Origin of the sequence: Paenibacillus sp. p3-SID1389 (assembly GCF_025151705.1) — a bacterium.
GTDB lineage: Bacteria > Bacillota > Bacilli > Paenibacillales > Paenibacillaceae > Fontibacillus > Fontibacillus phoenicis.
In genome coordinates, this window is record NZ_JALXVO010000003.1 from 57,672 (window position 1) to 115,111 (window position 57,440).

The 57,440-nt window shown below is 53.9% G+C and carries 52 protein-coding genes, 2 pseudogenes and 2 riboswitches (2 of these 56 cut by a window edge); of the genes and pseudogenes, 36 read left to right on the forward strand and 18 right to left on the reverse strand.

The features are described from left to right. Nucleotides 1-664, forward strand: a pseudogene (rpoD, locus tag M3G15_RS02140) (RNA polymerase sigma factor RpoD); its annotated part reaches 224 nt to the left of the window's first position; the annotation flags it as partial. Between the two features lie 133 nt (nucleotides 665-797). Here rpoD and M3G15_RS02145 read toward each other — a convergent pair. From M3G15_RS02145 to M3G15_RS02160, 4 genes are all read right to left on the reverse strand, one after another. Beyond that, nucleotides 798-1,901, reverse strand: a complete 1,104-nt coding sequence (locus M3G15_RS02145) for a hypothetical protein (RefSeq protein WP_260069940.1) — start codon at nucleotides 1,899-1,901, stop codon at nucleotides 798-800. Nucleotides 1,902-2,005: 104 nt separating this feature from the next. After that, nucleotides 2,006-2,377 (reverse strand): fluoride efflux transporter CrcB, encoded by a 372-nt coding sequence (crcB, locus tag M3G15_RS02150; protein WP_009223186.1) that lies wholly within the window; start codon nucleotides 2,375-2,377, stop codon nucleotides 2,006-2,008. Continuing rightward, nucleotides 2,374-2,763 carry a fluoride efflux transporter CrcB gene (gene crcB, locus M3G15_RS02155; protein WP_009223187.1) on the reverse strand — a complete coding sequence of 130 codons (390 nt, stop codon included), beginning with the start codon at nucleotides 2,761-2,763 and terminating at the stop codon, nucleotides 2,374-2,376. Before crcB (M3G15_RS02155) ends, crcB (M3G15_RS02150) begins: the two co-directional genes overlap by 4 nt. 42 nt (nucleotides 2,764-2,805) lie before the next feature. Next, a riboswitch (Fluoride riboswitch) is annotated at nucleotides 2,806-2,867 on the reverse strand. A gap of 49 nt (nucleotides 2,868-2,916) precedes the next feature. Beyond that, complete coding sequence (locus M3G15_RS02160; RefSeq protein WP_260069941.1) at nucleotides 2,917-3,330, reverse strand: DUF4183 domain-containing protein; 414 nt, start codon at nucleotides 3,328-3,330, stop codon at nucleotides 2,917-2,919. A 213-nt stretch (nucleotides 3,331-3,543) separates the two neighbouring features. On the opposite strand from M3G15_RS02160, the gene M3G15_RS21490 reads away from it, so the two are divergent. The 3 genes from M3G15_RS21490 (at nucleotide 3,544) to M3G15_RS02180 (ending at nucleotide 5,721) form a co-directional block, all read left to right on the forward strand. Further along, the gene (locus M3G15_RS21490; RefSeq protein WP_311202247.1) at nucleotides 3,544-4,275 is read left to right on the forward strand and encodes a DUF4183 domain-containing protein; all 732 of its coding nucleotides are present in this window, start codon (nucleotides 3,544-3,546) and stop codon (nucleotides 4,273-4,275) included. Between the two features lie 88 nt (nucleotides 4,276-4,363). Continuing rightward, nucleotides 4,364-4,780, forward strand: coding sequence for a metallothiol transferase FosB (gene fosB / locus M3G15_RS02175; RefSeq protein WP_009223190.1), 417 nt, complete (start codon nucleotides 4,364-4,366; stop codon nucleotides 4,778-4,780). 56 nt (nucleotides 4,781-4,836) lie between these two features. Further along, complete coding sequence (locus tag M3G15_RS02180; protein WP_009223191.1) at nucleotides 4,837-5,721, forward strand: radical SAM/SPASM domain-containing protein; 885 nt, start codon at nucleotides 4,837-4,839, stop codon at nucleotides 5,719-5,721. A gap of 72 nt (nucleotides 5,722-5,793) precedes the next feature. On the opposite strand, the gene M3G15_RS02185 is transcribed toward M3G15_RS02180, so the two are convergent. The 3 genes from M3G15_RS02185 to namA form a co-directional block, all read right to left on the reverse strand. Next, nucleotides 5,794-6,630 (reverse strand): 1,4-dihydroxy-6-naphtoate synthase, encoded by an 837-nt coding sequence (locus tag M3G15_RS02185; RefSeq protein ID WP_009223192.1) that lies wholly within the window; start codon nucleotides 6,628-6,630, stop codon nucleotides 5,794-5,796. Next, complete coding sequence (locus M3G15_RS02190; RefSeq protein WP_260069942.1) at nucleotides 6,627-7,307, reverse strand: futalosine hydrolase; 681 nt, start codon at nucleotides 7,305-7,307, stop codon at nucleotides 6,627-6,629. Before M3G15_RS02190 ends, M3G15_RS02185 begins: the two co-directional genes overlap by 4 nt. Before the next feature lie 166 nt (nucleotides 7,308-7,473). Then, nucleotides 7,474-8,484 carry an NADPH dehydrogenase NamA gene (namA, locus tag M3G15_RS02195; protein ID WP_009223194.1) on the reverse strand — a complete coding sequence of 337 codons (1,011 nt, stop codon included), beginning with the start codon at nucleotides 8,482-8,484 and terminating at the stop codon, nucleotides 7,474-7,476. A gap of 180 nt (nucleotides 8,485-8,664) precedes the next feature. After that, nucleotides 8,665-8,773: riboswitch (guanidine-I (ykkC/yxkD leader) on the forward strand. A 58-nt stretch (nucleotides 8,774-8,831) separates the two neighbouring features. Here namA and M3G15_RS02200 point away from each other — a divergent pair. The 3 genes from M3G15_RS02200 to M3G15_RS02210 are packed head-to-tail and all read left to right on the forward strand — an operon-like array spanning nucleotide 8,832 to nucleotide 9,854. Next, nucleotides 8,832-9,173 carry a DMT family transporter gene (locus M3G15_RS02200; protein ID WP_260069943.1) on the forward strand — a complete coding sequence of 114 codons (342 nt, stop codon included), beginning with the start codon at nucleotides 8,832-8,834 and terminating at the stop codon, nucleotides 9,171-9,173. Nucleotides 9,174-9,176: 3 nt separating this feature from the next. Then, a complete protein-coding gene (locus M3G15_RS02205; protein WP_260069944.1) occupies nucleotides 9,177-9,494 on the forward strand; it encodes a DMT family transporter in 318 nt (105 codons plus the stop codon). Between the two features lie 36 nt (nucleotides 9,495-9,530). Next, nucleotides 9,531-9,854, forward strand: coding sequence for a nitroreductase family protein (locus M3G15_RS02210; protein ID WP_323079064.1), 324 nt, complete (start codon nucleotides 9,531-9,533; stop codon nucleotides 9,852-9,854). A gap of 46 nt (nucleotides 9,855-9,900) precedes the next feature. Here the strand turns inward: M3G15_RS02210 and M3G15_RS02215 are convergent, their stop codons facing one another. After that, entirely contained in the window at nucleotides 9,901-11,703 is a 1,803-nt protein-coding gene (locus M3G15_RS02215; RefSeq protein ID WP_260069945.1) for an ABC transporter substrate-binding protein, read from the reverse strand. A 154-nt stretch (nucleotides 11,704-11,857) separates the two neighbouring features. Between M3G15_RS02215 and M3G15_RS02220 the strand changes: the two genes are divergently transcribed. Beyond that, entirely contained in the window at nucleotides 11,858-12,040 is a 183-nt protein-coding gene (locus tag M3G15_RS02220) for a hypothetical protein (protein WP_260069946.1), read from the forward strand. A gap of 52 nt (nucleotides 12,041-12,092) precedes the next feature. Here the strand turns inward: M3G15_RS02220 and M3G15_RS02225 are convergent, their stop codons facing one another. From M3G15_RS02225 to M3G15_RS02235, 3 genes are all read right to left on the reverse strand, one after another. Continuing rightward, complete coding sequence (locus M3G15_RS02225; protein WP_260069947.1) at nucleotides 12,093-13,085, reverse strand: electron transfer flavoprotein subunit alpha/FixB family protein; 993 nt, start codon at nucleotides 13,083-13,085, stop codon at nucleotides 12,093-12,095. 19 nt (nucleotides 13,086-13,104) lie between these two features. Continuing rightward, nucleotides 13,105-13,872, reverse strand: a complete 768-nt coding sequence (locus M3G15_RS02230; RefSeq protein WP_009223201.1) for an electron transfer flavoprotein subunit beta/FixA family protein — start codon at nucleotides 13,870-13,872, stop codon at nucleotides 13,105-13,107. Between the two features lie 267 nt (nucleotides 13,873-14,139). Further along, a complete protein-coding gene (locus M3G15_RS02235; protein ID WP_260069948.1) occupies nucleotides 14,140-14,724 on the reverse strand; it encodes a fatty acid metabolism transcriptional regulator FadR in 585 nt (194 codons plus the stop codon). 362 nt (nucleotides 14,725-15,086) lie between these two features. Between M3G15_RS02235 and M3G15_RS02240 the strand changes: the two genes are divergently transcribed. The 7 genes from M3G15_RS02240 (at nucleotide 15,087) to M3G15_RS02270 (ending at nucleotide 26,080) form a co-directional block, all read left to right on the forward strand. Continuing rightward, nucleotides 15,087-17,273: a (Fe-S)-binding protein gene (locus M3G15_RS02240; protein WP_260069949.1), complete on the forward strand. Its 2,187-nt coding sequence runs from the start codon at nucleotides 15,087-15,089 to the stop codon at nucleotides 17,271-17,273. A gap of 28 nt (nucleotides 17,274-17,301) precedes the next feature. Next, complete coding sequence (locus M3G15_RS02245) at nucleotides 17,302-19,698, forward strand: 3-hydroxyacyl-CoA dehydrogenase/enoyl-CoA hydratase family protein (RefSeq protein ID WP_260069950.1); 2,397 nt, start codon at nucleotides 17,302-17,304, stop codon at nucleotides 19,696-19,698. Between the two features lie 22 nt (nucleotides 19,699-19,720). Next, nucleotides 19,721-20,902 carry an acetyl-CoA C-acyltransferase gene (locus M3G15_RS02250; RefSeq protein WP_009223205.1) on the forward strand — a complete coding sequence of 394 codons (1,182 nt, stop codon included), beginning with the start codon at nucleotides 19,721-19,723 and terminating at the stop codon, nucleotides 20,900-20,902. Nucleotides 20,903-20,929: 27 nt separating this feature from the next. Continuing rightward, nucleotides 20,930-22,714 (forward strand): acyl-CoA dehydrogenase family protein, encoded by a 1,785-nt coding sequence (locus M3G15_RS02255; RefSeq protein WP_260069951.1) that lies wholly within the window; start codon nucleotides 20,930-20,932, stop codon nucleotides 22,712-22,714. A gap of 26 nt (nucleotides 22,715-22,740) precedes the next feature. After that, nucleotides 22,741-24,435: a long-chain-fatty-acid--CoA ligase gene (locus M3G15_RS02260; RefSeq protein WP_260069952.1), complete on the forward strand. Its 1,695-nt coding sequence runs from the start codon at nucleotides 22,741-22,743 to the stop codon at nucleotides 24,433-24,435. A gap of 69 nt (nucleotides 24,436-24,504) precedes the next feature. Next, nucleotides 24,505-24,921, forward strand: a complete 417-nt coding sequence (locus M3G15_RS02265; RefSeq protein ID WP_050769664.1) for a PaaI family thioesterase — start codon at nucleotides 24,505-24,507, stop codon at nucleotides 24,919-24,921. Between the two features lie 82 nt (nucleotides 24,922-25,003). Then, complete coding sequence (locus M3G15_RS02270; RefSeq protein ID WP_009223209.1) at nucleotides 25,004-26,080, forward strand: glycosyltransferase family 4 protein; 1,077 nt, start codon at nucleotides 25,004-25,006, stop codon at nucleotides 26,078-26,080. A gap of 65 nt (nucleotides 26,081-26,145) precedes the next feature. On the opposite strand, the gene M3G15_RS02275 is transcribed toward M3G15_RS02270, so the two are convergent. Continuing rightward, nucleotides 26,146-26,922, reverse strand: a complete 777-nt coding sequence (locus tag M3G15_RS02275) for a YheC/YheD family protein (protein WP_260069953.1) — start codon at nucleotides 26,920-26,922, stop codon at nucleotides 26,146-26,148. Between the two features lie 164 nt (nucleotides 26,923-27,086). Between M3G15_RS02275 and M3G15_RS02280 the strand changes: the two genes are divergently transcribed. Both M3G15_RS02280 and M3G15_RS02285 read left to right on the forward strand, forming a co-directional pair. Next, nucleotides 27,087-27,548, forward strand: a complete 462-nt coding sequence (locus M3G15_RS02280; protein WP_009223211.1) for a MarR family winged helix-turn-helix transcriptional regulator — start codon at nucleotides 27,087-27,089, stop codon at nucleotides 27,546-27,548. Between the two features lie 15 nt (nucleotides 27,549-27,563). After that, nucleotides 27,564-28,838 carry an MFS transporter gene (locus M3G15_RS02285; protein WP_009223212.1) on the forward strand — a complete coding sequence of 425 codons (1,275 nt, stop codon included), beginning with the start codon at nucleotides 27,564-27,566 and terminating at the stop codon, nucleotides 28,836-28,838. Nucleotides 28,839-28,846: 8 nt separating this feature from the next. Here the strand turns inward: M3G15_RS02285 and M3G15_RS02290 are convergent, their stop codons facing one another. Beyond that, the gene (locus M3G15_RS02290; RefSeq protein ID WP_009223213.1) at nucleotides 28,847-29,704 is read right to left on the reverse strand and encodes an SDR family oxidoreductase; all 858 of its coding nucleotides are present in this window, start codon (nucleotides 29,702-29,704) and stop codon (nucleotides 28,847-28,849) included. Nucleotides 29,705-29,856: 152 nt separating this feature from the next. Next, the gene (locus M3G15_RS02295; protein WP_260069954.1) at nucleotides 29,857-30,033 is read right to left on the reverse strand and encodes a hypothetical protein; all 177 of its coding nucleotides are present in this window, start codon (nucleotides 30,031-30,033) and stop codon (nucleotides 29,857-29,859) included. Nucleotides 30,034-30,247: 214 nt separating this feature from the next. On the opposite strand from M3G15_RS02295, the pseudogene M3G15_RS02300 reads away from it, so the two are divergent. Both M3G15_RS02300 and M3G15_RS02305 read left to right on the forward strand, forming a co-directional pair. Continuing rightward, nucleotides 30,248-31,495 (forward strand): annotated as a pseudogene (locus M3G15_RS02300) (family 8 glycosyl hydrolase); the annotation flags it as partial. A gap of 36 nt (nucleotides 31,496-31,531) precedes the next feature. Further along, nucleotides 31,532-31,918, forward strand: coding sequence for a discoidin domain-containing protein (locus tag M3G15_RS02305; RefSeq protein ID WP_397376579.1), 387 nt, complete (start codon nucleotides 31,532-31,534; stop codon nucleotides 31,916-31,918). A gap of 65 nt (nucleotides 31,919-31,983) precedes the next feature. Here M3G15_RS02305 and M3G15_RS02310 read toward each other — a convergent pair whose 3' ends face one another. Then, the gene (locus tag M3G15_RS02310) at nucleotides 31,984-35,319 is read right to left on the reverse strand and encodes a DEAD/DEAH box helicase (protein ID WP_260069955.1); all 3,336 of its coding nucleotides are present in this window, start codon (nucleotides 35,317-35,319) and stop codon (nucleotides 31,984-31,986) included. Nucleotides 35,320-35,520: 201 nt separating this feature from the next. Between M3G15_RS02310 and M3G15_RS02315 the strand changes: the two genes are divergently transcribed. The 10 genes from M3G15_RS02315 (at nucleotide 35,521) to M3G15_RS02360 (ending at nucleotide 46,037) form a co-directional block, all read left to right on the forward strand. Then, nucleotides 35,521-36,207 carry an FHA domain-containing protein gene (locus M3G15_RS02315; protein WP_009223217.1) on the forward strand — a complete coding sequence of 229 codons (687 nt, stop codon included), beginning with the start codon at nucleotides 35,521-35,523 and terminating at the stop codon, nucleotides 36,205-36,207. A gap of 32 nt (nucleotides 36,208-36,239) precedes the next feature. Then, a complete protein-coding gene (locus tag M3G15_RS02320) occupies nucleotides 36,240-37,235 on the forward strand; it encodes a glycerophosphodiester phosphodiesterase family protein (protein ID WP_260069956.1) in 996 nt (331 codons plus the stop codon). A 54-nt stretch (nucleotides 37,236-37,289) separates the two neighbouring features. After that, entirely contained in the window at nucleotides 37,290-38,933 is a 1,644-nt protein-coding gene (locus tag M3G15_RS02325) for a helix-turn-helix domain-containing protein (RefSeq protein WP_260069957.1), read from the forward strand. A gap of 107 nt (nucleotides 38,934-39,040) precedes the next feature. Continuing rightward, entirely contained in the window at nucleotides 39,041-40,063 is a 1,023-nt protein-coding gene (locus M3G15_RS02330; protein ID WP_260069958.1) for an ABC transporter substrate-binding protein, read from the forward strand. Between the two features lie 3 nt (nucleotides 40,064-40,066). After that, nucleotides 40,067-41,074 carry a FecCD family ABC transporter permease gene (locus M3G15_RS02335; RefSeq protein WP_260069959.1) on the forward strand — a complete coding sequence of 336 codons (1,008 nt, stop codon included), beginning with the start codon at nucleotides 40,067-40,069 and terminating at the stop codon, nucleotides 41,072-41,074. Then, nucleotides 41,067-42,101 carry a FecCD family ABC transporter permease gene (locus M3G15_RS02340; protein WP_009223222.1) on the forward strand — a complete coding sequence of 345 codons (1,035 nt, stop codon included), beginning with the start codon at nucleotides 41,067-41,069 and terminating at the stop codon, nucleotides 42,099-42,101. Before M3G15_RS02335 ends, M3G15_RS02340 begins: the two co-directional genes overlap by 8 nt. A 19-nt stretch (nucleotides 42,102-42,120) precedes the next feature. Next, nucleotides 42,121-42,942 (forward strand): alpha/beta hydrolase, encoded by an 822-nt coding sequence (locus tag M3G15_RS02345; RefSeq protein WP_260069960.1) that lies wholly within the window; start codon nucleotides 42,121-42,123, stop codon nucleotides 42,940-42,942. A gap of 447 nt (nucleotides 42,943-43,389) precedes the next feature. Then, nucleotides 43,390-44,448 carry an ABC transporter ATP-binding protein gene (locus M3G15_RS02350; protein WP_260069961.1) on the forward strand — a complete coding sequence of 353 codons (1,059 nt, stop codon included), beginning with the start codon at nucleotides 43,390-43,392 and terminating at the stop codon, nucleotides 44,446-44,448. After that, nucleotides 44,441-45,244 (forward strand): ABC transporter permease, encoded by an 804-nt coding sequence (locus M3G15_RS02355; protein WP_260069962.1) that lies wholly within the window; start codon nucleotides 44,441-44,443, stop codon nucleotides 45,242-45,244. The genes M3G15_RS02350 and M3G15_RS02355 overlap by 8 nt, the downstream gene beginning before the upstream one ends. 7 nt (nucleotides 45,245-45,251) lie before the next feature. Then, nucleotides 45,252-46,037, forward strand: coding sequence for an ABC transporter permease (locus M3G15_RS02360; protein ID WP_009223226.1), 786 nt, complete (start codon nucleotides 45,252-45,254; stop codon nucleotides 46,035-46,037). Nucleotides 46,038-46,439: 402 nt separating this feature from the next. Here M3G15_RS02360 and M3G15_RS02365 read toward each other — a convergent pair whose 3' ends face one another. Both M3G15_RS02365 and M3G15_RS02370 read right to left on the reverse strand, forming a co-directional pair. After that, nucleotides 46,440-47,489 (reverse strand): FecCD family ABC transporter permease, encoded by a 1,050-nt coding sequence (locus tag M3G15_RS02365; RefSeq protein WP_260069963.1) that lies wholly within the window; start codon nucleotides 47,487-47,489, stop codon nucleotides 46,440-46,442. After that, nucleotides 47,489-48,469, reverse strand: a complete 981-nt coding sequence (locus tag M3G15_RS02370) for a FecCD family ABC transporter permease (protein ID WP_009223228.1) — start codon at nucleotides 48,467-48,469, stop codon at nucleotides 47,489-47,491. The genes M3G15_RS02365 and M3G15_RS02370 overlap by 1 nt, the downstream gene beginning before the upstream one ends. 198 nt (nucleotides 48,470-48,667) lie before the next feature. On the opposite strand from M3G15_RS02370, the gene M3G15_RS02375 reads away from it, so the two are divergent. Next, entirely contained in the window at nucleotides 48,668-49,714 is a 1,047-nt protein-coding gene (locus tag M3G15_RS02375) for an ABC transporter substrate-binding protein (RefSeq protein ID WP_260069964.1), read from the forward strand. A 3-nt stretch (nucleotides 49,715-49,717) separates the two neighbouring features. Here the strand turns inward: M3G15_RS02375 and M3G15_RS02380 are convergent, their stop codons facing one another. Then, the gene (locus M3G15_RS02380) at nucleotides 49,718-50,590 is read right to left on the reverse strand and encodes a YitT family protein (protein WP_009223230.1); all 873 of its coding nucleotides are present in this window, start codon (nucleotides 50,588-50,590) and stop codon (nucleotides 49,718-49,720) included. A gap of 146 nt (nucleotides 50,591-50,736) precedes the next feature. Here M3G15_RS02380 and M3G15_RS02385 point away from each other — a divergent pair, with 146 nt between their 5' ends. The 6 genes from M3G15_RS02385 to M3G15_RS02410 form a co-directional block, all read left to right on the forward strand. Next, nucleotides 50,737-51,027, forward strand: coding sequence for an alpha/beta-type small acid-soluble spore protein (locus tag M3G15_RS02385; protein WP_009223231.1), 291 nt, complete (start codon nucleotides 50,737-50,739; stop codon nucleotides 51,025-51,027). Nucleotides 51,028-51,063: 36 nt separating this feature from the next. Next, the gene (gene glsA / locus M3G15_RS02390) at nucleotides 51,064-52,005 is read left to right on the forward strand and encodes a glutaminase A (RefSeq protein WP_009223232.1); all 942 of its coding nucleotides are present in this window, start codon (nucleotides 51,064-51,066) and stop codon (nucleotides 52,003-52,005) included. A 144-nt stretch (nucleotides 52,006-52,149) separates the two neighbouring features. Continuing rightward, nucleotides 52,150-53,466, forward strand: coding sequence for an ABC transporter substrate-binding protein (locus M3G15_RS02395; protein WP_260069965.1), 1,317 nt, complete (start codon nucleotides 52,150-52,152; stop codon nucleotides 53,464-53,466). A 75-nt stretch (nucleotides 53,467-53,541) separates the two neighbouring features. Then, nucleotides 53,542-54,318 (forward strand): Nif3-like dinuclear metal center hexameric protein, encoded by a 777-nt coding sequence (locus M3G15_RS02400; RefSeq protein WP_260069966.1) that lies wholly within the window; start codon nucleotides 53,542-53,544, stop codon nucleotides 54,316-54,318. Nucleotides 54,319-54,332: 14 nt separating this feature from the next. Then, nucleotides 54,333-56,408, forward strand: a complete 2,076-nt coding sequence (locus M3G15_RS02405) for an alpha-glucuronidase family glycosyl hydrolase (RefSeq protein ID WP_260069967.1) — start codon at nucleotides 54,333-54,335, stop codon at nucleotides 56,406-56,408. A gap of 117 nt (nucleotides 56,409-56,525) precedes the next feature. Further along, nucleotides 56,526-57,440 carry the 5' portion of a carbohydrate ABC transporter permease gene (locus tag M3G15_RS02410; protein ID WP_028538863.1) on the forward strand. It continues 48 nt past the right edge of the window, so only the first 915 of its 963 coding nucleotides appear in the window; the start codon lies at nucleotides 56,526-56,528; its stop codon lies beyond the right edge, outside the window.

A 57,440-nucleotide genomic window follows, 5' to 3' on the forward strand; every position in this document is an offset into this window, starting at 1 on the left:
TCGTTATGTTGGGCGCGGGATGGTTTTCCTGGACCTGATTCAAGAGGGCAATATGGGCCTGATCAAAGCGGTGGAGAAGTTCGATTATTCGAAAGGGTTCAAGTTCAGTACTTACGCCACCTGGTGGATTCGTCAAGCGATTACCCGTGCGATAGCAGACCAAGCCCGAACGATCCGAATACCGGTGCATATGGTGGAAACCATTAATAAACTGATCCGTGTCTCCCGGCAGTTGCTTCAGGAGATCGGACGCGAGCCGACTCCGGAGGAGATTGCGAAGGAGATGGATTTGACGCCGGATAAGGTGCGGGAGATTATGAAAATCGCTCAGGAACCGGTATCGTTGGAAACGCCGATCGGGGAAGAGAACGATTCGAACCTCGGCGATTTTATCGAAGATCACGATGCTCCGGCTCCGGCAGAAGCTGCGGCCTATGAATTATTGAAGGAGCAGCTGGAAGAAGTGTTGGATACACTGACCGAGCGTGAGGAAAATGTCCTTCGGCTGCGTTTTGGTATGGATGACGGCCGGACGCGGACATTGGAAGAGGTTGGCAAGGAGTTTGGTGTTACGCGCGAACGGATTCGCCAGATCGAAGCCAAAGCGCTGCGCAAACTTCGGCATCCAAGCCGCAGCAAGCGGCTGAAAGATTTTATGGAATAACATGGTAAGCTCCCTAAGGGTTCCCTTAGGGAGCTTTTTTTAAAGATATCAGGATTGGCATCCTGATATCGCAAGAAAAATTTCCTCTAAACGCGGTCTGTCTACTTTGAATGTACGTCGATAGACGTTTTTCTTATGTGGTCCTCCGACGGAGCGGGCGGGGAGACGCCGTAATCGGACGGAGGGATTGGACCAGCTTCGCCGGCAACGGCCGGATGCACATAAATTTCTTACTGTTGCCCCGCCCGGATCGAAGCAGCCGCCCTGAACCGGGCTTTGCTACCCGCGCGCCAAACACCTGCATAAACCATTCAATGGGATAGGAGATGGACAGCAATCCGTTTTCGGATCCGGCAAAATTCACCGCAGTCGCAAGATTGCCTTTCCTCGTCAGCCACACCGAGCCGGAATCGCCTTCCAAGGAAACGGGGCGTTTGCCACGGATCACGCTTTGGTTCTTGAAGGTAATCATCCCTAAATTGCCGTAATCCCCGTAATCGACCTGCACATCGGTATGGATTGATTCCACCGTACCGGTTACAACCCCTGTCGTGCGACCCACCTTCTTAAGTCGATCACCGATTTTATAGGATCGCACATGGCCCGGGACGATCCCAAAGACAGCATAGGCTGGCTTCAGCAAAGAACGTCTCAAAGGTTTGGCGGTAGCTGCGTCGATATAATTTGCCCGTTTCCGGCTCAGCTTGACGAAACGGTCCAGCTGACCGATGCGGTCCTTAGCGATAGTCCCTCCATCAGCACCTCCCGGTTGCAGCGTGGCAGAGAATCGCCGGGTATTATTATCGACGAGGACGTGGTTGTTGCTAAGGATCAAGCGTTGGCATCCGGAAGCATCTCCGCTGACGATCAAACCAACCGTGCCGGAGGAGTCCGATGTGCCAACGCTGTAGCCGGCCATAACCGGGCGAATTCGGCGCGTGAACCTGCCGCCGTTCCCATTACCGGCCCGTTTGCAGAACCTAGGGGAACGGACGATACGAAACGGCACGCCAGCCCGAGGCTTTAGATAACGAGGTAATGCTGTGGTGCGGGTTGACTTGTTTTGTTTGGCGGCAGCGGCTGTGGTCAGGGGATTGGCATATACGATGATCGCTGCGCCGCGTTTGGGGCGTTTCGGGTCCCGCAAGCCGACGCCAACGCCATGGACTCCCTTCATCTTCAGCATCTTCCCGGCAATGCGCTGTTTCAGCAAATAAGCTCTACGAAAACTGGCCAATAGATATCACCTTTTCTCGCATATTCGCGGATTTGCTGCATTATATGCTGGCGCCGGGACGCTTGATCGTTATACGGGCCGATGCCTTTGTAATGGAGGGAGCGTTAAGTTGAGACAAGCCAGCTTCCCAACCATGCGCAAGCCGCGCCGAGCAAAGCCGAGGTCAGCACATATACGGCCGCCTTTTGTTTTTGCCCCTTGTTAATTAAGGTGATCGTTTCATATCCAAAGGTGGAGAACGTCGTGTAGGCACCGCAAAATCCAGTCCCCAGCATCAACCAGCCCCAGTCAGGGATAGCCTGCCGTGTGTGGAGTCCGGCTAGGACGCCAAGCAGGAGGCTGCCGCTGAGATTGATTACCCACGTTCCCCAAGGAAATTGCGAGCCGCGAGGGGCGGTTTGGGATGAGATCCATTGTCCTAAATAGTAACGAAGGAGCGTGCCGAGAATCCCGCCAAGTCCCACGATGCCGATCATGCGGAGTCCCCTGCCTTAGGAGCCTGTTGTTTTTGACCTAAGCGGACTCCAGCCCAAGCCATCAGAAGACCGCCGATCAAGCTGGTCAACAGATAGGCGACTGCCGCAGCCAGATGTCCGGTATGTATCGCATCAACGGTCTGGACCGTGAAGGTGGAGAACGTCGTAAATGCACCGGCAAATCCCGTACCTGCCCCGATGCGTATACTGGGATGGATCTTTCGCAGGGCAGCGACGGTAAACAACCAGCCGAGAAATAAGCAACCGGCCCAGTTGATGAGCAGGATCGAAAGTGGAAAAGTTCCAATGTTTGGAATCCAGAGGGACAGTCCGTACCGGAGCAGGGTTCCGAGTAAGCCACCCACAATTAATGCAAGGATGTTCAATGTGCTCTACCTCCTGAAAAAATAGACAGACTCCTACCAGAGAGTCTGGTAGGAGTCATCAGCTCAAACGAGCGGTTTAGGCGAACTCCATCGCCTTATTGCGTTGTCATTGGCAACATTTTATGCTATGAGGGGACAACTCGTCAATACAGATTACGTGATAATCGTAATGGTGGGCGCCGAAATTGTTGGCGGGGTTGTAATTGTGGAAACGACGTTGCTGAAGCTGCCCACTTCAATCTGAACGGGAACACCTGCGATCAAATCCACGGTGTCGAGCACGAGGCTGGCCGTGGTCAGCGTTGACAACGAGGATTGTTGAAGTACGCCGTTAATGTAAACGTTGAAATAATCGGTACCGGTGAGCTCAGGCAGTTCCGTGATCGGTGCGTCGGCATCGTCGACGAAGCTGGCGGCAGGAATGGTCGTTTCGGTAGCGCCGATCATGTCGGCTGTTAACGTGGCGAAGTAACGGGTGACTGTCGGCGTTACTACGGTTGTAACTTCACCTCCAGAGGCGACTGGAGCCGATGCTACTGCCGTAAATACGGGTTTAATTACAGGCATCTATCATCACCTCCTAATCTTTGAGGGTATCGAGAGTGTCCGATACATCATATATAATGATGCAACTTTGTTAAGTGACAGGGCTGACAACCTCCGTTGAATGTGGATTTTTTGGACGGCGGGGGAAGCCAATTGCCCAAGCGCCAAAGACGGGTTATTCATAGGATAGGTAAGTAAGAGTTGAAGAGCCATCTGGCCAGGGGGAAGCGGTGAATGGGAGCGGCAAGAGGTGCGCGCAAAAAGGCAACGCGCATGAACAAACGGCGGTATCAAGCCCATAAGGTAAAGCACTGCCAGACATGCTCGCGTCAGCGGCGCCGGAAGCGGGTCGTGCATGCACTGCGGCTTCGTTATCTGCGAGCGGCACGGCTCCTGCACCGCTACCGCCGGTTACTTCGGCAGTATGAGCGCTTGGTACGCGCGAAGAATCTTATGCCGTTTCCTGGTGGAGTTGCGGAGGATCTGGCCGAAATGCGGGGAGCAACTGGAGCGTTGGGACCCGCAGGACCGCAGGGCGCTCCGGGAAGTGCCGGTCCGATGGGACCGCCAGGGCCGCAGGGCGAGCCAGGAGCAGCCGGGCCAATGGGGCTAACAGGTCCACAAGGCGAGCGGGGAAAGCCCGGACCACCAGGACTGCCTGCAGGCGATATTCGGGTTACCTCTACAGTTTTCCGTTACTTTTTTGCGCCGCTTGCCGATTTGACCGGGACCGTTCACATCCCTGCCAATCAATTTACGGATGACGAGGGGGAAACGCCTGCGGTTTTTGCCGGGATCGGTGGAGGGTCCTATACCAACTTATTTATCAATGGCATGCTGCAGGAAGGCAGATTGTTTGTACTGGAGCCGGAGTCTTTGACGTTGTTGCTGGGGCAGGATATGATAGGGGCAGGCACGCCGATTATAGTGGAAAACGTGCGAATCACCGCCAAAGCCACGTCCTGAACTAGGAAAATGCGAAGCAGCATGAAAATTCGTCGTGGCAGGGGGCAGGGCCTTGTCACGGTCTGTTTGATAGAGTAGGAGGATTGGTATGAAAATTAATGGCATTAATCATTTCTGTTTCTCCGTATCGGATTTGGATCGATCCATGGCGTTCTATGAGCAGGTCTTTGGAGCGACTCCCCTGGTGAAAGGACATAAGCTTGCCTATTTCGACCTGAACGGGCTGTGGATCGCCTTAAATCAGGAAGACATTCCGCGGGACAAGCAGCATCGTACATATACGCATATCGCTTTTTCGATCGATGAGGGGGATTTCGAGGCCTTTCAGAACCGGCTCCGGGAATTAAACGTTGAAGTGCTGCCAGGGCGTGAAAGAGATCAGCGCGACAAAAAGTCGATTTATTTTCTGGACCCGGACGGGCATATGTTCGAATTCCATACCGGAACGTTACAAGACCGACTGGATTACTATAAAGCGGACAAAGACCACATGATCTTTTATTAACCGCGATTCATTGATAGAATAAGACAGTAACTAAAATTTAAATGAAGTAGGTCACCATGAAAAAATTCAAAAAGTTTTATATCGAAACGACCAGCATCTGCAACCTGGCCTGCAGCTTCTGTCCGCCGACCCATCGCCAGGCGCAGTTTATCAAAGTTGAGGACTTCCGCAAGATTCTGGACGACATCAAGCCGCATACGGACTATATTTATTTTCATGTCAAAGGCGAGCCACTGCTGCACCCCAAGATCGACCAGTTGCTTGACATTAGCCACGAAAAAGGGTTTAAGGTCAACATCACCACGAACGGCACGCTGCTCCCCAAGGTGCGTCATAAGCTGCTCGGCAAGCCGGCGCTGCGGCAGATGAATTTTTCGTTGCACAGCTTCGACGGACATGAAGGTTCGACCGACCGGGAAGGGTATTTGCGGAACGTGTTGTCCTTCGTCCGTGAGGCAGTAGCTGCGTCCGATTTGATCGTTTCGTTCCGCCTGTGGAATTTGACCCAGGATAACGAGACGAACCTGCAACGGATGCGTAACCGGGAGACGCTTGCCATCATTGAGCAAGAATTCAACCTAGATTATCGGATCGAGGAGAAGGTCACACCCGGAAGCGGGGTTAAATTAGCCGAGCGGATTTACTTGAACCAAGATTACGAATTCGATTGGCCGGATTTGCGGGCTCCGGAGGACGATGGCAAAGGCTTCTGCCATGCGCTGCGCAACCAGGCCGGAATTCTCGTGGACGGCACGGTTATTCCTTGCTGTCTGGATGGGGAAGGGATCATCAATCTTGGGAATGTGTATCAAACGCCATTTTCGGAGATTGTGGAAGGAGAGCGAGCGAACCGCTTGTACGAAGGCTTCTCCCGGCGCGAAGCCGTCGAGGAGCTATGCAGGAAGTGCGGGTATCGCAAACGGTTTGGGGGAGGGGCGTAAAGTTGCACCCAACAAAAGAAAGAAGGAGTCGAGATTCGGCTCCTTCTTTGTTTTTTGATGGATTCTTTACACTCACCAGCTGGCATTCAGCTTGGCCGGATCGATCTTCGGCACCAAGCCTTCGGCGGCCGCCCGGTCCAGCAAACCGCGGATGGCCGCGTATCCGTCCTCACCTAAATCCGCTGTATATTGGTTCACGTACAGTCCGATATGCGCTTTCTGCACCTCGGGCGACATTTCCTGCGCATGGCTCATCACATACTTCGCCGAAGATTCCGGATGCGCCCAGGCGTATTCCACGGATTCCCGTGTCCAGCGGGCAATTGCGGCCAGATCCAGCGACCGGCGGGCGATGATTGCACCGAGGGGAATCGGCAAGCCCGTATCGGATTCCCACCAGTTGCCCAGGTCTTGAAGCAGGTGCAGTCCGTAATTTTGATAAGTAAAACGTGCTTCATGGATCACCAGACCCGCATCCAATTCGCCGCGTTGAACGGCGGGCATAATCTCGTCGAACGGCATGACGACGATCTCGCCGACGCCGCCGGGAACATGCTTTGCTGCCCAGAGCCGAAACAGCAGGTACGCGGTGGATCGTTCGCTTGGAACCGCAACGCGGCGGCCCGACAGGTCGGAAGGCGAGCATGCCTTCGCCGTTAATACGAGCGGCCCGCAGCCGCGGCCCAGCGCTCCGCCGCACGGGAGCAGTGCGTACTCGTCCAGCACCCAAGGGAGAGCCGCGTAGGAAATTTTCAGCACCTCAGGTCCGGTGCCGGAAGCCGCCCAACCGTTCGTAATATCAATATCCGCATAGGTGACATCGAGCTCAGGAGCTCCCGGGATTAACCCGTGGACCCAGGCGTGGAACACAAAGGTATCGTTAGGACAAGGCGAAAAAGCGATTTTCATGATTGCAGCACCTCCGGTAGTTTAGCACAAGCTTGCTCTAAAGCTTGCAGAGCATCGCCGATTTTCCACAGTTCCCGTTGCCTTGGACCTACGGCGTTAGAGATGGCGCGCAGTTCCAGCACGGGAACGCCGAACTGGCGGGCGGCTTCGGCCACGCCAAAGCCTTCCATCGCTTCGGCGCCAGCGCCGGGGTAACGCTGGGCAAGCCGGCGTGCCGTTTCCGCCGTCCCTGTGACGGTGGATAACGTCAGGATCGGGCCGTGGTGGACCGGCAGCCCGGCCTCCCGCAGCGCCGCAGCCCAGCGAGCCGCCAGCTCGTCCGCCACGGCGATTCGGGGCGAGCCGAAGCCCAGCTCGTCCACGCTGGCGAAGCCGTCCGGCGTCTCCGCACCGAGGTCGGCGGCGATAATTTCGCTCGCGACGACCAGCGAGCCAACGCCGGCGACCTCGGTGAATCCGCCGCCGATCCCGGCGCTGAGGACGAGGCTGTACGGGCCGCCGGCGGTTTGGCCGGCGCGAGCCAGCGCGGCCGCTGTCGCCGCTGCCGCCGACGCCGGGCCAACTCCCGCCAGCTGCACATCAGTGCCTTCATAGCCGGCGAGTCCGCGCAGGACGGCCTGCTGTTCGGCTTCTACCGCCGTCATGATCAAAATTTGGGGATGAGGACGATTTAGCATCTATCAAGAACAACTCCTTGGTCCGTGGACAAATTCACTCTTCAAATTATAAAACTCTGCTTCGGGAAAACCAAGTCAGGTTTTGATCATAACCAGCCAGGCCAATGCCAAGCAAAAAGACCCGCCTTCGCCAATCGCGAAAACGGGCCTCCAACACTGGTCCGTTTTAAGCTCTTTGGTATTGAACCGGGCGCTCTAACGTCGTGTTCAGGGCTTTGGCAGCCTCGTACGCCCAATAAGGGTTGCGAAGCAGCTCGCGGCCTAACAGCACCAGATCTGCCCGCCCGTTGCCGAGAATTTCTTCCGCATGGGAAGGGTCCGTGATTAAACCAACGGCACCGGTGGCAACCTCAGCTTGGCGGCGGATTTGTTCCGCCAGGTTCACTTGATATCCCGGGAACGTTTGAATTTGTGCCGGAACCAACCCGCCAGAGCTGCAGTCAATCAGATCCACGCCTTGCGCTTTCATTCGGCGGGCATAGTTGATATATTGCTCCAGCGAATTGCCCTGCGGATCGTATTCATTCGCCGAGATCCGGACGAACAGCGGACCGGACCAAACCGAATTTACTGCCTCGATCACTTCGCTCAACAACCGGTAACGGTTATCGGCGTTTCCGCCGTATTCGTCTTCCCGATGGTTGGTCACCGGAGAAAGGAATTCGTTCAGCAAATACCCATGGGCCCCATGGATCTCAATGACGTCAAAACCGGCCTCCTTCGCGCGGCGTGCCCCGTCGCGGAAACCTTCCACAATCCGCCGGATATCCTCGGCATCCGCGGCCTTAGGCGTTTTTTTCTCCGGAAACGGAATGGCAGACGGCGCTAGAATCGTTTCCTCGAGCTCCGCTTTCCGTCCAGCATGGGCGAGTTGAATCCCAATTTTGGCGCCGTTACGATGCACAAGGTCAACGAGCTCCTTCAATCCGGAGATGTGTTCATCGCTCCAGATGCCAAGATCTCGATACGAAATCCGTCCTTCTGGTAAGACGGCCGTCGCTTCGACAAGGATCAAGCCAACGCCGCCAACGGCGCGGGACGCGTAGTGAACCCGGTGCCAATCCTCGACTTTTCCGTCTCGGTTGTGGGAAGAATATTGGCACATGGGGGACATAACAATCCGGTTTTTAAACGTAACCTGTTTGATCGTATACGGGGTAAATAGTTGGGCGCTCATTCTCTATCACTCCTTCTCTTGCTTTTAGAATGTTATGGAATAAACCTCTGTCAATATCCATGTTAGTCGATCGGATTACAACTTACAAGTACGCACAAAATTGTTCTATAGTATAGTTTTGTATACTTAAAATTATCGGTACTTCTTGACCCTGCAGCAGGAATCGGTTAAGATAGCTATCGAATTGTTCCCTAGGGTTCCGCGGCGGATACACCGGCCGGACTGGTCCAAGAGGGAACGCGCGGCACTTATCATGTCGTGGACACGGAGGGACAAAAGCCCGGGAGATATCGTTTGTTGATATCTTTCGGGTTTTATTTTTTGCATAAAGGAGTGAGTCATGCAGCATGAAACGTGATTGGGGGTGGGTCGGCGTTGCCGGCTTATTTGAGATTGGATGGGTGATCGGCTTGAAGCACGCCGGGGATGCGCTCGGCTGGGGAGCGACGGCGGTTTGTATCGTGATGAGCATGTACTTACTGATCTTATCCGGACGGCGGCTTCCGATTGGCACGGTCTATGCCGTATTCACGGGCATCGGCACGGCAGGTACGGTGATCGCGGAGATGGCGTTGTTTGGGGAACCGTTCCGCTGGGCTAAGCTGCTGCTCATTTTGCTGTTGCTGGTCGGCGTTATCGGCTTGAAGCTGGTGACCGATAGAGAGAAGCAGACGGAAGGGGGAGCTTAACCGATGGATTGGATACTGCTTGTTTTTGCCGGATTTGGCGAGGTGCTGGGCGTGATCGGGATTAACAAAAGCAACACCCGTAAGAGCCTAGGTGCGTATGCCTGGATGGCCGGCGGTTTTTTGCTCAGCTTCCTGTTTCTGACCTTGGCGATGCGAACCATTTCCATGGGGACGGCGTATGCGGTGTGGACGGGAATCGGTACAGCGGGAAGCGCGATCGCCGGGATGCTGCTCTATGGCGAATCCCGCGAGTGGCGGAGGCTGCTGTTTATTGCCTTTATTTTAGGCGCAGCCGTGGGTTTAAAGCTCATCAGCGAGTAAACGGAAGCTGCTTCGGGATGGGTTGGATTTACGTCTATTGGGGGCATATTAAGGGAGGTTCCATTCACACAGATGGTGATCGAAGGGTTGCAGAAGCAGTTTGCCTTATACGCCGAGAACTTCCCGGTTTGGGCGCAGCAAAACGGCATGTTACAATATGTCGTTTGGACAGCCCTGTCGGACGAAGGCGTAGGCGCTTCGATCCAGCATTATAACCCTTTAATCGACGAGGAAATGCGGAAGGAATGGGGCGTACCGGAAAGCTGGAAGCTAATTGCGCAAATGCCGTTTGGCAACATTGAGGCTCCGGCTGGCGACAAGGAGTTTGGGCCGATTGACAACCGAATGAAGGTTAATTAATACAAAAAGCGTTTGGCTCAACAGCCAGACGCTTTTTTTAGGGGACTCACCCCGCTGTGGAGGTCAGCCAGATGTCCTTAAAGTCCATCCAGCCGAGGTTGTTGATCGCAACACCGCGGATGGAAGGGTGGACATACGTGTTCAACATGCTGTGCACAAGAAAAGTAACCTGCGCTTCATCCTGCAGGCGATTTTCGATTTGCTGCAGCAACACCCGCCGTTTCTCCGGACTTCTGGACGCAAAAACTTCATCCACCATGCCGAACACCCAGCGGCTTAATTCCGGCGGCATATGCAAACGGATGTAGCTGTCTTCCTGCAAGAAGCTTTCCAACTCGCACACCTCATCCTCGGCGAAGACGAGGTATAACAGGACGGCATCGGCTTCCAGGGCAGCCGTTCTTGCCATATCACCTTTTTCATAATTCACAACCTCAACCGGAATTCCGATCGTATCGCATTGGAGTTTGATCCATTCGGCTTCCTCTCTATCGAGATAATGGGCTGCCAAGCGGATCGGCTCGCCGATATAACCTATTTCCTCCAGCAGTTGCCTTGCGGCGGCCGGATCGTGCCGATGAACCCCCAGCGTGGTTTCCTCGGTTGGCTGGAAGCTGCGTGCCGGATATCCGGATTTCCCCGTAGTTCGGATCAACCCAGGGCGGTCAATCACCAGGTTAATCGCCTGCCGAAACGCCAGCGATTGCTGCGGTCCAAGTCGGTTACGATTCCAGGAAATTAAGCTGCAGCCCCGTCTTAAGGTCTGGATTCGATTCCAATCGTCCCCGGCTTGGGCGGGAACCCGTGAATCGTTGACGATCAGTTGCTCCCATCTCAACTTGGAGGAATTCGGAATATCGTCGGGCAGAAAGACCAGGGTAACGCCGTCCAAATAAGGTCGACCGAGAAAATAACCCGCATGTACCTCAAGCTCCATCCGGTTCAAGCTCCAATGGGTAAGCCGGAACGGGCCAGTGCCGCTTGGAAACTGCCAAAATGCCGTTTCGTCCTTACTGAGTAAATCGGCAGGAAGGATGGAAGCACATGAGGAGCAGAACAGGCGGGGGAGCAGCCAATTTGGTTGATGCAACTGGAACACAACGGTTCGCGCATCCAGCGCCTCGATCCGGTCTACGCTCGACACCAACCAGCGGTTGGTTGAGACTTCCCGCAGCCGAGAAAAGGTGAAAACGACGTCCTCGGCGGTGAGCTCTTTTCCATGATGAAAACGCACGCCTTTACGCAAATGGAACGTCCACGCCGTACCGGTCTCATCATGATCCCAATGATGGGCGATCATGCCGGTCACTTGACCCTTCGTCTGATCGTATTGCACCAGCCGATCGAAGATTTGCCGAACGAGATGGGAATCCAAGTCGTAAATCAGCTTGGCCGGATCTAACGTAAGCGGAGCTTTATACACCGGCAGGCGGAAGATGTCCCGGCAGCTTTGACCTGCGGCGAGCTGTCGTTCCGCTCCAAACTGGTCATTCAGCCACTGAATGAACCGTTCCCGCGCATGGATATCGCCTTCGTACTGATGAAGGAATTCGAAGGCCAAGCGGTATTCCCCTTTTTCCGCTAGCCTTTGGGCCAGGTCGATCAAGAAATTTTCCCGGTTCACCCGAAATACCAAACGGGAACGATGCCCGCGCCCTCGGCCCGGCGACCAGTCGATCAGACCTTCCTCCTGCAGCTTGCGGATCACCAGCTTGGCGTTCCGCTCCGTACAATGAAACAGCTTCGTTAAATCCTCCAGCGCGACCTCAACTTCGCGAGGCTCTGCCGAATCGCCGCTTCCCTCCGCATAATGATTCAGCAGCGCCAAATAACGCTCTGCGGTTAACACGATCACACACCTCCATGCCCCCGTCCTCCTTGCAAACGCAAAAGGGGAAATGACTTTGGAATAGTATACTCTTTTTCTTCCTGCTTTTGAAGCAGATAATGGAAATAAGCAGAGGGGCGGTCGTTACCAGCCCCGGAAGCAAGGAGGTTATCCCATGAATTATCAAGATTTTTACGTGAGAGAACGGGAGATTAAGGAATTCCATCAGTTGTTAAAAAGACCCGGCAACCCTAACTGCTTTGAAGGGATGACCGTTCCCAAGCGATCGGTGAAAAAACGGAAAAGAGCGAACGGCATGGGTAAGGTACTGCGGTCGATCCTGAATATGTTTTATTGATTCCTTACGAGGAAAATGCCCGCATCACGTGATGCAGGCATTTTTTTTTATATTAGGAGGTCTGTTCAGCGAGGACTTCTTTAAATTGCTCGGTTAACAAGGGAACGATTTCGAACAGATCGCCAACGATGCCGTAGTCGGCTACCTTGAAGATCGGCGCTTCAGGGTCTTTGTTAATGGCAATGATGATCCGCGATTGGCTCATGCCGGCCAGATGCTGAATCGCGCCGCTAATCCCGCAGGCGATATAAATTTCCGGTGTGACGACCTTTCCGGTTTGGCCGATTTGCAGCGCATAGTCGCAGTACCCGGCATCACACGCACCGCGCGAAGCGCCGACGGCGCCGCCGAGGGTGTCCGCCAGTTCTTCCAGCACTTTAAAGCCGTCGGCGCTTTTCACGCCGCGTCCTCCGGATACGACGATCTTCGCTTCGGTGAGATCGACCTTGCCGGACACTTTGCGCACCACATCCTTGAGGATCGTGTGCAGCGTTGCAGGCGGGGTAAACTCCAACGGAACGAGCGTCCCTGAGGCAGCGGCTGGGGCTGCAGGGGGGAAGTTGTTTGGACGGATGGTCACGATGCCGCTGCCGTCTGCCAGTTCTTTTTGCTCAAAGGCTTTCCCGGCATAAATTGGACGCGTAAATACAACACTGTCGCCGTCCTTGGTGAGGGCGGTAACGTCAGAAATTTGCCCGCAATCAAGCCAGGCAGCCAGCTGAGGTGCGAGATCGCGGCCGATGGCTGTATGTCCAAGCAGGATGAGTCTCGGTTCGTCCGGCAGCACGGCCAGGGCTTGCAGTATCGCTTCAAAGGCCAGCTCCGGCTGATAAGCATGGAGTTCGGTATGATCCAAGACCAGCACCTGGCCCTCCACATGACGGCTCAGCTCGGCTGCGGCATCATCCAGCTGATGACCCAGCAGCACCGCCGCAAGCCGGTCGCTTTCGCCCTGCAGCGCATTCGCGACGTGAAGCGCTTCCAAAGAGACTTGGCGAAGCTTACCATCCTTCGTTTCGACGATCACCACGTACGTTTTGCTCATGATTAACGCCTCCTTCGGGTTAAATGACTTTCGCTTCAGAGCGCAGCAGTCGAACCAATTCCGCTGCCTGTTCGCTAGGTGCACCGGCGAGCAGCTTGCCAGCTTGGCGGGCCGGCGGCAGGGAGAGGCCAAGCCGTCGTGTTTTGGGGGCGATGTCGGTTTCGTTCAGTCCAAGATCGGAGAGGGCCAATTCGCGGAACGGTTTCTTCTTTGCTCTCATAATTCCGGGGAGCGACGGATAGCGTGGTTCGTTTAAGCCTTGCTGGGCCGTGAAAACAGCGGGTAACGCCACCTCCAATGTTTCAGCGTCGCCTTCCGCATCCCGTACGGCGGTTGCCCGATCTCCGTTTACGGTCAGCTTCGTAATCGACGAGACGTGGGGGAGCGAGAGCAGCTTGGCAAGCCGCACGGCGACTTGACCGGCTCCGTTGTCCACGGAGAAGTTGCCGCCCAGGATAAGGTCATAGTTCAGCGTTTGCAGGTAGGCGGCGAGCAGGCGGGAGATGCCGTATTCGTCCGTATCGATCGTCTCTGTGGCGATCCGTACCGCTTCATCAGCGCCCATCGCCAGGGCGGTGCGCAGCGCTTCGGCCGCTCTTTCCGGCCCTGCCGACACGACCGTCACCGTGCCGCCATGGGCTTCCTTCAGGCGCAGCGCTTCCTCAACCGCATATTCGTCGTAAGGGTTAATGACGAACTTAACGCCGTCCTCACCAATCTTACCATCGGTGATGACGATTTTTTCCTCCGTATCGAAGGTTTGTTTCAGGATTACAACGACATGCATGCGGGCCAACTCCTTTCAAGAATGTTCTGCTTCAAGTTCATGCTAACGCTTGCCAGCGCACTTATTTGGGCGATAAGGAGTGAATTTCACTTCTAACGCTGATCAGTAACGCTAATGGCACGATTTGAGGGGGATATTCCTCAAAAACCAGCAAATAAGCGCTGTGACAAGCGTTATATGATGCAGATTCCGATTTTGCCTCTGATAAGGTCGATCACAAGCGTTAGCGCAGAGCCGATAGGTGGGGTGTTGCTCAGAAATAAGGGCTCACTTCTTCATCGCACGCAGGAAAAAGTCCACCGTGTTCTCCACTTGAGCGGATAGAGAGTACTTCATACCAGAGATCAGCCAGGAGGTCACGACCTCGTCCAAGGCTCCAAAGATCAGCTGACGGGATAGCTTGGTGTCCAGGTTGGCGCGAAACGAGCCTTCCTCGATCCCTCTCTTCAAGATATGCTCGATGAGCGTGATGTAGGGCTTCACCGCAAGGCCGATTGCCTTGCGCAGTTCGAGGGAGCTTTGCCGCAGCTCGATTTGCGTCACGTACGCAAAATTTACGTTCTGCTCCAGATGGGTGAAGTGAATTTCGCACACTTTACGCAGCGCTTCTTCGGCTGTGCTCGTTTCACGGATGTTCTGATGGAACAGATCAACAAGCTTGCCCAGCCGATCCTGGAAGAGGGAGATCAGGATATCCTCTTTATTTTTGAAATATAAATAAATTGTGCCGTCTGCGACTCCAGCCTCTTTGGCGATTTTTGAGACCTGGGAGCCGTGGAACCCGTTCTCCGCAATGACTTTTTCCGCTGCATCCAAGATCATTTCAAATTTTTCCTGTTTCCTACTTGTCATCGAGCCACCTCAATGCTAAAATTTAAAACAACTGAATGAACCGTCATTCATTTTCTTAATCTTAGGGGAAGAACTCACCGATTGTCAAGGGACGTTCCTTAAGATTTTCATTTAACTCCATGTTGTAAACGTTTACCCTGTTGACTTGTACGAGGGCCAACCTCAATCGTGCTAGGAACTCATCACTCATTAACACTTTGATCCCAGTAATTCAGCTTTATCTCCATTTCGGCTATGACTGTTGTGAAATCAATGAACCCCTTAGTCCTGCCAGAACCAGCATTCCCGCACACATTGACACACTTTATCGATCAGCGATCTCTTTCCACAAAAAGAATTGTTCGAAGGAGGGACGCATATTCATGGTTACGTTTTGGCTTACGCTAAACGCTTTGCTGTTTGCCGCCGTTACGGGATATGCCATATTCGTGTTCTATCAGGCTGTAGTCCGTCGTTACCTGTATCTGCGGCTTGGCCGGCCGTTCGACTTCCGTGCTAGGCACGGGGGAGCCCAAGGCGAATTCTGGTCGCAAGTGCTCGGGCAGAAGAAGCTGATGAAGGATCGCAAAAGCGGGTTGATGCACGTTGTTGTGTTTTACGGGTTTATCGTGTTGCAGTTTGGGGCGATTGATCTGATCGTCAAAGGGCTGTCGCGCGGCGGTCATCTGCCGTTGCCTGCATACGAGCTGTTCGGCTGGTTCCAAGAGTTTACCGCGCTCGCGATTCTCATCGCGATGGGGTACGCCGCATACCGCCGTTATATCGAGAAGCTGCCGCGATTAAAAAAGGGTTGGAAACCTGGCATCGTTGTGATTTTCATCTATGCCTTGATGGTTTCCGTGCTCTTGTCGTTAGGCTTCGAACGTGTATGGATGGGGCTGGAGTTTTCATGGTACGCCCCGGTCTCGTCAGCCATCGCCGCCGGATTCGCCTGGCTGCCTGCGGCCGCCGCGGAAGCTGTTTTTTACGTGTTTTGGTGGCTGCATTTATTGATCCTGCTTTCTTTTCTCGTATACATCCCTCAATCGAAGCACTTCCATCTCATCACAGCACCGATCAACATCTGGCTGCGCCGGCGGGAACCGCATGGACGGCTGCAGAGCCTGGACCTTGAAGACGAAGAAGCCGAGAGCTTCGGGGTTGGCTGCATTGAGGATTTCACGCAAAAGCAAATGCTCGACTTCTACGCCTGCGTGGAATGCGGTCGCTGCACCAGCGTCTGCCCGGCGGCAAGCACCGGCAAAACGCTGTCGCCGATGCATCTGATCACGAAGCTGCGCGATCATCTCACCGAGAAAGGCGCCGCCGTTACAGGCAAATCGCCGTGGGTGCCGGCGAATGTGTTTGGCTCTGACGGCGTCCACGCGGTGGCAGCAGGTGCGGCGCATGCGGCACCGGACTGGGGCCGCGCATCTTGCATCACCGACATCCGCCCGACGCTGGATTGGCAAAAGGCGGCTTGGCAACCGGCTGCCCAAGGTAAAGCGGCAACCGATCTTGAACTAATCGGCGACGTCATGACCGAAGAAGAAATTTGGGCCTGCACGACTTGCCGGAATTGCGAGGATCAATGTCCGGTGGGGAACGAGCACGTCGATAAAATTGTGGACCTGCGCCGTCATCTTGTCCTGATGCAGGGCAGCGTTCCTGCGGAAGGCCAACGGGCGATGCAGAACATCGAGCGGCAAGGCAATCCCTGGGGGATCAGCCGCAACGACCGCGCAGCCTGGACCGGCGAGCTGGAGGGTATTCCTGTGCCGACGGTGAAGGATAATCCGTCCTTTGAGTATTTGTATTTCGTTGGCTCGATGGGCTCTTATGATCTGCGCAGCCGCAAAGTCACGCGGGCGTTTGTCCGGCTGTTACACGAAGCGGGCGTTAACTTCGCGATCCTTGGCAACGAGGAGCGCAATTCCGGGGATACGCCGCGCCGGATGGGCAATGAGTTCTTGTTCCAACAGCTATGCCATGAAAACATTGCAACGTTCCAACGGTATGGGGTGCGCAAAATCGTTACCGCTTGCCCGCATACATTTAATACGTTGAAAAACGAATATCCCGAATTCGGTCTGGAGGGGGTGGAAGTGCAGCACCATACACAGCTACTGGAGCAGCTGATCCGTGAGGGACGTTTGAAGCCGACCCACCAGGTCAACGAACGGGTTACCTATCACGATTCTTGTTATCTTGGGCGGTATAACGGTGTCTATGATGCGCCGCGCGAGGTCCTGCGGGCCGTGCCCGGCGTGGAGCTGGTTGAGATGGCCCGCTCCCGGGAGAACGGGATGTGCTGTGGCGCCGGCGGCGGGCTGATGTGGATGGAGGAAACCGCCGGCAAACGGATCAACTTGGCCCGCACCGAGCAAGCGTTGGAGGTACATCCGAGCATGATCAGCAGCGCCTGCCCGTATTGCCTGACGATGCTGGAAGACGGCACCAAGCTTAAGGAAGTGGAAGGCCAGGTAAAGGCGCGGGACATTGCCGAAATTTTGGCGTTGTCCGTGTTCGGCGAGCAGGCGGCGGATCCGGTCCCCGCATTATCTCAATGAATTTTTAAGGTCATAGGAGGTAGATCAAATGAACAAACCGATCCGAAAAGCAGCCGTTATCGGCTCTGGTATCATGGGCTCCGGCATCGCTGCCCAACTGGCGAATGCGGGCATCTCCTGCCTGCTGCTCGACATCGTCCCGCAACGGTTAAGCGACGCGGAGATGGCCGCTGGGCTGACGCTCGACCATCCGTTCGTGCGCAATCGCTTAGCGACGTCGGCGATCGCCGGTCTGTCCAAGACGAAACCCGCGCCGTTATATGACAACGCTTTCGCGGAGCGAATCACACCCGGCAATCTGGAGGATCATTTGCACCTGATTGCTGACGTGGATTGGGTGATCGAGGTCGTCGTCGAAAACCTCGCCATCAAGCAGCAACTGCTCGCCCAGGTAGAGCGCCACTGGAAGCCGGGGACGATCGTCAGTTCCAATACGTCGGGGATCTCGATCAACGCGATGGCGGAAGGGCGGTCCGAGGAATTCGGGAGACATTTTCTCGGCACACATTTCTTTAATCCGCCGCGGTATATGAAGCTGCTGGAGATCATCCCGGGGCAAACGACCGATCCGGAGCTGGTTCAAGGCTTAAGCCGCTTCTGCGAGCAAAAGCTGGGAAAAACGGTCGTTCTGGCCAAGGATACGCCGAATTTCATCGCCAACCGAATCGGCACCTATGGCCTGCTCGTGACGCTACGCGAGATGGCGGAGAAGGGGTACACCGTCGAAGAGGTGGATGCGGTGACTGGCCCGGCGATGGGCCGACCGAAAAGCGCCACCTTCCGCACCTTGGATCTGGTCGGCCTGGACACGTTCCTGCATGTGGCCGACAACGTATATGCGAACGTATCGGATGAAGCGGAGAAGCAGGTGTTTGCCGCTCCGTCATCGCTGAAGGACATGGTATCGCGAGGCTGGCTCGGCGAGAAAAGCGGGCAGGGCTTTTACCGCAAAATCAAAGGGGAGAAGGGCAGCGAAATTCTGTCCTTAAACCTGCAGACAATGGAGTACGCACCGCAGCGCAAAGTGACGTCCGCTTCCTTGGAAGCCGCCAAGCTGGCGAAAGGGGCGGCCGCCAAAACGAAGGCGCTGCTTGGCACGCAAGACCGCTACTCCCAGCTGGCATGGGATGTACTGAAGCAGGTGCTGATTTATTCCGCCGCCAAGCTGGGTGAAATTGCGGATAACATCCGCGAAATCGACGAAGCGATGAAATGGGGCTTTAACTGGGAACTGGGGCCGTTTGAAACGTGGGATGCCATCGGCCTGGTGCGTACCGTTGAGAAGATGGAGGCGGAAGGGCTGACGGTACCGGCCTGGGTCAAGGACTGGATTGCTGAGGGAAATACCTCGTTCTACAAAAAAGACGGTGGCTCTCTATTCCAAGCCGCAGTTGGAGGATACGCGCCAGTAGCGCTGCCGCCGGAACAGATCTCGCTTCGCGACTTGAAGGCGCAGAATCGAGTGGTGCGCAGCAACAGCGGCGCCAGCCTGATCGACCTTGGCGACGGCGTAGCTTGCTTGGAGTTCCATTCACCGAACAATGCGATCGGCGCGGATATTTTGCAGATGATCTTGCAGAGCATGGATGAGGTGCGGGACAACTTCGAAGGGCTGGTCATTGCCAACCAGGGCCGCAATTTTTGCGTTGGCGCCAACCTGATGTTGCTGCTCATGGAGGCACAGGACGAGGAATGGGATGAAATCGACGACATTATTCGTCTGTTCCAGAACACGATGTACCGGCTGAAACGGTTTGAAAAGCCGGTCATTGCGGCGCCGCACCGCATGACGCTGGGCGGCGGTGTGGAGGCGTGCATGCCGGCAGATCAGGTCATCGCCGCCGCTGAAACGTATTACGGACTCGTCGAGGTGGGCGTTGGCCTGATCCCGGCGTGCGGTGGCTGCAAGGAATTGGCATTGCGAGCCAGCCAGCAGGCAATGTTGGCTGAGGCTGATTTGCAGCCATACATCAACCACTACTTCCAAACGGTTGGGACGGCTACCGTATCCAGCAGCGGTCATGACGCCAAACGGCTGGGGCTGTTGAAGTCCACCGATCGGGTGGTGTTAAATCCCGATCAGTTGATTTACGAAGCGAAGCAGGCCGTCTTGAAGCTGGCGGGAAGCGGATATGAGCCGATTCCCGAGACGAAATTCCGCGTCGTTGGCTCCGAAGGCAAAGCGGTTCTGCAGCTTGGCGCACTCGGCATGCACGAAGGCGGTTATATCAGCGATCACGATCTGCTGATCGCCAACAAGCTCGCCCATGTGCTCGCTGGAGGCGACGTGCCCGCCGGGACGCTGGTGACCGAGCAATATATGCTCGATCTGGAGCGTGAGGCGTTCCTGAGCTTATGCGGCGAACCCAAGACGCAGCAACGCATGCAGCACATGCTGAGCAAAGGCAAACCGCTACGGAACTAAACGAAGGGGAGGATGAGTTCAGATGAAGGAAGCTGTGATTGTATCCGCGGCCCGAACCGCAGTGGGCAGAGCCAAGAAAGGCAGTCTGGTCCAAACCCGCGCCGATGATTTAGGCAAAATCGTGCTGGAAGCCGCGATTGAGCGTGCACCCGGTCTGAGCAAAGGGGATGTTGAGGACATCATCATTGGCTGCGCCATGCCGGAGGGGGAGCAGGGGCTTAACTTTGCACGCATCATGGCGCTCTACGCCGGGTTTCCGGTGACGGTGCCTGCCATTACCATCAATCGCTTCTGTTCTTCGGGTTTGCAGGCGATTGCCTTTGCGGCGGAGCGGATCATGCTGGGTCAGGCCGATGTGTTGATCGCCGGCGGCGTGGAAAGCATGAGCCATGTGCCAATGACCGGGTTCAAGGTGTCGCCGAACCCGCGGATCGTCGCTGAAATGCCGGAGGTCTACATCGCGATGGGCCATACGGCGGAACGCGTTGCCGAACGTTTTGGCATCTCCCGGGAAGATCAGGACCGGTTCGCTTTGGCATCGCATCAGAAAGCCGCTCAAGCCATCGCCGAAGGCAAGTTCAAGGAGGAGATCGTCCCGTTTGAGGCGGAGCTGCGCAGCTTGGATGAGCGCGGGAAGGTCAAAGTGAAGCGCTTTGTGTTTGACACTGACGAAAGTGTCCGCAGCGATACGACCCTTGAAGCTTTAGCGAAGCTGAAACCCAGCTTTAAGCAAGGGGGAACCGTGACGGCAGGGAACTCCTCGCCGATGAACGATGGGGCGGCAGCGGTCGTCGTCATGAGCCGGGAGAAGGCCGATGCGTTAGGGCTTCAACCGCTGGCAACGTTCCGCGCGTTTGCGGTGGCCGGCGTGGAGCCGGAGTTGATGGGCGTAGGTCCGGTCAAGGCGATTCCGAAGGCGCTGGCGGCTGCAGGGATCACGCTGGACGATGTGGATCTGTTTGAGATCAACGAAGCATTCGCCTCTCAATGCATACACGTGATTCGCGAGTTGGGTCTGGATGAGAACAAAGTGAACGTCAATGGCGGCGCGATTGCCCTCGGACATCCGCTGGGCTGCACCGGGACGAAGCTGTCGATCTCCCTGATTCACGAACTGCACCGACGGGGCGGCAGGTACGGTGTCGTGTCGATGTGTATTGGCGGCGGTATGGGCGCGGCCGGCGTTTTTGAAGTTCACCCTTGAATCCATTTGAATGAAGGAGAGGATCGCATGAGCAACGAAACGAAGGAAAAAATCGTAGGCGGAAGCTTTGTCATTACCGATGTAGATTACCGTCAGGTTGTGACCCCGGAGGATTTCAGCGAGGAGCATCGCATGATCGGCGAGACGACGGAGGAATTCGTCCGATCGGAAATCCTACCGCGGGACGAAGAGATCGAGCATTTGAACTATGAGCTGACCGCCGATTTGCTGCGCAAAGCGGGCGAAGTAGGGCTGCTCGGCGCTGACGTGCCGGAGGCTTACGGCGGCATGGGGCTAGACAAAGTCAGCACAACGTTAATCAGCGAAAAGCTGACGAAAGCTTCCTCATTTGCCCTCTCAGCCGGAGCTCATGTCGGCATCGGGACGCTGCCCATCGTGTTTTTCGGAACCGATGCCCAGAAGCGCAAATACTTGCCGAAGCTGGCGACAGGGGAACTACTCGCGGCGTATTGCTTGACCGAACCTTCCTCGGGCTCCGATGCGCTGGGGGCCAAGACGACCGCGGTGTTGTCGGAGGATGGGACGCATTATGTGTTAAACGGGACGAAACAATTTATTACGAACGCCGGCTTTGCGGATATTTTCATTGTGTACGCCAAGGTGAACGGCACCGATTTCAGCACGTTTATCGTTGAACGGAGCATGGAAGGGGTGAGCATCGGACCGGAGGAGAAGAAGATGGGCATCAAAGGCTCCTCCACCTGCCCTCTGATCCTTGAAGACGTGAAAGTGCCGGTCGAAAATCTGCTGTGGGAAGTGGGCAAAGGCCACTTGATCGCCTTCAACATCCTGAATATCGGACGCTTCAAATTGGCGGCAGGATGTCTTGGTTCCTCCAAGGATGCAATCGAATATGCGGCAAAATACGCCAATGAACGTACCCAATTCGGGCAAAAGATCTCGTCCTTCCCGCTCATCGGCAAAAAGCTGGCGGAGATGAATACGCGTACGTTCGTGCTGGAAAGTATGGTCTATCGTACAGCCGGCCTGTTTGACGTCGGATTAGCCGATGTCGATTACAGCAGCGCGGATGTGGGCTACCAATCGGCGAAGCAAATCGCCGAATACCAACTGGAATGCTCCATCAACAAAGTGTTTGGCTCGGAGGTGCTGGATTTCGTTGCGGACGAAGGCGTGCAAATCCATGGCGGCTACGGGTTTACACAGGAATATCGAATTGAGCGGATTTATCGCGACTCGCGGATCAACCGGATTTTTGAAGGCACCAATGAAATTAATCGTCTCCTGATTCCCGGCGCGCTGGTTAAACGGGCGATGAAGGGCGAACTCCCCCTGCTGCAGGCGGCGCAAAAGCTGCAAGCGGAGCTGATGGAGCCGATCCCAAGCCGCACTTTCGAAGGCACGTTGGAGGAGGAGGCCTACCTGCTGTCCATGGCCAAGAAGATTTTCCTGATGGTGGGTGCCCAAGCGGTGCAAAAATATCAGCTCAAGCTGGAGCGGGAGCAGGAAGTGCTCAGTCATTTGGCGGATATGATGATCGCCATCTATGCCATGGAAAGCGCGTTGCTCCGCACGAAGAAGCGCATTGCGCAAGCTGGTGAAGACAAGGCAGCACTCTATATCGCTATGACGAAGGTGTTCATTCAAGAGGAATTTGGCAAGATCGAAGCTTTGGCGAAGGAAACGCTAAGTTATATGGAGACAGGGGATATGCTGCGTACGCAACTCTCCATCCTGAAAAAATTGACAAAGCGGTCAGCCCTGAATACGCTGTCATTAAAACGGCAAATTGCCGCCGAGGTGATCCGGGCGGAGAAATACGTTTTGTAAAATTGCGAGGTTGGGAGGCAAGGCGTATGTCGAGTAAACCTTGGCTGAAGTTCTACCCTGCTGAAGTACCACCGACCTATGATTATCCGAAGCAAAATCTCGCCCACTTTTTAGAAGTTTCCGCTGCTCGTTTCCCCGAAGTGACAGCTCTGGAGTTCATGGGAAAAAAGATCAATTACCGTACTCTGCTGAAACAGTCGTACAAATTTGCGAATGCCCTGCGAAAGCTGGGCATTCGCAAGGGGGACCGTGTGGCTATTATGCTGCCGAATTGCCCGCAGGCGGTGATCGCCTATTACGGGACACTGCTCATGGGCGGAATCGCCGTCATGACGAATCCGCTTTATATGCCCAGGGAGCTGGAGCATCAGCTCACCGATGCGGGCGCACGCGTGATGGTGACGTTAGACCCGCTCGTGGAGCGGGTAAGGACAGCGACAAAGCTGCATCCGATGGAATATATCATCGCAACATCGATTAAGGACTATTTGCCTTTCCCCAAAAACATGCTGTATCCGATCAAAGCCAAAAAAGACGGCATGCTGGCTCATTTAAACTATAATGATCGCTTAATCGCCTTTCCGGCCTTTCTTGCCAGCGGCAGCTCTGAGCCCTGCCATGTGGAAGTGGATTCTGAACAGGATTTAGCGTTATTGCAATACACCGGCGGGACCACGGGCTTTGCCAAAGGGGTCATGCTGACGCATATGAATCTGGTGGCCAATACGATTCAAAACCAGCTCTGGTTTTACCGTGCTAGGCCGGCGAAGGAGAAGTATTTGGCGGCGCTCCCTTTTTTCCATGTGTTTGGCATGACGGTGCTGTTAAATCAATCGGTTTCTTTAGGTGGGACTCTGCTGCTCATGCCTCGTTTTGAAATTAATCAGGTGCTGCAGACGATCCATCTCAAGAAACCGACCGTATTTCCTGGCGCGCCAACGATGTACGTTGCGATTATTAATCACAAGGACGTAGCGGGGTACGATTTATCCTCGATTAATGTATGCGTCAGCGGTGCGGCTTCGTTGCCGCTTGAGGTCCAAACCCGGTTTGAGGAATTAACCGGCGGCAAGCTGATCGAGGGCTACGGATTGACCGAAGCGTCACCGGTCACGCATGCCAACAACATCTGGGGGATGCGGAAAACCGGATCGATCGGCATTCCGTTTCCCGATACCGATGCGATGATCGTGCAGCCGGATACGCTGGAGGAGGTACCAGTTGGTGAAATCGGCGAGCTTGCCGTGCGGGGGCCCCAGGTGATGCGGGGGTACTGGAACCGTCCGGAGGAAACGTACAAGACGCTGCGCGACGGCTGGCTGCTCACCGGTGATTTGGGGCGGATGGATGAAGACGGGTTCTTCTACATTTTGGATCGGCGCAAAGATTTGATCATTGCCGGAGGATATAACATTTATCCTCGGGAGGTCGAGGAGGTGTTGTTTGAGCATCCGGACGTGGAGGAGGCGATCGTGGCTGGTATCTTCGATCGATATCGCGGCGAGACGGTCAAAGCGTATATCGTCCTGAAAGAAGGTGCAACACCGGACGAGGAAGGCATCAAACGCTGGTGCAAGGAGAAGCTCGCTGCCTATAAAGTGCCGAAAGTTTACGAATTTCGGGATAGTCTTCCGAAAACGTTGGCCGGCAAAGTGCTGCGCCGTAGGCTCGTGGAGGAGGAAGTGGAGCGTCAGAATCCGCCTCAAGCGAAAGAGAAGTAACCGTTGATGCGCCTAACCCGATACAGGATAGGGGGGCTGAGTCAGCGGGATGAACGGAGGTTATCTAAAATGAAAGCGGATTCAGAAGAGCTGCAGCAACGTTTGGCGTTGTGGAATCAGGCGGCGATTGGCTCATTTGTAGATTATCTCGGCTGCCAAGTGGTCGAAGCGAATGAGCAGCGGGTCGTGATACGCCTTCAGATTCAGCCGCATCATTTGAACTTGATCGGCATCGTCCATGGCGGTGTCCACGCGACGATGATCGATTCGGCGATGGGACTGCTGGCGATGATCGCCAAACCGGAAGCCAGTGTGGTGACAACCAATTTGAACCTGAATTACGTCACCAAAGCCGTAAAGGGGTCGATCACCGTGACCGCCGAACTGGTTCATGTATCGCACAAATCGGTCACCACGATGGCCTATGCCCGTCTGGATCAAGGCGAAATCTGTGCATTTGGAACAGGAACGTTCCGCGTGACCTGACGGCTTGGGTGGATACCTGCGCAGGGAGTCCTCTTAACGCATATGGTGAATAAACACAAGGCATATGCGTTAGGAGGAGCCTATGAATATTTTGATGGTAGCGCCCGAGCAGATTCCGGTTCCCGGTAACGGCTCGGTAGAGATCAGCATGCTGGCCATCGCCAAGCAATTGGCTTTGAATCATCGAGTTACGCTGATCAGCAGAAAGGCCCGAAACTTGCCCAACGTAAGCCGGATGGGGAACTTAACGATCGTCCGCTTAAGCAGCGGAAGTTCCAGCAAGTATATTGCATCCGTTTTGCGTTACTTAAAAGGGAGACGTTATGACCTGATTCAGGTCGATAATCGTCCGCATTATATGGCTAAGATCAAGGCGGCGTTTCCCCATACTCCGGTCACGCTGTTCCTGCATTCGCTTACGTTTGTGAAACCCACCTCCAAAGTGAACGAAAGTCTGGGCCGAGCCGACTTGATCATTGCCAACAGCGAATCGCTTAAAGCGAATTTAGCCGCGCGTTTCCCAAGGCATGCGGGGAAACTCCGCAAGGTGCATCTAGGTGTAGACACCGCTCGGTTTAGCCCGGCAGGCGGACAAAGCGGGCGTTCCGGCACTTTTCGCGTCTTGTTCGCAGGTCGGGTGATTCCACGAAAAGGTGTTCCGGTTCTGATCCGGGCCATCAGTCGTGTACGCAAGGAATATGGGGCGGTAAGCTTGACCGTTGTTGGCGGCGGCAAACCGGGGTACTTACGGGAACTCAAGCGTTTGGCAAGGGCGAAGGGTGTGCCGGTCAAATTTACCGGTAAAATTCCACATCGTTCCATTCATCGCAAGTTCCGGCAGGCCGATCTGTTTGCGTGCCCTTCCCAGGAGCATGAAGCGTTTGGTCTGGTGAATTTGGAAGCGATGGCATCCGGACTTCCCGTCGTCGCATCCAATATCGGCGGGATTGGAGAGATCGTCAAACATGGTTCGAATGGCTACCTGGTGGATGCCTACCGCAACCCCGAAGAGCATGCGAAGTGGATTCTGAAGCTGGCTCGGGATCGGGAGCTGACCGCTAGAATGTCCAGACAAGCGCGGAAGGACGCTGTGGAGAAGTTCGGATGGAAGCAAACCGCCAAGAAGCTGATCGGGATCTACCGGCAGTTTGGTTCATAAACCCTACCCAATCAAAAACGGACGAGAGGATGCCCTATGGGCAAGCCTCCGTCCGTTTATCATTTTTATTTACGCTTGTATTTGCCATAAGCGCGGGCATATTTCATGATCGTGCGGAAGATGCTCTTGGCCTTCAGCTTACGGAAGATGAACGGATCCGGCGCGGTATTTACCTCTAGAATCCAAGGCCGAAGCTTCTGGTCAATCGCCACATCTACGCCGATTTCGCGAAGACCGGGGAAGCTCTTCTTTAAGTGATTGGCAATGTCCTCCCCAAAGTTTCCCAGCATGCTGGTATAAGACTTGAGCCGCGATCCCTTCAAATAAGGAGAGAGCAGCTTTTCTACCGACACAAGCTTCCCATCGTTGTGATAATTGGTGACGATCTTCTTCGGATGGGCCAGTCTGCCAATCATGCCGGTCGTCTTCCAAACCTTCTGCGGGGTACGCTGCACCATGACACGCAGGTCGAAGCGGCGCTGATCGTATTTGAGCAGCTCAATGCCTTGCTGAACGAGATAACGACCTTTCAGCTTATGTTTTCGAATCGAGCGATAGAGTTCATCCACCGAATTATGAGTTCTAATCTTCTTGTCAAGTTGGTATTGGTAGATCCCGTGTCTGGAGTGAGGTTTATATTCGACCCGCATGACGCCTTTTCCCCAAGTGCCGTTCACTGGTTTGACGTAGACCATCTGATATCTCATCAGCATACTATGCAAATTCTCTTTATTAAAGCGACGCGTTTCGGGGAGATAGCTCCGTAATGTTTTGCTTTGCATCAACGCTTCATTTTTTTTAAGCTTGCTTGTGATATGACGCGGGTGACGGGCAGTTTTCATGAATACTGTTCCCCTTTGAGATGTTTTTATGGTAATGTATTCCGCCTTTATGGAAAAGGGAAAGATGATCACCTACCCGCCCTGAAAATAGACAGAAGATTGACCTCAATTAGTTTGTTAGCATATAATTGTCGTGACAACTATTAAAGCAGGTGTGACTCAAAGTGACAAGTGACCACTCACGGAGCGAGCTGGCCGTCGGATTTATCATGGGTGTGGCTTATCGGAAAATCTCTGCCTTACTGCAGCATCGGCTGAAGGATTATGACATTACGCCGGAGCAATGGTCCGTGCTTCATCAGATCTATCAGTCGGATGGCTTAATTCAGAAAGAAATCGCGGATCGAAGCGGAAAGGACAAGCCAACGACCACCCGAATTATCGATTTGCTGGAAAGCAAGGGACTTGTTCGCAAGCAAGCGGGGAAGCGCGATCGAAGATCGTTCCTCGTGTTCAGCACGGAGCGGGGAAAAGAGCTGATCCGCGAAACCTTGCCCATAGAACGGAGTGTGACCGAAGAGGTCAAGCGGATCATGGATGCGGAGGAATACGAGAAGCTCATGGAGCTGCTCCAGCGAATTAATCGGCATTTCAGCGATCCAATGCAAAGTATAACATCCAAGTAGATTAGAGGCGAAGAAATGAATTTATACAAAGAATCTGACCGATTATGGACGAGATCGTTTATATCATTAACGATCTCTGCTTTTTTGTTGTTTTTGAATTTGCAAATGCTGTTATCTTCTCTTTCGTCCTATGCCAAAAACGAACTTGCGGCCAGCGATTTGGAGGTCAGTCTCGTGACCAGCATATTCGCCGTATCCGCGATCCTGACCCGTTTTCTCGCGGCGGCGATGCTGCGGAAATTTTCACCTAATGTTCTGCTGTTCGCCGGCTTGATCATCGCGGCAATCATGACCGAGTTAAATGATTGGGTGGGTTCGGTTGGAGGTTTGCTGCTGGTGCGGGCCGGGTATGGGTTTGGCTTTGGGATCGGCAGCACGATATTGCCTACGCTGGTGTCACGGATCATTCCGCCATCCCGTATGGGGGAAGGCATCGGATATTTCGGCTTGTCCAGCAGCTTGGCCATGTCGATCGGCCCAATGATCGGCTTAAATTTGCTGCAGAAGTTCGGTTTTGGTACATTGACCTTGTCGGGGACAATGGCCGTCTTGGTGGTGATCCCGCTGTTGCTGCTCACCCGGGCACTTCCGAGGAGTAATAATTTGAAGTTAACTGAAATGAAGACGACGCCGGGAGCCGGCGACTCGACCCCTAAGCGTCGTGCGCCGTTTAACCGTAAACTCCTGTTTCCGGCTTTTCTTAATACGTTATTGTCGATTACATACAGCGGATTGTTAAGCTTTATCGCTTTATTCGGCGAATTTCTTCACCTTGAACAGGTGGGGTTATTCTTCTTGTTTAATGCGGTGACTGTAATCATCATACGTCCGATCTCCGGCAGGATCTTTGATGCGAAGGGCCATGTGGCCGTCTTGATCCCGGCTGCGCTGCTTGTTGTCGCGAGCATGGTTGTCTTGTCGTTCACCCAGTCGTTGCCGATGCTGATTGTTTCGGCGCTGCTGTACGGACTTGGCTTCGGGGCGACCCAGCCCACGCTGCAGGCTTGGATGCTGCGAACCAGCACACCGGAGCAATATGGAGTAGCGAACAGCATGTTTTTTAATACTACGGATTTTGGCGTCGCCATTGGTGCAATCATTCTAGGGGCTATCGCATCTGCCACGGATTATGCGGTGATGTACCGTTATTCAGCCGGGGTCATGGGGTTGTTCCTGGTCGTTTACGTTGCGTCGCATTTTTTGGTGAATAAGCGGTTTTCCACGAAGAATTATCCGGCAGATCGCGCTGCAGGTTCCGCCTCTGAGGCGAAAGCAAGCAGTACGAACTAAGGCAGCGGCTATTTCCCTTTGCGCGTTAACTCGGACAAGCGATCCCACTGTTCTTCCGTCACCTCGGCAAGATCGTTAAATTGTCCGGCCCCGCGCAGCCATTCACCGCCGTCAATCGTGACCACCTCACCGTTGATATAGCCGGCGGCATCCGAGACGAGGAAGGCGGCTAAGTCCGCCAGCTCTTCGGGGCGGCCGGTTCTCCCGAGTGGCACGCGTCCCAGCATTTTTGCCTCCAGCTCCGGTGTAGGGGAGAGGCGGGACCAGGCACCTTCCGTTGGAAACGGCCCGGGAGCGATCGCCACCTGACGGATCCCGTGAGGTGCCCACTCGACGGCTAGTGAGCGGGTCAGAGCGAGAACGCCAGCCTTGGCCGCGGCGGAGGGAACGACGTATCCCGATCCGGTCGAAGCGTAGGTCGTGACAATGTTCAGCATCGTTCCGGGCAACCGCTGTTCAATCCAACGTTTTCCTACCTCTAATGTCATGTAAAATGTACCGTGCAGCACGATGCCCAGCACCGCATTGACGGCATTGGGAGACAGACGTTCTGTCGGGCTGATAAAATTGCCGGCAGCGTTGTTGACAAGCACATCGATCCGTCCGAAATGACGCCAAACGGCATCTACGCAGTTATGGACTTGCCCGGGATCGCGAACATCACAGCGTTGTGGGAATACCTCACTGCCGTCAGCGGAGGATAGTTCTTCAGCAGCTTTTTCCAATACGTCTTCACGTCGACCGCAGATGGCGACCTTAGCGCCGAGCTGCAAAAACCGACTGGCCATGGCCCGTCCTAACCCCGTACCGCCACCGGTGATCAGGATGACCTTATCCTTCAATAAATCTTTTGCGAACGCTTCCATCTATTCACGCTCCCAGATTTCAAATCAACCTCTGTATCATGATATTCGCGCTTAAGGTTCATTATCCTGTAGCCTGGGAACGCTGATGGACAATAAAATATCCGCAGCGGCCCCATAAGGAGCCCTGCGGATGGATCAACGAAAGAGGAAGGTTATTTCGTGGAATCCGTATCAGTGAACGGCACCGGTTTGGCCACCCATTCATCGGCCTCCGGCTCGATGTCGACTCCATTCTCAATCTTCTTTTTCTCGGCCAACGAATCCCCTTGTTCATTTAATTTGTTGCGCAGTTTGGCCTCATCGCGGGCTGGTTGATTCTGATGTTCCATACTGATCCTCCTTAAGTCATTCTCTCGGTAGTAGTCATTACCTTCCATAGGGTATCCCGATCCCCGTGTTTTCATGTTTCAGACCCGTAGAATTTAGTTTATATTTAGAGAGAGCTGGAATAAAATAGGAATTAGGACATCCTTGCGTTTCATTAGGTGCAATTCCGAGATCGCTTAACGAAAGACAGGTTTTCTACTTTCGCTTTGAGGAGGAATGATGATGAAGCTTCATAAGGTTTGTCTAGTTTTGCTGTGTTTATTCATAGCCACCTCGTTTGGGGCCATCGCACCGGCCGCTCCCGTTGCTGCCGCTGGCGAACTGAAACCGTTCCCGCAGCAGGTCAGCTATCCGGGAGTAATCAAGCCAAGCCATGTCACCCAAGCGGCGATGAATCAGGCCGTAGCGGCATATTACGATTATTGGAAAGCGACCTACCTTAGGAATAATTTGACCTCGTTGCCGGGCGGTTATTATGTGAAGGGAAATATCACGGGGGATCCCGACGGATTTACCGCGCTGGGTTCTTCCGAAGGCCAAGGCTACGGCATGATCATCACGGTGCTGATGGCCGGATATGATCCGAACGCCAAGACGATCTATGACGGGTTGTTCAAAACGGCACGCGCGTATAAGAGCAGCGGCAACCCGAATTTGATGGGCTGGGTTGTGGCGGACAGCAAAGCAGCTCAGGGGCACTTTGGCTCGGCAACCGACGGTGATTTGGATATCGCATATTCGTTGATTTTAGCTCATAACCAGTGGGGTTCGGGCGGGGAAATCAATTACCTGCAGGAAGCGAAAAAAATGATTACCGACGGCATCAAAGCCAGCTACGTTACGACTGGCTATCGGCTCAATCTGGGCGATTGGGACGGTAAAGATGCGCTGAATACACGCCCGTCGGACTGGATGCTCAGCCATTTGCGCGCTTTTTGCGAGGTCACGGGGGATGAGACTTGGATTCATGTCATTGATAATCTGTACGATGTGTATCAACAGTTTACCACAACGTATTCACCAAATACCGGACTGATCTCCGACTTCGTGGTGGGCAACCCGCCAAGACCTGCACCAGAGTGGTATCTGGAAGAGTTCAAAGAGACAAATCAATATTACTATAATGCAAGCCGCGTGCCGCTGCGTATTGTGATGGATTATGCGTTATACGGCGATACAAGAGCGCAAGCGCTGGCCGATCAAATGGTGAACTGGATGAAGAACAAAACCGGCGGTTCACCCGCGAATATCAAAAACGGCTACAAGCTGGACGGTACGGCGATCGGAAATTATGCCACCGCGGTATTTGTCGCCCCATTCATCTCGGCGGGGACGGCAAATTCCAGTAATCAAGCATGGGTGAATGCGGGCTGGGACTGGATGAAGAATAAGAAAGAGGACTACTTCAGCGACAGCTACAATTTGCTGAACTTGCTGTTCCTATCGGGGAATTGGTGGAAGCCCGGCGGTGCAACCGTACCGGAAGCGCCTAATCTAGCTCTGAATAAAACAGCGGTATCCAGCACGATTGAAGGCGTTGGGTTTGAACCGGACAAAGCTGTGGATGGCAACCAGATGACGCGATGGGCCAGCCGCGAAGGTACCGACCCGGAATGGATTTACGTTGATCTGGGTTCCGTACATCAAATCACCGGCGTCAAGCTGCGGTGGGAGGCCGCATACGCCAAGCGCTACAAGATCGAGATCTCCACGGACAACGGGTCGCCAGAGCATTGGCAAGAGGTGTATTCGAACTCAAGCGGCGATGGTGGACTCGACGAAATCCCGCTCTCACCGCAGCCAGCGAGATATGTCCGCATGTATGGCATCGAGCGGGGGACGCCTTACGGGTATTCACTTTACGAGTTTGAAGTCACGGGTCAATGAGATGAAGAAGGGGACCGGAAATGCCGAAGTGATTCGGCGCCTCCGATCCCTTTTTTAGTTGCAGGTTAGATCATCAAGATTTCGCGAATTTCTTGCTCGGTAAGCGCAGATATGGCTTCTTGTCCGGGCTTAAGCACCTCTTCGACGAGATGTTTTTTCTTCTGCTGCAGCTCGTACATTTTGTCTTCCACAGTGCCTTGTGCAACCATGCGAATGACATGAACGATATTCTTCTGCCCGATTCGATAAGCCCGGTCCGCCGCCTGCTGCTCGACCGCGGGATTCCACCATAAATCATAGAGAATGACAGTATCTGCCCCCGTTAGGTTCAGGCCAGTGCCTCCGGCCTTCAGCGAGATGAGGAACAAATCGCGTTCCCCGTCGTTAAAGCGGGAGCACAGCTCTACCCGTTCGGCGGCCGGCGTTTTCCCGTCGAGATAAAAGAAAGGCAGCCCCCGGTAGCCCAGCTCCCGGCCAATCAATCCGAGCATCTCCGTAAATTGGGAGAAGATCAGCACGCGTTTGCTGGCACTTTGGCATTCCTCGATCATTTCCATCAGCTGGTCAAATTTGGCCGAACCGCCGTCATAGCCGTCAACGAACAAGGCCGGATGGCAGCAAAGCTGGCGCAGCCGGGTTAACCCGGCCAGTATGCGGATGCGGTTCTGCCCGAAGGTATCCGCATCCAAATGCTTGAGCGTTTCCTGCTGCAGCTTGGCCAGGTAGGCAAGGTACAGCTTCTTCTGTTCCGGAAGCAGCTCCGAGGGTTGCAGGGACTCGATTTTTTCCGGAAGCTCCTTCAACACGTCGGTTTTCAGCCGGCGCAGGACGAAAGGGCGGATGCGTTTGGCCACCGTCTCCCGGGATAGATCGTTAAACGCCTGGCGGCTAGGGAATAACTCCGGGAATACGGCGCTGAAGATCGACCATAACTCTTCCAGCGAGTTCTCCACCGGGGTGCCAGTTAAGGCGAAACGGTACTTGGCTTGCAGGATTTTCACGGCTTGGGCCGTTTGGCTGGCGTGATTTTTGAAGCTTTGAGCCTCGTCCAAAATGAGTGTATGGAACGACAGTTCAGCGAACTGCTCAATATCGCGGCGCAGCAGTGGATAGGAGGTGATGACCACGTCCGCTTGCGACGCCTCGCGCAGCGTCCGTACCCGTTCGGCTTTACTTCCATCCGCAATGACGGCTTTGAGATTAGGTGCGAATTTCGTCAGTTCGTTACGCCAGTTGTACACCAGGGAAGCGGGGCAGACGATCAGCGCAGGCTGTCCAGACTCGGCAATCTCCGGCAGCACCGATATGAGAAAAGCGATGCTTTGCAGCGTCTTTCCAAGCCCCATATCATCGGCAAGAATGCCGCCGAAGCGATAGTAGGCCAGCGTCTTGAGCCACTGATAACCGTAAACCTGGTAGTCGCGAAGCACGTCGGATAGCTGCGGCGGTACCGGAAAGTCCAGATTGCCGGGATGCTGCAGGTTATGCAGCAGCTCGCGGTACGCCTTGCCCAGCTTCACCGGACCTTGTCCACGGTCTTCCTGGATATGCAATCCGCGAATGACCGGCAAACGGAATTCCGGTCCACGGATATCGCTTTGGCGCAAGCCAAATTCGTTCAGGAAGTTGACGATTTCCTGGAACTCCTCGCTTTCGAGCGGCATCAACGCTCCGTTTGGCAGCCGGAAGTACTTGCGTTTCTCCTCCAACGCTTGAAGCAAGCCGCGGATTTCCGATTCGCCGATCCCGTTCATGCTGAAGCGAAACTCCAGCCAATCTGTACGCTCGTCCAGCTCCACGGAAATTTTCGGCGGCCTAAGGTCGGTGATCAGCCGGGTTTTGACCGCTGAGGTGGCATAGATGTCCACGAGCTTCTCAAGCTCTGGGACGACATGATACAGGAATTCGTATTCTGCCTCTTCGTCATCGAGGAAATAAGCGCTTTCTGTCCGGATCATGTAGCCGGATTCCATCAGATTCAAAATCTGCCGCTCCTTCTCGGTATCGCGCAGCAATATCAAATCAGTTCCCCGCTTGGGTCCATGTTCATCCAAGGGGTTAAATATGATATCTCCGTATTGGAATTCCAAGCCCGCCAGAAGCCGGTCCTTGACCCGATCGAGGTACAGCCGGGCTTTCAGTTGGGTCCGTACCATGCGGCTAGCGACCTTCTCCTCGACATGGATGGTTCCGAACTTCGTCAACCCGGGCAGTACCCGCTCAACGAAGGGCTCGATCTGTTCAGGAGAGATCAGGATATGCTGCTTCCGCGCGGTGATCATCATATGTTTTAATTCAGCGAGCCGGCGAGTTTGCGCGGGGGAGAGACGGATCAGCTTACCTTCCGACAAAATGATGCCATAGGCGTCCATCACAAGAACGTCATCCAGGCCCTGGGCGGAAAACTGATAGCTCTCGTCCCCGGCTTGACCGAGATTGAAGCTTAACGGCAGCGGCCCGTCCGTCACTTCAAGCCCTGGCCAAATGCGGCTATCCTGCTCCAGTTGCACGAGCGGCGCTTGGGAGAGCAGCGGCAGCAGCCCATCCCAAAAGACGGGCGGCACCGGCAACAGCCGATCGGAAATTCCGTTTGATTTCAATGAGTATCCTCCCAGGCTCTCGTGAAACATCTGCTCATTGCGCCGGATCTCCGCCAGCTTCTGTAAGATCGCTTCATCCTCCGACCGAAAGGAGTAACGTTCCGGGTCATAGTTGAAATGTTTGGTGAAGCTGTACGGCTCGCCGCGTGAGATTTTATCGAGAAAATCCCGAATGTTCTTGACGATATACAGGCGCTTCTCGCCAATCTTCAGCTCCAGTCCGAACAGGTACTTGCGATAGCCGTACAGCACCGGATGGAGCGTAAATTCCACCTCCAGCGGCATCCGTTGATCGAACCTCAGTCCGGTTCGCAGCGGCGGCGGGGTGTTCTCTTCAAACAAGCGCATCATATCGCGTGCGATCCAGATATCGCGGGAAGGGATGTCTCCAGATTGTGATTGTCTACGCTGGACCAGGCTATAGGATCCATTGCGATCGTCGTCCACCGAATTTAGAATGTCATCCTGCTGCCGCAACAGAGACGGAAACGGACGAACCGGCGCCTTACCGCCCTGCAGCATATCATGAACACCCAGCAAGACGGCGGCGATATGCTTGCAATAGTTGTTATAGGAGTAGAAAGCAGGACAGTTGCATTCCGCATGCACGTCGCCGTGTTCATCGATCTGCAGCGACACATGATAGTGGCCGGTCCCGGACACTGCGGCTTCATAGACACGGGAGCCGTGGTCCATCCGGAGAAAAGCCACTTTCCCGGTCCGGTAATACGCTTCTCCACGCTCGTAAGCGATTCGGCCGCATAACAATTTAATGACGCGCTCCGTTAACTGAAAACTCATGCATGGATTCCTTTCTCGTATAAATTCCGTTCGTCAGGTGTTCGCCTTTTGTTCTCCCCCTATGATAACAGAAAATCGACCATTGAAAAACGAGCGTTGATATCAGCCTGCTGTGAGGATAATATCACTGCGGTTGCTATATTCTTGGGACGTCCCTTAAGATAAGATGATGATGGTATAGAAAATGGAGGGAGCTTAGGTATGGATACCTTTGCCTGTATTTATATTCTTCGCGGGGACCCGTTTCGTCCTGGAACTTGCATCTACCTGGATCAAGAGACGACGGAAATCGGGCGGACGTCTTCCGAGAGTTTTCCGGATATGGCCTTTACGAACATCTTTATATCCCGCAAGCATTTAATGATTCGGAAAGAAGGGGACCGTGCGGTCGCCTACGATCTGGGGAGCCGTCATGGCACGGAACTGAACGGGGTGCGGATGATCCCGCATGCCCCTTATGTACTTGAAACGAACGATATCCTGAAGCTGGCGCGGGGCACCAGCGTACTGCATTTCTCTTATTCGCCCGGAGAACAAACGCTGGAGTTTGAGCCCGTAAATGACTCGACGCACCCAGAGGAGACTGAAGGACCGGTTACGATTCATTGGGAGAAACGGGAATGCATTGTGAACGGCGTCAAAATTTCGATGTCGGAAAAGGAATATTTGCTGCTGCAGCTGCTCCATGAGCACGCGAACCGTCTGGTGACGATCCGTGAGATTAAGCAGACGGTGTGGTACGACCGCAATCCCGGCCCCGACGGGCTACCGGATGTGACGATCGATGAATTAACGACGTTAATTTATCGGATTCGCAAAAAGTATGGACGCGACACATTCCAGATCAATGCGATCCGGGGAAGCGGATATATTTTAGAGAAAGAATAGGAACAGGATGGGGAAGGATCGGGGGGACCGGCTTGCGCAAGATCAGGAAGATTTTTAGAAGCAGAACGTTTTGGATATTGCTTGTCCTTATTGCCTTTATTTACTTGAACAATACGCCGCATTTGACCGCAGCTCATGGCGGGGAACCTAAGCTGCTGGCGCACCGCGGGCTAGCGCAAACGTTCCCGATGGAGGGGATCGAGAACGACACGTGCACGGCCGAACGGATCTATGAACCGGAGCACGAGTTTCTGGAGAACACCTTGCCATCCATGGAAGCGGCGTTTGCAGCGGGCGCGGATATGGTGGAACTGGATCTGAAGCCAACCAAGGACGGGCAGTTTGCCGTGTTCCATGATTGGACGTTGGATTGCCGTACCAATGCGGAGGGCACAACGAAAGATTATACGATGGCGGAGCTTAAAATGTTGGATATCGGATACGGATATACCGCCGATCAAGGCAAAACGTATCCGTTTCGCGGCAAAGGGGTTGGGCTGATGCCGTCGTTGCCTGAGGTGGTGGAGCATTTTCCCGGCAAGGCGCTGCTATTGCACATCAAAAGTGACGACCCCGAGGAAGGGAAGCAGCTCGCGGCCTACCTTTCTACGTTAAAGAAGGAGGAGCGGGACTTGTTAACCGTTTATGGCGGCGATCAGCCCATAGCGGTCTTAAAGGAACTGCTGCCGGATATGCGGGTCATGTCCAAGGCAACGTTAAAGCAATGTCTGCTCTCGTATGAAGCTTCCGGCTGGACAGGATACATCCCCGATGTTTGCCGGAACACCGAGCTGCACATCCCTGAGAAAATCGCGCCTTGGCTGTGGGGCTGGCCGGATAAATTCCTGAGTCGTATGGAACGAGCGAATACCCGCGTCGTTATCGTTGGCGGGGACGGCAGCGACTTCTCCAGCGGCTTCGATACATTAGAAGACGTGAAGCGCCTGCCGGCAGGATACAGCGGCTGGATCTGGACGAACCGAATCGACCGAATCGCCAAGGCGGTACAAACTGGGATTGACGATTGAGAACGATTATCAATATACTGATAGCAGGATATTGATAAAGGAAGATGAAGGATAATGAATCTAGATCCCCAAGAAATGAAGCTGCGGAAGCTGGATCAAGTATGGATCCGGCTTCGTTCCGTTGAGGCGGTATCGGGAACAGGAGACAAGACCATGCGCCAGCAGCTGGCATTGTCCTTCGCGTTAATCGTGGCGGCCTGCGGGGAAGGCCGGTTGATGGTCGATCAAGAGACAGTCGAGCTGGAGAACGGCAGCGCTTACGTTTGCGTGCCCGGCCAAACCTTCGGCACCGTCGATCTAAGCGAGGATGGCGAGTTAATCGCGTTCTATTTCGACGCCTATGCCGACTCGAATTCTGTAGGTGAAGAAGATGGAGGCAAAGAAGATGGCCAGCTGGATGCCTTGCTGCCGTATCATGGAAAATTACGGGTCCATACGCCCGGCAAATTGGCCGTTATGGCCGAGAGCGCTTGCCGTGCCTGGCAGCACGGGGAGCCCATGGGGCATTTCCGCAGTCAGATTGACCTGCAGGAGATGCTTTATTATTTGTACCGGAACAGTCGCACCAAGCCTTATCATGCAGGCGAAGCGTTGGAGGCGGCGAAGCGGTACATCGATCAGCACTACAACGAGCCGGTTACGATTGAGCAGCTGGCCCGGGTGGCGGAGTTGAGCCCGAAGTATTTTGCCGAAATGTACAAGAAGAAATACGGGAAGAGCCCCATCGAATATGTCACCGAGAAAAGAATGCAGCGAGCCAAACAGCTGATGGCCACCGCTTCTGCAAAGCTGCGCGAGATTGCCCATCAAACCGGGTATGCGGACGAGTTCTACTTCAGCCGCAAGTTTAAGCAGGAGATCGGCGTATCGCCGTCCGTTTATATGAGGAGCCGACGCCGCAAGCTGGCGGCTTACAGTCCCTCGGTACTTGGTTTTCTTACTCCGCTGGGATTCATGCCGTATGCCGCAGCGATGCATCCTAAATGGACAGAGTATTATTACCGTGAATTCCGCAGCGACATACCGTTGCACATCAGCGCATACCGCTACAACGAAGATTGGCGCGAGAACCTAGAACGGCTGCGGCAGGCTCCGATCGATTTGATCCTGGCAGTGGACTCGATCTCGGAGGAGGAGCAGCGGGCGTTAGAACAAATGGCCCCGGTTCAGATCCTAGCCGCTTCGCAGACGGAATGGCGCGAGCTATTGATGCAGGTGGCGGAGGAGATAAATGAGTCCTGGCAAGCCAATCAATGGCTCAGAGCGTACGAATTTCGGCTGGAGCAGGTCAAGGAGCGGCTGCCTCAATCACTGCGCCAAGAAACGCTGGTCATTGTTCGTATGAAAGAGGATCGGTTATTTCTCCACTGTAATCGCGGCATGGCCGGCCTTCTGTTTGATGACCTGGGACTGGCCCCCGGTTATGTGTGCGACACGCCTTGTTACAACTGTCCGATCACTCTGGAGGAGCTGGGCCGCATCGATCCCGGTTATCTCCTGATGATGATTCGGCAGGACAGTGAAACGCTTGAGGCGTGGGGGAGGCTGCAAGTGAATCCGAGCTGGCAAGCGATCCGGGCCGTTCAACGGCGGCGGGTCAAGCTGTTGTCGTCTGATCCTTGGCTTGAGTATTCCGCCCACGCGCATCTTCGGATGCTGGATCAGTTCACCGAGCTGTTTCCGGAAGAAAATCCATAATTGTTCGGAATTTTGTCCATGGCCTATTTTAGGCCTCTTTTTTATACTCGATAATGATAATCATTATCAACATAGATTTGTCGAATAGACGAAAGGGGTAAAGAGAAATGAAAAAACGGATTTGGGCAACAGGCGCCGTCCTTTTGCTGACATTGGCCTTAACGGCTTGTGGTGGAGAAAAAGAAGGGAGCTCGGCCAACGGTACGAGTGAAGCCAATCCAACGACCGCGACGGAAGCGAACGCTGCCGCCGGATCCAATGCCGGCGGGACGGACCAAGCTGCACAAGGAACGCGGACGATTCAATATTTGGGCAAGAGTTATGAGGTTCCTGCGAACGTTGAGCGGATCGTGATCACCGGCGCGATGGAAGCGATGGAGGACGCATTGGTGCTGGATGTACATCCGGTTGGTGCGATCACCTACAGCGGCGCGTTCCCGGAACGGTTTGCTGCGATTACAGACGGGGCGGAGTCCATCGGGGAGAAAACGCAGCCGAACTTTGAAACGATTTTGCAGCTGAAGCCGGATCTGATTCTCGGTTCGACGAAATTCCCGGAGGATGTTCAGGAGCAGCTGGTCAAAATCGCTCCGACGATCTTAGTCTCCCATCAGGCTGTGGATTGGGAAGATAATTTGCGTCTGCTGGCAGAAGTGACGGGGAAACAGGAAGCTGCCGAACAAGCGATCCAGCAATATAAGAGCGATCTCGAAGGGGCAAAAGCCACGCTAACAGAAAAACTTGGCGATCAAACCGTGATGGCAATTCGTATCCGGACAGGGAAGCTGTTCATTTATCCGGAAAGCGTATTTTTCAATCCGATCCTCTACGGAGATCTAGGTCTGAAAGTACCAGCCGAGGTGAGTGCGGCGAAAGCCCAGGAGGAAATCACGATCGAACAGCTGGCGACGATCAATCCGGACCAATTGTTTATTCAATTTGCTGCAGATGAGAACAAGGAAACGGCAACCGCATTGGATGAGTTCCTGAACAACCCGATCGTTAAAAACGTTGCCGCGGTGAAAAACGATAAGGTATACGTAAACGTCATCGATCCGTTGTCGGAAGGCGGACCGGCGTGGAGCCGCATCGAGTTCCTGAAAGCAGCGCTGGAACGTCTTTCCGAATAGACCATGCGCAGCTTCAAATGGAAGACTTGGACCTTTAGCGGATTGGCGCTTGCGCTGATGGTAGTGACTGTGATCATCTCCGTACTGCACGGCACGAAGCCGATCCGCTATGAGACCGCCTGGGAGGCGCTTGTCCACTTCGATGAAGGGAACGTCGACCATCAGATCATCCGTACTTCGCGGATTCCAAGGGCAATTGGGGCGTTTCTGATCGGAGGGCTGCTGGCCGCTTCCGGTGCACTGATGCAGGGGATGACCCGCAACCCGCTGGCATCGCCGTCCATCATGGGGATATCCGACGGCTCGGTGTTTGCCATTACGTTATGTATGGCGTTCTTGCCGGGCGCCAGCAATATGGCGATGGTGGGCTATTCGCTGGCGGGCTCTGCTCTGGGCGGGGTACTGGTCTTTGGGATCTCCCGGCTGCTGCCGGGCGGCTCCTCCCCCGTGATGATGGCAGTGCTTGGCACGGTGATGGGGACATTTCTCGGCGGTTTATCCCAAGCTTTGGCAAGCTACTATCAAGTGTCACAAAATATCAGCTTCTGGTACAACGCCCGGCTGCACGGCATTTCGCCGGACATGATCCAGCTCGCGATCCCGTTCGCGGCCGCCGGACTCATCCTGGCGTTATTTATGGCCCGGCCGATGACGGCGCTGTCGCTTGGGGAGGAAATCGCAGCCGAGCTGGGAATGAACGTGAAGCTGATCAAGTCGTTGACGATGCTCAGTGTTGTCATCATGACCGGCATTTCCGTGGCGATCGCTGGAAAGATTGCGTTTGTCGGGTTAATTTTGCCGCATATTACGCGGTTTCTTGTCGGGCCGGATTATCGGCGGATCGTTCCTTTATCGGCGCTGCTTGGCGCGTTGTTTCTGGGCTGGTGCGATCTGATCAGCCGATTCCTGAACCCTCCGTTCGAAGTACCGATCGGCGTAGTCACCGCGTTGTTTGGCGTGCCCTACTTCCTGTACTTGATCAAGACGAGAGGAGGGGGCCGAAGTGAATAGAAGAAGCGAAGCTTCGCGGTTTTGGCTGGTGCTCCTCGGCTGCTTGATCCTGGCGCTAGCCTGCATTTACATCAGCCTCACGAACGGCACCTTTGACCTCTCCGTCCGTGATATCGTCAAGACGCTGCTCCGCATCGATCCGCAGTGGGATCATGACCTGGTTGTCTTCGATTTCCGGCTGCCGCGCATCGTGATCGCTGCCTTGGTCGGCTGCGGGTTAGGCGTAGCCGGAGCGGTTCTGCAGGGGATAACACGTAACGGACTTGCCGATCCGGGAATTTTGGGCATTCATGCCGCTGCGGGTTCTGCCGTGGTTCTGTTTATGTTCCTGACCCAGGGGACGGTGAAGGGAACGGGCATCTGGTCCTTTTTATCGATGCCGATGTTTGGTTGGCTGGGCGGATTTGCCGCGGTGTGGCTGTTATATATGTTTGCTAGGCATCACGGTTCGCTTGATCCCGGGCGTTTGATTCTGGTGGGGATTGCGCTTGGCTCGGGCTTTGGTGCGTTAACGATGTACATTTCGCTGAAAATGAACCCGCAGGATTTTGAGATGGCCACCGTTTGGTTGTCGGGAAGCATTTATGGAGCCAATTGGGAACAGGTATTGGGGATTTTGCCTTGGCTGCTCGTGCTCATTCCGGTCATCTGGCGCAAGGCGGCCGTGCTCGACATCATGCAGCTTCATGAAACCAGCGTTGTTGGACTTGGCGTTCGCGTGAATACGCAAAGGCAATGGCTGTTGATCTGCTGTGTCGGGATTATCAGCGCCTGCGTATCCGTGTCCGGCAGCATCGGCTTTGTTGGCCTGATTGCTCCGCATATCGCCCGGCGTTTGGTTGGTCTTCACTACCGTTATCTTGTTCCGGTATGCGGCGGGATCGGCATGGTGATGGTGCTGCTGGGTGATTTTCTGGGACGCATCGTATTTGCCCCGGCGGAATTACCTGTAGGGATTGTGATTTCGGTGATCGGGGTTCCTTATTTCGTAATGCTGCTGTATCGGGCAAAAAGAGCAAAAGCCTAACTGGAGGAGGAGCAACCGGATGAATCAGGTGGGCAAAAAGCAGCCGTTTGGCATTCCCGGTGCCGAACAATGGACGATGACAAGCCGCTTCGGCCGCGACTATCGGATCATGATGTGGAAGCCGGATACGGAGGTGCCAGAAGGCGGCTTTCCGGTGATTTACATGCTGGACGCCAACGCGTGCTTCGGGGCGATGACGGAAGCGGTGCGAATGCATTCGCGGGGGCCGCATCGGCTGGAGACCACCGTCGTGGTTGGCATTGGCTATGAGGGGGAACAACCGTTTGCAACGGAACGCCGCTTCTATGACTATACGATCCAGGCGGCAGCTGATGAGCTCCCCGAGCGGAAGATTGATGCGCCTTGGCCGGAGACCGGCGGGGCAGTGCATTTTCTGAAGTTTATTGAAGAAGAGTTGAAACCCGCGATCGAACGAGAGGTGCCGATTAATCAGCAACGCCAAACCTTGTTTGGCCATTCGTTGGGAGGGTGGTTTGCGTTATACACCCTGTTTATGAAGCCTGACGCTTTTCAGGTTTATGCAGCGGGCAGTCCATCGATTTGGTGGAAAAATCATTATTTACTCCCGGTCGCGAAACGTTGGTTAACCGATCGAGAGCTTACCAAACCCGAAGAGAAATCACCTTTAACGATATTCTTAGGGGTGGGTAGTTTGGAAAAGCCGCATATGATCCAAGATGCGAAGGCTTTATCCGAACTCCTGAGGAACAGCAGCCCCGACATGAACTCGGAATTCTACCTTTACGAGGAAGAAACGCATCTGTCGGTGATCTTCCCCTTTATCACTCGGGTCATACGAAACATCCTGAAACCGATATAAATCCTGGCTTCTTGGCCGGCTTGATGTCTTTCCATAGACGTTGAGCCGGCTTTTTTATTTTTTTTAGAATTCGTTTAGAAGCGTTTGATTTTATCCTATATTGCGATGGTATTGATTCCGATCATTCTCACCATGGTGATCGCTATGTGCGTCGGTTACCGCGTTGATCTATAGATCAACGTGTGGCGCCCAGATAACTAGGGCCTTTTCCCGCTTTTTTGCAGGATTATCCCTTTCGTTAAGGGAGCAAAAACATCAGTAATTTGCGTTTGGTGTTTCTGTTGCTCTCTGACCCAAAGGGATCATGTGAGAAGCCGCTTCAGGCATAGGTGCGGTCGGTCGCCTTTCTGGACTTCACACGCACGCACCTTAGGGGTGGTGCTTTGTTGGAAGTTACTATATAATCTTTAGCGGACTCAAAATTGAATCAACAAAGCGAGGGATACCATGGCTGCCATTGAAGTGCGCGATTTGCGCAAGACATATAAGGTGCAGAAAAACCGCGAAGGCCTCAAAGGGGCCTTTCTTGATTTATTTAAGCGGGAATACAACGAAGTGGCCGCCGTGAAAGATATTTCGTTTCAGATTCCAGAGGGAGAGATCTGCGGATATATCGGGGAAAACGGGGCCGGAAAATCGACCACCATCAAAATGCTCACGGGTATTTTGGTGCCGACATCGGGTTATTTGAAGGTTGGCGGCTTTGTGCCATACGCCGAGCGCGAGAAGTTCGTGCAGCATATCGGCGTCGTCTTTGGGCAGCGCAGCCAGCTTTGGTGGGATATCGGTGTCATCGAGTCGTTTGAGCTGCTGCGCAAGGTTTATCGGGTGCCGCAGGCCGATTACAAGAAACGGCTAGACGAGCTGGTGGAACGCCTTCAGCTGCAGGATCTGCTGAACCGCCCGGTACGTAAGCTCAGCCTAGGCCAACGGATGCGCTGTGAGCTGGTCGCAGCGTTGCTGCACAACCCGTCCATCGTCTTCCTGGACGAGCCGACGATTGGTCTTGACATCGTCGTCAAATCGGAGATTCGCGATTTCCTTAAGGATATGAACCGCGACCACGGGACAACGATCCTGCTGACGACACATGACCTGCAGGACATCGAGGCGCTCTGCTCCCGCGTCATTATGCTCGACGACGGCCGGATCATTTACGACGGCGGCTTAGAAGAGCTGAAGGACCGCTGGGGTACGGGCAAGGAGGTACTGTTCCAGTTTGGAACGGCCACCAAGCTGGACCAGCTGCGGAGCTGGACGGGGACGCTTCCTGTCATCTGGACGGCGGAGAACGACCTGAACGCCAAGGTTTGGATTCCACGGGATATCGGTGTCTCTGAGGTATTGGGTCAAGTGGTTGGCCAAGCGGACATCACCGACATCAAAATCATCGAAACCAACACCGACGAAATCGTCCGCAGCATTTATCAATCCGGCTCGGCGGATAAACCGGCGGACTCTGAAGCGGAGGCGGAGAGCAAAGAAGGTGCGGTTATCCATGTCTAACCAGTGGGGGGCGTACCTCGATTTTATCCGCATCCGATTTTTGACGATGCTGGCGTATCGGGTGAACTACTATTCAGGCATTCTGATCTATTCGCTGAATATTGGGGTTTATTATTTTACGTGGAAGGCGATTTACGGCGACGGGGGCGAGCTTGGCGGCTTTACCGCCTCGCAGATGACGACCTACCTGGCCGTTTCCTGGATGGCCCGGGCGTTTTATTTTAACAACCTGGATCGTGAAATCTCCACGGATATTCGAGATGGAAGCATTGCGATTCAATTTATCCGCCCTTATAACTACCTTATCGTCAAAATGATGCAGGGCTTCGGCGAAGGAATGTTCCGCTTCATCATGTTGATGATCCCCGGCATGGCGATTGCGGTGCTGCTGTTCCCGGTCAAGCTGCCAACCGAGTTGAGCGCTTGGGCAGGGTTCCTGGTGATGCTGTTCTTCAGCTTCCTGATCAATTCGCAGCTGAACGTGATTACGGGACTGATGTCTTTTTTCGTGGAAAATAACGAAGGGTTTATGCGCATGAAACGGGTGGTTGTTGATTTGTTCTCGGGCCTGATCATTCCGATCAGTCTGTTCCCGTCCTGGCTCGGCGGCATCATGTCGTTTCTGCCATTTCAGGCGATCACCTATTTACCGGGTTCGGTCTTTACCGGTCGGATTCAAGGCGCTTCGATTTGGAACGTGCTTGGCATTCAGGTGGTCTGGTTTTTCACTTTGCTCATTCCGATGATTGGGCTGTACCGTGCTTCGCGGAAACGCCTGTTCGTGCAAGGAGGTTAAGGGAAGCATGTACTACTTAGGCCTCATGGGCGAATACTTGAAAAATTACATGAAAACCCGCATGACCTACCGCGCCGACTTTTGGGTGGAGGTCATTTCTGACCTGTTGTTTCAGGCGACGAACCTGATCTTTATCTTTGTGATCTTTATGCACACCAACAGCCTGGGCGGCTGGAGCGAGAGTGAAGTGGTGTTCGTTTACGGCTTCTTTATGGTGCCGTTTGGCGTGTTTAGCTGCTTCGTTAACCTGTGGAACTTCAGTGAGCGGTATATCGTGAAGGGGGAGATGGACCGGATCATGACGCGTCCGGCGTATAATCTGTTCCAGATCTTCCTGGAAAACGTTGATCCGCCAGCGCTCGTCGGCTCGATCATCGGGTGCATCATCATGCTGATCAGCGGCGGGCAGTTGGGGCTCAGCTTCGAGTGGTGGACGATCCCAGTGTTGCTGCTGTTTACGATTAGCGCAGTTGCAATTTATACGGGGATCTACACGACGTTGACGTCCCTGTCGTTTTATTCGGATGCGCCGACTGGTATCTTGCCGTTGATGTACAACGTGCAGGGGTACGGGCGCTACCCGGTGACGATTTACAACCGCGCAATTCAAGTGCTGCTGACCTGGATATTGCCGTTTGCCTTCGTTGGCGTCTATCCGGCTTCGTTGTTCCTGGAACGCGAGGAGATGTGGCGGATGGCTTGGTTAACCCCGCTGGTAGGCCTCGTCTTTCTGGCGATCGGCCTGACCGCTTGGAACTGCGGTGTCAAGCGGTACCGTGGGGCTGGATCGTAAACCTTAGATATGAATAAAGCCGGCGTCCCTGAGAGGGGTGCACCGGCTTTTGTTCATTCTCTTTATCCGATTCAAATGCAAAAGTGCAGTTCAATTTCGGTATTTGAAGCGGATTTGCGGTAAATCTCCTTTTTCAAATGCACTTTTGCATCTCACTCGCGCCAAACCGTGGGTTTAGCGCGTTTTTAAATGCACTTTTGCAGTTGGCCGCTAAGAAAGAGGGCCGGAAGCGCACAAGGGCTGATAGTATACGCGGGTTACTTGTTCACCGGGGCTGCAAGTACATACGAGTTACTAGTACACCCTGGCTGTGACTACACGCGATTTGCTAGTATACGTGAGTTGCTAGTCTACGTAAGTTGCAGTACATGCGGGTTGCTAGTACACGCAACCTGCTCGTATTTAGAACCGGTTCCGGTTCTTATACAGCAACACCATAAAGAACGGTGCACCAATAGCGGCGGTCAACACGCCGGCTGGCACGTCCCGCGGCAAAAAAGCCGTACGCGCGATCAGATCCGCTACGAGCAGGATCAATGCGCCGAGCAGCGCGCTGACCGGGAGCACGCCGGAGAAGGACGGCCCGGTCAGCCTGCGGGCCATATGCGGCGCCATCAACCCGATAAAGGAGATGGCCCCGCCAATCGCCACTGCAGATCCTGCCAGCGAAACGCTGAGCACGATCAGCAACAGGCGCTGCAGCTGGACGCGGGAGCCTACGCTGGTGGCGATGTCGTCGCCCAACGCTTGAATGTTGACCTGGCGGGCTTGCAGCCAAGTTAGAACGAGCAGCACGGCCGTCCAAGGCAGCAGCGTCAGCACATCGTTATCCCAGGAGACGCCATATATGCTGCCGGTCATAAACGTGAGCGACTGATTCGCCAGCTGCATCGGTCCGGAGATGATCAGCATAAACGACAACGACTTGATCGCGGCAGATACCCCGATCCCGATGAGGATGATTCGCAACGGGGAGGCCCCTTTTTTCCAAGCCAATACATATAAGAGCGCAGTAATGCAGAAAGCGCCAAGAATTGATGCAAGCGGCATCCAATGGATCGAGATCGTGCCCTGAAACACATAGATAAACAAAATCGCGCCAAGCGAAGCTCCCTCAGTTATTCCCGCAACATCGGGGGAAGCAAGCGGATTGCGGATCACGCCTTGCAGGATTGCACCGGCTACGGCCAGGGAAGCGCCAACCAGCACGGCAATAAAAATTCTCGGCAGACGGAGATTCACGACAATCACTTGTTCTCCCGGTTCAGCCATGCCAAATATGGCCTTCAAGACGGTCATCGGCGGGAGATATTGGCTGCTGACCCCTACGCTGATGATCATCATTCCGATACATAGGAGAGCAAGGAGCAGGCAGATCCACAGGATTCTCCTTTTTTTGGCCAGGAGAGACGAAGGAACAGGGAGCGATGCAGCTTTGTTGGATTTGGCCATCAGTTCTTCACCCCTCTTCTAGCGATGTATACGAAGAACGGAACGCCCAAGATTGCGGTCATGACGCCAACCGGAATTTCCTTTGGCATGGCGATGTATCTGGAGCCGATGTCAGCTGATACGAGCAGGATGGCACCCGTCAAGGCGCAATAGGGCAAAATCCAACGATGATCCGCCCCTACAAAATGGCGGATGATATGCGGGATGATAATGCCAACAAATGCGATGGGGCCAGCCACGGCAACAGAGCCCCCGGCAAGCAAGATGACGGCTGCTGCAGCTAATGCTTTAATTAAGCCCGTGCGTTGGCCAAGCCCTTGCGCGACGGTTTCTCCCATAGCTAACACGTTAAGTTGTCCAGCGAGCAAGAGGGCAAGAACCATGCCAATCCCCATATAAGGAAGTACGTTTAGAAGCTGCTCCGTCCCGCGCCCAGTCACGGATCCTACCAGCCAGACGAGCACCTGATCGAACATTTTGCCGTCGGAGAGCATAAGCCCTTGAGTCAACGAGTAAAAAAACGCTGCCATCGAAGCTCCTGCCAACGTAATCTTGATGGGCGTCATTCCGTCCCGTCCCAGGCTTCCGAGAAGAAACACCACCGCTCCGCTAAGGGCAGCTCCGATTAGTGCGACCCAGGTTAAGGCTTGTATTCCCGATAAGCCAAGCCAACCCGAAGCCAGGATAATAAAGAAAGCCGCTCCGGAATTCACGCCCAGCGTGCTGGGCGAAGCGATGGGGTTGCGGGTAATGACCTGCATCAATGCGCCCGCAACGGCGAGGCAGGCACCAACGGCAGCAGCGATGAAAGCGCGAGGTACGCGAGCCGTCTGAACGAGCAAGTGCTCATTGCTTCCGTTCGGATGGACAAATGATTCCCAGACGGTAGAAAATGGGATGTCCGTCACGCCGAAGCTGATACTGCATATGACGGCAGCGGCTAATACCAATGCGCAAATCAACAAGCCTAAACCTTTCATCGGACTAGATTACCCACTTTCTAGATCAAAAATAATAATGACCATTAAATCTTAGAAGATAGGGAAGAGTCTGTCAATGAGGCTGATAATCATTCTTAATTGTATTGACAAACCAAAGAGGGATGTCTTATATTCATGAAGATGATAATCATTATCACTTAATTAGAACGCCATATTTTCTAAAGGGGAGAACGAACAATGAACAATACTCATACTAAAAAAACGAACCGCAGGCGCATTGCCTTATGGGCTTTCGCAGTGATGGCGCTGGCACTTGTCGTTGCGGGATGCGGGAATAGTAATACGCAAGGATCGTCCGGCAATACCGATACCAAGAACAGTGCGGCAGCCGAGAACCAAGCGGGAGGCAACAGCACGAATAACACGACGGATGACAAACGGGTCGTTAAACATGCGATGGGGGAAACGGAAATCACAGGCACCCCGCAAAAAGTTGTGGTTTTGACGAACGAAGGTACGGAAGCGCTGTTGGCGCTGGGAATCAAGCCGGTTGGCGCTGTGCGCTCCTGGCTGGGGGATCCGTGGTACCCGCATATTCAGGACGAGATGGAGGGTGTAACGGTGGTTGGTGAGGAAAGCCAGCCGAACCTTGAGCTGATCGCTGGCTTGAAGCCTGACCTCATTATCGGGAACAAGATGCGCCAGGAGAAGGTATATGAACAACTGCAGGCGATTGCACCTACTGTGATGTCCGAGGATTTGCGCGGCAATTGGATGAGCAATTTCAAATTGTATGCGGAAGCGTTGGGACTCACCGATAAAGGCAATGAGCTGCTGGCTGAATTCGATGCACGGATTCAAGACTTTAAGGCTAAAGCCGGAGATAAATTGAACGAAACCGTATCCGTCGTTCGCTTTATGGATGGGAAAACCCGCGTTTACCATACGAACACGTTCTCGGGGATTATTTTTGAACAGCTGGGTATTGCCAGAAACGCCATGACACTGAACGCCAAAGATACGTTTGTGGATGAAATCACCAAAGAACGGCTGCCTGAGGTAGAGGCCGACCGAATTTTCTACTTCACTTACGAAACCGGCGACGGAAATGCGAGCCAAACCGAGCAAGATTGGACAAACGATCCGTTATGGAAGAACCTAAGCGCCGTCAAGAACGGCAAAGCCTACAAAGTTGACGACGCGATCTGGAATACCGCCGGCGGGATCAAAGCGGCCAATTTGATGCTGGACGACTTGTACAAATTTTATGAACTTGAAAAGTAAAGATTATTGAACCGGCCTTGAGAACCGTCCGACAATCTCCGTGGATTGAACCACATTCATGAATGCGTGAGGGTCTGTACTAACCACAGCTTTCCGGACGGCAGCTAGTTCGTATCGGGTTGTCACGGTCATTAAGGTATAGTTTTTCTCTTCGTGATACCCGCCTTCAGAACTGAGGCAGGTAATGCCGTGATGCAGCTTGCGCAGTTGGCAGAGCATCTCGTCTTTACGCTTCGTAATGATGAAGCAGGTGACCTTGATATGACCAACATGGATCATATCGACGACTTTCCCTTTGACGAAGGTCGATAACATTGAATACAGGGCTAGATCCCAGCTTTGAAAAAAGCCAAGCGCTAGAATAACGAGCCCGTTAAGCAGAAAGAGGATGTTCCCCATGGGGACGTCCTTTTTTCGTGTGACGATGGATCCAAGAATATCAAACCCGCCGGTCGAGCCGCCAGCCCGCAGCGAAAATCCGATGCCCGCTGCAGAGATGATTCCGCCGAATACCGCGGCTAGAATCGGATCTCGGGTGACTTTCACCTCGGGGATGATGGAGATAAACCAGGTGGTGCTGACAACAGAGATACAGCTAAGCACGATATAACGGCGTCCCACCGCTTTCCAGCCCCATATTATCAAGGGTACATTAATCAAAAAGTAGACAAGCGAGATATTCCATCCCGTCAAATACACGATGATGGAAGCAAGGCCTGTGACGCCCCCGGACAATAGTTTATGCGGAATCAGGAACAAATTGAGCCCTACTGCTACAAGTACGGCGGACAGCAGAATGACGCCGATCTCCTGCGTAGGCTTTAGGCATGCTCGAAGCGGTTTTTCAATCATCGGACGATACTGGTCCAAATTCATAACTGATGCCTTCCTTAAAAATATCGTTTATAAAATATGATTATCGGCTTAAATTATCTTTTTTATCACATCAACCGACTATGACTTATCTCACCGCTTACTGGGAATCTTATTGGATAATTCTCACTTGAAAGCGGGGGATATCCATGGTACAACCAAAGGGAAGTGGCGGGAATGGCCGTCAAGAGACGGACCCGGCACTTCGCCTGAGCCGGTTTAAGGCGGAAGTCATGATGAATGAGGGATACAATATACCTCAAGAGCGGCCGGATGACGTGAAATATGAAGTTGCCCAATCGTTAGGAGTTCCACTCCGCGAAGGCGATAACGGTGATTTGACGACCGCGAAGGCCGGCAAGGTTGGCGGTGTGATCGGCGGGGCGATGGTCAAGGAAATGATCCGCTTGGCTAAACAACGCTTAAACAATCAGCAGTAAGATAGGTTACCAGAGAAAAATGCAGGAGGGTTCACCATGGCTGTGAATGAATGGGAACAACTGAAGCTCCACCTGGATAAGTGGGTGGAAGAGTGCCGAGAAACCAGCGCTGCAGGCAAGGTTGCGGAGTATATCCCTGAGCTGTCAAAGGCGAAGCCGGATATGCTCGGGATTCATATCCTGGATGCCAAGGGGCGATCCATCTCCGCAGGCGAAGCCCAGGACAGTTTTACGATGCAGAGCATTTCGAAGGTGTTCACGTTGATTCTGGCGCTCATGGACCATGGGGAATCCGCGGTATTTTCCAAGGTAGGCATGGAACCGACCGGCGATCACTTTAACTCCATCATGAAGCTGGAGTTGGTGCAGCCGGCGATTCCGTTTAACCCGTTAATTAATGCCGGCGCTATCGTGGTATCCTCCATGATTAAAGGGGAGAATGCGGAGGCGAAATCGGCGCGGATCTTGGCTTTCTTTCGCGAGTTGGCCGGCAATCCCAACCTGGAATACGATATGCAAGTATACATTTCAGAATCGAAGACGGCGCATTTGAACCGATCAATCGCTTATTTTTTGCTGGATAAAGGAGTGTTGGGCTGCGGCGTTGATGAGGTGCTGGACATCTACTTCCGCCATTGCGCGATTAAGGTCTGCTGCGCGGATTTAGCGCGGATGGCGCTGGTCCTGGCCTTCGACGGGAAGGACCCCTTGACGGGCAAGACGCTGATACCTAGAAGGTATGTGCAAATCGCCAAGACGTTTATGGTCACCTGCGGGATGTACAACGGGTCCGGGGAATTTGCCATCGAAGCTGGGCTTCCGGCGAAGAGCGGCGTATCCGGCGGGATCTTGACGCTTGTGCCCGGACGTTACGGGATTGGTGTGGTCGGGCCCGCACTCAATTCCAAAGGCAATAGCATTGCGGGCGTGCAATTAATTGAACGGCTGTCGCAAACGTTGGATTGGAGCCTATTTTAATATGGAAAGGGCAGACTTTGGTGAATAAACATTTTCGGGCAATTTTAAAACAAATTGTGCATTGCTCTCATACCCACTTCCGTTTGGAGTCGTTACTATAAAGGATGTAAACAGATATTTACGATTTAAATGGGAGGGTTATCAATGTTTAAATGGAAGCGTTTACTGACGACGCTGGTAGCGGTTACCATGGTTGGGGCGCTGGCTGCCTGCGGCGGCGGTACGAACGGTAATGCAGCTAAACCGGCAGGAGCGGCTGGGGAAGGCAATGCCGCAACTAGCACGGGCAGTGAGCCGGTGAAACTGCGGATTATGTGGTGGGGGGCGCAGGAACGGCATGAAGCCACCTTGGCAGCCCTTGATTTGTACACGAAAAACCATCCGAACGTCACCTTTGAACCGGAATACTCCGGGATGGACGGTTACTTGGACAAGCTGTCAACCCAGGCAGCGGCGAAAAATGCGCCGGACATCATCCAACTCGATCCAGGCTGGACACCGGACTGGGCGAGCCGCAAGCAATTGGCTCCTCTGGATGGGGTTGACGTATCGAAGATCGATCCGAAGCTGTTAGCCGGCGGACAACTGGATGGAACGCAATACGCTGTTCCTCTTGGTTCGGTGGCATTCGGGATGATTTATGATAAAGCCGCGCTGGACAAGCTGGGCGTCAAAAATCCGGAAAACGGCTGGACTTGGGATGATTTCTTCGCACTGGCGAAGGAGCTGAAAGGCAAGCTGCCAAGCGGTCAGTATTTTACAAAAGATTATGCAGCCAACTACTTCATGTACTCGGCTTATCAGTATAGTAAAGGCAAAGGCACGGTCATTACGGAGGATGGGAAGTTTAACATCGATGAAGCTTCCTTCCTGGAATGGACCAAGCATTTTGAAGAGCTGCGCAACGAAGGGTTAGTACCGCCAGCGGACGTCAACTCCTCTGACAAAGAGTTCGATCCGCAAATGGACCTGATGGTTGCCGGAAAAATTTTGTTCCGTTACAGCTTCTCCAACAACTACGGTGCATGGGACAGCATCAAGCCAGGCGCTTACGCGCTCGTTACGATGCCGAGAGCCGAGGAAGCCGGCGGTTGGCTGAAGCCGTCGATGTACCTGGCCGTGTCCGACAACTCCGAGCATAAGGCAGAGGCAGTAGAGTTTATCAACTGGTTCGTCAATGATCCGGAAGCTTCGAAAATCCTGAAAACCTCGCGGGGCTTGCCGGTCAACAAGGATAACGCGGCAGCGCTGGAATCCAGCATGAGCGATGTGGATAAGGTAGGCATGGAGCTGCTCCGCGCTACTGAGAAAGACGGCCAAACTTGGACGGCCGGTGCAGGGGGCTGGACGAACTATATCGATAAGGACTTCCCTCTGGTACATGATCAGCTGAGCTTTGGCAAGATCACTCCAGAAGAAGCCTACAAGCAGTTGAAAGAAGCAGCTATGGCTTACGAATAAGACTTACATTCGACTTCAGCCCGGAACAGGATTCTCGTTCCGGGTTGAGTTTTACCAGGGAAGGGGGAAGTATAGATGCTGCGCATCCAAGATGTTCTGGACCGGCTAACAGCGGCCCAGCCTACCGTGGACGGTTTAGTCTGCGGCAAGCCGGAGACACAAGTGCGCGGAATCGCCGTCACGTTTATGGCAACGCAATCAGCCATCGAGCAGGCGGCTTCGCTGGGAGCGAACCTGTTGATTTCGCATGAAGGGGTATTTTACAGCCATCGACCGGACGGGAACAAGTTGCTGGAAGAGGATCCCGTTGCCCGGCATAAGCTGCAGCGACTGAAGGAGCTGGACCTTGCGATTTATCGGTATCATGACGGCATTCACCGAGAGACGCCGGACGGCATTACGGCCGGGTTGATCGAGGAGCTCGGTTGGCAGGATGCAGTAGGGGAATATCGCCCGGCTTCCGCAGTGTTAGATCTGCCAGCAGCGACCCTTAAGGATTTGGTCAGCTTGTTGAAACGGAAGCTGAATCTTCCGTTTATCCGATTCACGGGCAATCCGGATATGGGATGTCGGAAGGTCGGAGTGCTGGTTGGCTACCGGGGCGGCGGCGAGCTGGCAATCCCGCTGCTGGGAGAGGTCGACTTGATCATCGCCGGCGAAGGCCCGGAATGGGAAGCGCCCGAGTATGTACGGGACGCCGTTTATCAAGGCCGGGAGAAGGCGATGATTTTCCTTGGCCACGGTCCCAGCGAAGCACCTGGAATGAGGCGGTTAGCCGGCAAGCTCCGCATGGCTTTCCCGACCCTTCCGGTGCATGTGATCGAAAATGAAACGTTATTTCAATGGAGATGACAGGGGGAGATTCCATGAACAAATCAACCACAATGACGGAAGTTGGGTATGATGCCTGGCTTCGATACCGGAGGATTGAACCGGGAGAGAGACGGACGGAGTTAGATCAATTTGACGGCATCGTTATCGATGGCACGGATGAACCGGCAGCGCACACTGCTGCTCAGGAGCTGTCGAGAGGTTTATCCCAAATGCTGGGGCGTGAGATTTCTATTATGGAAAGTGCAGGGGACCGTCCTTGTTTTGTGCTGGGGCTGTTGGGGCATAGTCCTATCCTAGATGAGGTGTTTTCGGAAGGGAAGGCTTCCTTGCAATTGGGGGCGGAAGGCTATGCTCTGCGGTATAAACCGGATTCCGCTCGGTTCGCCATCGGTGCGGAGAATGCCTCCGGTTTATTGTACGGGGTGTTTGACTTGCTGCGCCGCTTGGGGACTGGACAGTCGCTGCAAGGACTGAATATTTCGGAGCGACCGGTGAACGTACTGCGGATGGTGAATCAATGGGACAACATGGACGGCAGTATTGAGCGCGGTTACGCAGGAGCTTCGATTTTTTACGAAAATCATCGGTTCACACAGAACCTGGAACGCATTACCGACTATGCGCGGCTGCTGGCATCAACAGGGATCAACGCGATTTCCATTAACAATGTCAATGTGCATCGGGTCGAGACCGGGCTGATTACGAAGGAATTTCTGCCGGATGTCGCCAAGGTGGCTGAAATCTTCCGCAGCTATGGCATTAAGCTGTTCCTCAGCATTAATTACGCAGCGCCGCTTGAAATCGGCGGATTATCTACTGCCGATCCGCTGGTTCCAGAGGTTGCAGCATGGTGGCGGGAGCGCGCAGATGAGATTTACCAGGCGATCCCGGACTTTGGCGGCTTCTTGGTAAAGGCAGATTCGGAGAACCGACCGGGACCATTTACGTATGGACGGGATCATGCAGACGGTGCCAATATGCTGGCCGAGGCATTGGAACCTTACGGCGGACTAGTGATCTGGCGCTGCTTCGTTTACAACTGTAAGCAGGACTGGCGGGATCGCAAAACAGATCGGGCACGGGCTGCCTATGATCATTTCGTTCCGCTCGATGGACGGTTTAAAGAGAACGTGATTTTGCAGGTCAAAAACGGCCCAATCGACTTTCAAGTGCGCGAGCCCGTATCGCCGCTGCTAGGTGCGATGCCTGCGACAAATCAAATGATCGAGTTCCAAATCACCCAAGAATATACCGGGCAGCAACGTCATGTCTGCTACCTCGTACCTCAGTGGAAGGAAGTGCTGGACTTCGATACCCATCTGAAGGGCGAGGGCTCGACCATCAAACGGATTGTGGACGGTACGCTGCATAGTTCCCGTTACAGCGGGTTTGCCGCGGTTTCCAATATCGGGAACGATGCTAACTGGACCGGTCATTTGCTGGCACAGGCGAACTTTTATGGCTATGGGCGGCTGGCCTGGAATCCGGACCTTAGCGCTGAAGCGATTGCGGAGGAATGGATTAAGCTCGTATTTGGAAGCGACGAGCGGGTCAACCAAGTGATCCTTCGTATTTTGATGGATTCCTGGAGCATTTATGAAAGCTACACCGCTCCGCTGGGCATCGGCTTTATGGTGAATCCAAACCATCATTATGGCCCGAATGTCGATGGTTATGAATACTCGATGTGGGGGACGTATCATTTTGCGGATTGCCACGGGATCGGTGTGGACCGCACGAAAGCTACGGGAACGGGATATACCTCACAATATGCAGAGCCGAATCAAAGTTTATACGAAAAGCTGGAGACGTGTCCCGACGAGCTGTTGCTCTTCTTCCATCACGTGCCGTACACCCATGTGCTCCAATCCGGCAAGACGGTCATTCAGCATATTTACGATACTCATTTTGAAGGGGTTGAGCGAGCCGAGGAGTTGGTGGAATTGTGGGCTGGTCTATCCGGCTTGATGGAAGATTCGCTGCATCAGCAGGTTGCCGAGCGATTGGCGGAGCAAGCGGAGCATGCCAAGGAGTGGCGTGACCAAATCAATACGTACTTCTATCGCAAAAGCGGCATTAACGATCAGCAAGGACGTCGGATTTATTAAGATTATTTTTTTCGTGATATTTTAAAAGATTTCGAGGATTCCTCTTCTACAACCGGCCGTGGGCCCGCCCTATACTTGAACTATAAGGCATTCTGAAACTGCAGAGGTGAATCAAGCATGAAAAGTTCCGCGGCCTTGAGCTTAGAAGACGCGCCAGTCAGCAACAAACGCCGGACCTTCCACAAACGATGGAATGCTCCGGTGGCCGGCTATTTATTTATTTCACCGTGGCTGCTCGGGTTTCTCGGGCTGACCGCATACCCGCTGATTTTATCGTTGTACTACTCGTTTACGGACTACACGTTGTTGGAACCGATTCATTGGGTAGGGACCAAAAACTACGAGCTGATCTTTACGGCAGACTCCAAATTTGTCACCTCGGTTAAGGTTACGTTCCTGTACGTCTTAGCCTCGGTCCCTCTCAAGCTGATCGCAGCGTTGCTTGTCGCCATGGTGTTGAACCGGGCGGTGCGGGGGATCGGATTGTACCGTACGGCGATTTACTTCCCGTCGTTGATCGGCGGCAGTATCGCGGTATCGCTGCTTTGGCGGAATATTTTTGGTGTAGACGGGATCTTTAACAAAATTATCGGAGCGTTTGGCTTTGAGGGGAAAGGTTGGATCACCAGCCCAGATACGGCGTTAAGTACGCTGGTGTTGCTGACGGTCTGGCAGTTCGGTTCATCGATGGTAATCTTCCTGGCCGGACTTAAGCAAATCCCGGCTGAACTGTATGAGGCATCCGCCGTGGACGGCGCCGGTAGGTTCCGTCAGTTCTTCAACATCACGCTGCCGATGCTCTCGCCGGTATTGTACTTCAACCTGGTGATGGGCGTGATCAACGCGTTCCAAATGTTTACGTCAGCGTTTGTCATCACAAACGGCGGCCCAATGAACTCGACGTTTGTGTATGCGCTATATTTGTACGAGCGGGCGTTTAGCCGGTATCAGCTGGGTTATTCGTCGGCACTCGCCTGGATCATGTTGGTGATGATCGTGATTGCTACGTTAATCATTGCCGGAACTTCGAAA

Bases quoted from the DNA above. Each gene is read 5' to 3' on its own strand.
- crcB (WP_009223186.1), bottom strand. From the start codon at position 2,377: ATGATCGGCATCGTGGGACTTGGCGGGATTCTCGGCACGCTCCTTCGT.
- M3G15_RS02160 (WP_260069941.1), bottom strand. From the start codon at position 3,330: ATGCCTGTAATTAAACCCGTATTTACGGCAGTAGCATCGGCTCCAGTC.
- M3G15_RS21490 (WP_311202247.1), top strand. From the start codon at position 3,544: ATGGGAGCGGCAAGAGGTGCGCGCAAAAAGGCAACGCGCATGAACAAA.
- fosB (WP_009223190.1), top strand. From the start codon at position 4,364: ATGAAAATTAATGGCATTAATCATTTCTGTTTCTCCGTATCGGATTTG.
- M3G15_RS02180 (WP_009223191.1), top strand. From the start codon at position 4,837: ATGAAAAAATTCAAAAAGTTTTATATCGAAACGACCAGCATCTGCAAC.
- M3G15_RS02185 (WP_009223192.1), bottom strand. From the start codon at position 6,630: ATGAAAATCGCTTTTTCGCCTTGTCCTAACGATACCTTTGTGTTCCAC.
- M3G15_RS02190 (WP_260069942.1), bottom strand. From the start codon at position 7,307: ATGCTAAATCGTCCTCATCCCCAAATTTTGATCATGACGGCGGTAGAA.
- namA (WP_009223194.1), bottom strand. From the start codon at position 8,484: ATGAGCGCCCAACTATTTACCCCGTATACGATCAAACAGGTTACGTTT.
- M3G15_RS02200 (WP_260069943.1), top strand. From the start codon at position 8,832: ATGAAACGTGATTGGGGGTGGGTCGGCGTTGCCGGCTTATTTGAGATT.
- M3G15_RS02205 (WP_260069944.1), top strand. From the start codon at position 9,177: ATGGATTGGATACTGCTTGTTTTTGCCGGATTTGGCGAGGTGCTGGGC.
- M3G15_RS02220 (WP_260069946.1), top strand. From the start codon at position 11,858: ATGAATTATCAAGATTTTTACGTGAGAGAACGGGAGATTAAGGAATTC.
- M3G15_RS02225 (WP_260069947.1), bottom strand. From the start codon at position 13,085: ATGAGCAAAACGTACGTGGTGATCGTCGAAACGAAGGATGGTAAGCTT.
- M3G15_RS02230 (WP_009223201.1), bottom strand. From the start codon at position 13,872: ATGCATGTCGTTGTAATCCTGAAACAAACCTTCGATACGGAGGAAAAA.
- M3G15_RS02235 (WP_260069948.1), bottom strand. From the start codon at position 14,724: ATGACAAGTAGGAAACAGGAAAAATTTGAAATGATCTTGGATGCAGCG.
- M3G15_RS02240 (WP_260069949.1), top strand. From the start codon at position 15,087: ATGGTTACGTTTTGGCTTACGCTAAACGCTTTGCTGTTTGCCGCCGTT.
- M3G15_RS02245 (WP_260069950.1), top strand. From the start codon at position 17,302: ATGAACAAACCGATCCGAAAAGCAGCCGTTATCGGCTCTGGTATCATG.
- M3G15_RS02250 (WP_009223205.1), top strand. From the start codon at position 19,721: ATGAAGGAAGCTGTGATTGTATCCGCGGCCCGAACCGCAGTGGGCAGA.
- M3G15_RS02255 (WP_260069951.1), top strand. From the start codon at position 20,930: ATGAGCAACGAAACGAAGGAAAAAATCGTAGGCGGAAGCTTTGTCATT.
- M3G15_RS02260 (WP_260069952.1), top strand. From the start codon at position 22,741: ATGTCGAGTAAACCTTGGCTGAAGTTCTACCCTGCTGAAGTACCACCG.
- M3G15_RS02265 (WP_050769664.1), top strand. From the start codon at position 24,505: ATGAAAGCGGATTCAGAAGAGCTGCAGCAACGTTTGGCGTTGTGGAAT.
- M3G15_RS02270 (WP_009223209.1), top strand. From the start codon at position 25,004: ATGAATATTTTGATGGTAGCGCCCGAGCAGATTCCGGTTCCCGGTAAC.
- M3G15_RS02275 (WP_260069953.1), bottom strand. From the start codon at position 26,922: ATGAAAACTGCCCGTCACCCGCGTCATATCACAAGCAAGCTTAAAAAA.
- M3G15_RS02285 (WP_009223212.1), top strand. From the start codon at position 27,564: ATGAATTTATACAAAGAATCTGACCGATTATGGACGAGATCGTTTATA.
- M3G15_RS02290 (WP_009223213.1), bottom strand. From the start codon at position 29,704: ATGGAAGCGTTCGCAAAAGATTTATTGAAGGATAAGGTCATCCTGATC.
- M3G15_RS02295 (WP_260069954.1), bottom strand. From the start codon at position 30,033: ATGGAACATCAGAATCAACCAGCCCGCGATGAGGCCAAACTGCGCAAC.
- M3G15_RS02310 (WP_260069955.1), bottom strand. From the start codon at position 35,319: ATGAGTTTTCAGTTAACGGAGCGCGTCATTAAATTGTTATGCGGCCGA.
- M3G15_RS02315 (WP_009223217.1), top strand. From the start codon at position 35,521: ATGGATACCTTTGCCTGTATTTATATTCTTCGCGGGGACCCGTTTCGT.
- M3G15_RS02325 (WP_260069957.1), top strand. From the start codon at position 37,290: ATGAATCTAGATCCCCAAGAAATGAAGCTGCGGAAGCTGGATCAAGTA.
- M3G15_RS02330 (WP_260069958.1), top strand. From the start codon at position 39,041: ATGAAAAAACGGATTTGGGCAACAGGCGCCGTCCTTTTGCTGACATTG.
- M3G15_RS02335 (WP_260069959.1), top strand. From the start codon at position 40,067: ATGCGCAGCTTCAAATGGAAGACTTGGACCTTTAGCGGATTGGCGCTT.
- M3G15_RS02345 (WP_260069960.1), top strand. From the start codon at position 42,121: ATGAATCAGGTGGGCAAAAAGCAGCCGTTTGGCATTCCCGGTGCCGAA.
- M3G15_RS02350 (WP_260069961.1), top strand. From the start codon at position 43,390: ATGGCTGCCATTGAAGTGCGCGATTTGCGCAAGACATATAAGGTGCAG.
- M3G15_RS02355 (WP_260069962.1), top strand. From the start codon at position 44,441: ATGTCTAACCAGTGGGGGGCGTACCTCGATTTTATCCGCATCCGATTT.
- M3G15_RS02360 (WP_009223226.1), top strand. From the start codon at position 45,252: ATGTACTACTTAGGCCTCATGGGCGAATACTTGAAAAATTACATGAAA.
- M3G15_RS02365 (WP_260069963.1), bottom strand. From the start codon at position 47,489: ATGGCCAAATCCAACAAAGCTGCATCGCTCCCTGTTCCTTCGTCTCTC.
- M3G15_RS02370 (WP_009223228.1), bottom strand. From the start codon at position 48,469: ATGAAAGGTTTAGGCTTGTTGATTTGCGCATTGGTATTAGCCGCTGCC.
- M3G15_RS02375 (WP_260069964.1), top strand. From the start codon at position 48,668: ATGAACAATACTCATACTAAAAAAACGAACCGCAGGCGCATTGCCTTA.
- M3G15_RS02380 (WP_009223230.1), bottom strand. From the start codon at position 50,590: ATGAATTTGGACCAGTATCGTCCGATGATTGAAAAACCGCTTCGAGCA.
- M3G15_RS02385 (WP_009223231.1), top strand. From the start codon at position 50,737: ATGGTACAACCAAAGGGAAGTGGCGGGAATGGCCGTCAAGAGACGGAC.
- glsA (WP_009223232.1), top strand. From the start codon at position 51,064: ATGGCTGTGAATGAATGGGAACAACTGAAGCTCCACCTGGATAAGTGG.
- M3G15_RS02395 (WP_260069965.1), top strand. From the start codon at position 52,150: ATGTTTAAATGGAAGCGTTTACTGACGACGCTGGTAGCGGTTACCATG.
- M3G15_RS02400 (WP_260069966.1), top strand. From the start codon at position 53,542: ATGCTGCGCATCCAAGATGTTCTGGACCGGCTAACAGCGGCCCAGCCT.
- M3G15_RS02405 (WP_260069967.1), top strand. From the start codon at position 54,333: ATGAACAAATCAACCACAATGACGGAAGTTGGGTATGATGCCTGGCTT.